This is a genomic window from Nocardia sp. CY41 (genome assembly GCF_009829325.1).
GTDB lineage: Bacteria > Actinomycetota > Actinomycetes > Mycobacteriales > Mycobacteriaceae > Nocardia.
This window is the reverse complement of the sequence record NZ_VUOS01000009.1, coordinates 225754-282467: the sequence shown is the minus strand read 5'-3', so window position 1 is coordinate 282467 and position 56714 is coordinate 225754. Positions and strand designations below refer to the sequence as shown.

Sequence of the window (56714 nt, the reverse complement as noted above, 5' to 3'; positions counted from 1 at the left end):
GCGCCGCGGATGCTGGCGACGGTGACCGGATCGTCGGGTTGCGCGCCGAGTTCGGCGGCGGTGTCGGCCGACAGGCGCACCACCGGAGGCCGGGCGATGCCTGCGAGATTCGGTTCGCCGTCCTGCATGCGTCCCTCGTCCAGCAGCATCCGCCAACTGGCGAGCACCGCGGTGCCGGGTTGGGGCTGCGGCAACGGATGCGGCGGGTGGGTGGGCGCGGAGACGGGCGCGCCGTCCCAGGCGCCGAGTTCGGCGAGTTCGGCACGGGCGGACTCGACGTCGGGCAAGCCGAGGCGCACCGACATCTCCTCGGCGATGGCGTGTAGCACCCGCTGATCCGACAGCGGCGCACTCTGGCGGCGCACCATGTCGTCGCCGAGCGCGGCGGCGAACGGACGCGGCCTGCCCTCCCAGGTGCGGAAGGTTCCGGCCTTCTCCATGGCCGCGGCGACCGGGAACACCACGTCGGCGCGTTCGGTGACCGGGCTGCGGCGCAGTTCCAGGCTCACCACGAACCTGGCCGCGTCGATGGCGGCCAGCGCGGCGGCCGGGTCGGGCAGGTCGGCGACGTCGACGCCGCCGATGACCAAGGCGCCGAGACCGGACGCGGCCTCCAGGATGGCCGTCGTGTCCCGGCCCGCGCCGACGGGCAGCTCGGGCACGTTCCAGACCGCCCGGACCTGTTGACGGGCACGCGGATCGGCGACCGGCCGCCCGCCGGGCAGCAGGCCGGGCAGGGCGCCCGCTTCGACCGCGCCGCGTTCGCCGGCCCGGCGCGGCACCCACGCGAGGGCTGCGCCGGTTTCCTCGGCCAAGCGCACGGCGGCCGACAGCGCACCCGCGACGCCGGCCATCCGCTCACCGATCATGATCACCGCACCGGGTTCGCGCAGCAGCCGGGCCAGATCGGCGAGTTGGGCGGGATCCGCGCCGGGGGTGGTGATCTCGCCGGTGCGGATGGCGTCGAGCAGATGCGGTTCGGCGCCCGGCACGGTGCGCATCAGCCGTCCGGACATGCGGTCGAGTCCCCGCGAGGAGTACGGCGCGAGCGAGTAGATCGGCAGCCGGTGCTTGCGGGCGGCCTTGCGCAGCCGCAGGTAGACGATCGGCGACTCTTCTTCGGGTTCGAACCCGACCAGCAGGACGACCGGCGCGGACTCCACGCTGTCATAGGTCACCGTGCCGTCCCGGCCGGAGACGCGAGCGGCGAGGAAATCGGCCTCCTCCGCCGAATGCGCGCGGGCGCGGAAGTCGATGTCGTTGGTGCCGAGGGCAACTCGGGCGAACTTGGCGTAGGCGTAGGCGTCCTCCTCGGTGACCCGGCCGCCGACCAGCACGCCCGCGTTGCCGAACGACGCGGCCAGTCCCTCCGCGGCCGCGGCCAGCGCCTCCGACCAGGAGGCGGGGGCGAGCTCGCCATCCCAACCGCGCACCAAGGGAGTGGTGAGCCGGTCGGGTTCGGTGGCGTAGGTGAACGCCCATCGGCCCTTGTCACAGTTCCACTCTTCGTTGACCTGCGGATCGTCCCCGGCCAGCCGGCGCAAGACCTTGCCGCGCCGGTGATCGGTGCGCTGTGCGCAGCCGGAGGCGCAGTGCTCGCAGACGTTCGGGCTGGACACCAGGTCGAACGGACGCGCGCGGAATCGGTAGGCGGTGCCGGTGAGCGCGCCGACCGGGCAGATCTGCACGGTGTTGCCGGAGAAGTAGGAATCCAGCGGCTCGGCCTGCGCGGTGCCCACCTGTTGCAGCGCACCCCGATCCATCAGTTCGATGAACGGATCGCCCGCGATCTGCTGGGAGAAGCGGGTGCAGCGGGCGCAGAGCACGCAGCGTTCCCGGTCCAGCAGCACGGCCGTGGACAACGGAATCGGTTTGGGATAGGTGCGTTTGCGTCCGTCGAACCGGGATTCGGCGCGGCCGGTGGACATCGCCTGGTTCTGCAGCGGGCACTCGCCGCCTTTGTCGCACACCGGGCAGTCGAGCGGATGGTTGATCAGCAGCAGTTCCATCACGCCCTCCTGCGCCTTGTCGGCGGCGGGCGAGGTGAGCTGGGTGCGGACCACCATGCCGTCGGTGACGGTCATGGTGCAGGAGGCGACGGGTTTGCGCTGTCCCTCTACCTCCACGAGGCATTGGCGGCAGGCGCCGACCGGATCGAGCAGCGGATGGTCGCAGAAGCGGGGGACCTGGATGCCGATCAGTTCGGCGGCACGGATCAGCAGCGTGCCGGGCGGCACGCTGACCTCCGTGTCATCGATGGTCAGAGTCACCAGGTCGGCGGGAGCGGGTCCGCCGTTGTGGTCTCGCACGGTGGCGGGCCCACCCGTCGTCCGGCCGCCACCTCGGATCGAATCGCTGCGCGATACCGGTTTCATCGGACCTCTCCTCCTGACTCGGCCCATGCGGTGGAGCGTGCCGGGTCGAATGGGCATCCGCCGAGCCGCAGGTGCTCGGCGTATTCCTCGCGGAAGTACTTCAGCGAGGAGATGATCGGACTGGCAGCGCCGTCGCCGAGGGCGCAGAACGACTTGCCGTTGATGGTGTCGCTGATGTCGAGCAGTTTGTCGAGGTCGGACGCAACGCCGGTGCCCGCTTCGATCCGTTCCAGCAGCTGCACCAGCCAGTAGGTCCCCTCCCGGCAGGGGGTGCACTTGCCGCAGGACTCGTGGGCGTAGAACTGCGTCCAGCGCAGCACGGCCCGCACCACGCAGGTGGTGTCGTCGAAGATCTGCAATGCCTTGGTGCCGAGCATGGATCCCGCGCTCGAGACGCCTTCGTAGTCGAGCGGCACGTCGAGGTGTTCCTCGGTGAACAGTGGCGTGGACGAGCCGCCCGGTGTCCAGAACTTCACCCGGTGCCCGGCGCGCACGCCACCCGCGTAGCCGAGCAGCTCGCGCAGCGTGACGCCCAGCGGCGCCTCGTACTGTCCCGGCCGGGCCACGTGGCCGGACAGCGAGTAAAGGGTGAATCCGGGTGACCTCTCGCTGCCCATCGAGCGGAACCAGGCGATGCCGTTGCGGATGATCGGCGGGACGCTGGCGATGGATTCCACGTTGTTCACCACGGTCGGGCAGGCATACAGGCCGGCGACGGCGGGGAACGGCGGGCGCAGGCGGGGCTGGCCGCGGCGGCCTTCCAGCGAGTCCAGCAGCGCGGTCTCCTCACCGCAGATGTAGGCGCCCGCGCCCGCGTGCACGATCAGCTCGAGGTCGTAGCCCGAGCCGAGGATGTCGTGACCGAGGAAGCCCGCCGCGTAGGCCTGGGCCACCGCGGCTTGCAGCCGCCGCAGCACCGGAACCACCTCGCCGCGCACGTAGATGAACGCGTGCGCCGCGCGAATGGCGTAGGCGGCGATGACGACGCCTTCGATCAGCGCGTGCGGCGCGGCGAGCATCAGCGGAATGTCCTTGCAGGTACCGGGTTCCGACTCGTCGGCGTTCACCACCAGGTAGTGCGGTTTGGTGACGCCGTCGGGTCCGGGGCCCTGCGGGATGAAGCTCCATTTCATGCCGGTGGGGAAGCCTGCGCCACCGCGTCCGCGCAGGCCCGCGTCCTTGACGGTCTGGATGATCTGGTCCGGTTCCATCCGCAGAGCGGTGCGCAGCGCCTGGTAGCCGTCGTGGCGGAGGTAGGTGTCCATGGTCCAGGACTGCGGATCGTCCCAGTAGGTGCTCAGCACCGGAGTGAGCGTCATCGCGGGCCCTCCGGATCCTCGTGCGGCGCAGGGGCTCGCATGCCCTGTTCGCGGGCGACCCGCAGACCGGCGAGCGTCGCGTCACCGGCGGCGCCGTCGAGCACGCCGGGGCGCTCGTCGGGGAACCCGGCGAGGATGCGGGCGGTCTGCTTGAACGTGCACAGCGGCGCGCCCCGGGTCGGGGTGACTCGCCGGCCGGCTCGCAGCGCGTCCACCAGGGCCTGCGCCGATTCCGGTGTCTGGTTGTCGAAGAATTCCCAGTTGACCATGACCACCGGCGCGAAGTCGCAGGCCGCGTTGCACTCGACGTGCTCGAGGGTGATCGATCCGTCCGCTGTGGTCTCGCCGTGCCCGATGCCGAGGTGGCGCTCGAGCGCGGCGAGGATGGCATCGCCGCCCATGACCGCGCAGAGCGTGTTGGTACAGACCCCGACGTGGTAGTCGCCGGTGGGTGTGCGCCGGAACATCGAATAGAAGGTGGCCACCGCGGTCACTTCCGCGCCGGTCAAACCCAACTGCTCCGCGCAGAACTCGATGCCGGTGCCGGTGACGTAGCCTTCCTCGGACTGCACCAGGTGCAGCAGCGGCAGTAGCGCCGAGCGCGGGTGCGGATAGCGCGCGATGATCTCCTTGGCGTCGGTTTCCAGCCGTTCGCGCACGAAAGGCTGATAGGGCTCGGGCCGGGTGCTGAGCTTCAGCAGGACTTGGGTCCCGCCGGTTCCGTACCCACCGCCGTTCGGGCTGTCGCCGTGCGTCGTCTGGTTCATCGGTCCACTCCGCCCATGACCGGGTCGATGCTGGCGACCGAGGCGATGACGTCGGCGACCATGCCGCCCTCGCACATCGCCGCGACCGCTTGCAGATTGGTGAACGAGGGGTCGCGATAGTGCACCCGGTAGGGCCGGGTGCCGCCGTCGCTGACCATGTGCACGCCCAGTTCGCCGCGGGGTGACTCCACCGCCGTGTACACCTGGCCCGCGGGCACGCGGATGCCTTCGGTGACCAGCTTGAAGTGGTGGATCAGCCCTTCCATGGACGTGCCCATGATCTTGCCGATGTGCTTGGGGGAGTTGCCGAGTCCGTCCGCGCCGACCTGCAGGTCGGCCGGCCAGGCGATCTTCTTGTCGTCGATCATGACCGGCCCGGGCCGCAACCGGTCCAGGCACTGCTCGACGATCTTCAGCGACTCCTTCATCTCCTCCACCCGGATGACGTAACGGCCGTAGCAGTCGCATCCGGTGGTGGTGGGGATGTCGAATTCGTAGTTCTCGTAGCCGCAGTAGGGCTGCGCTTTGCGCAGGTCGTGCGGCAGGCCGGTGGCCCGGAGCACTGGGCCGGTGATGCCGAGGGCCATGCAACCCTGCAGGTCGAGGTAGCCGATGTTCTGGGTGCGGGCCTTCCAGATCGGGTTGGCGGTGAGCAGGTGTTCCATGTCGCGTAGCCGCTTGGGCAGCAGCGCGAGCAGTTCGCGCACCTTGGTCACCCCGTTGTCGGGCAGGTCCTGGGACAGGCCGCCGGGGCGGATGTAGGCGTGGTTCATCCGCAGGCCGGTGATCGTCTCGAACACGTCGAGAATCAGCTCGCGCTCGCGGAATCCGAACAGCATCGGCGTCAGCGCGCCGAGTTCCATGCCGCCGGTGGCCAGCGCGACGAGGTGCGAGGAGATGCGATTGAGCTCCATCAGCAGCACGCGCACGACCGTGGCGCGCTCCGGGATCTGTTCGGTGATGTCGAGCAGTTTCTCCACGCCAAGGCAGTACGCCGTCTCGTTGAAGAACGGCGACAGGTAGTCCATACGGGTGACGAAGGTGACGCCCTGGGTCCAGTTGCGGAATTCGAGGTTCTTCTCGATCCCGGTGTGCAGGTAGCCGATGCCGCAGCGAGCCTCGGTGACCGTTTCGCCCTCGATCTCCAGGATCAGCCGCAGCACGCCGTGCGTGGACGGGTGCTGGGGACCCATGTTGACGACGATGCGTTCCTCGCCCGCGCCGGACAGCGTCTCGGCAACCTGGTCCCAGTCCTGTCCCGCGACGGTGACCGTGGCGGGCTCGGCGACGTCGGTGTCGGTGTCGGTCATCAGCTGTATGCCCTCCGCTCGTCGGGCGGCGGGATGCGCGCGCCCTTGTATTCGACCGGGATCCCGCCGAGCGGGTAGTCCTTGCGCTGGGGGTGGCCGCGCCAGTCGTCCGGCATGGTGATCCGGGTCAGCGAGGGGTGCCCGTCGAACCGGATGCCGAAGAAGTCGTAGGTTTCGCGTTCGTGCCAGTCGGTGGTCGGATACACCTCGTAGAGCGACGGAATATGCGGGTCCGCGTCCGGCGCGGCGACCTCCACCCGCAGGCGGCGGTTGTGTGTGATCGACATGAGGTGGATAAACGGCGTGCAGTTCGCGGCCGGAATCCTCCGGATAGTGCACCCCGTCGACGCCGAGGCAGAGTTCGAAACGCAATGCGGGGTCGTCGCGCAACGCGCGAGCCACCGTGACCAGCTGCTCGCGGTGCGCGTGCAGGGTGAGCTCGCCGCGGAAGACGATCACTTTCTCCAGCGCCGCGTCCAGGCGGACACCCGTGGCGGTGAGCGCGGCGCGCAGCGCGTCGACCACCTCGTCGAAGTACCCGCCGTACGGGGCCGGCGTGCTGCCGGGCAGCGTCACGGGGCGGACCAGCCGACCGTAACCCGAGGTGTCGCCGGTGCCGGTGACACCGAACATGCCGCGGCGTACGCCGATCACCTCGGCGCCGGCCTGTGCGGGATCCTCTTCCGGCAAGGTGCCTTCGGGGCCCGCCGTGGCCGCCGCGTCGATCGCGTCGTGCGCGGGCGGGGCGTCGGTGTCGTCGGGGGTGTCGAAGGTCATCGCAGCAGACCCTCCATCCGGATGGTCGGCGTCGAGGCGAGCGCGGCCTGTTCGGCGGCGCGGATGGCTTCCTCGCGGTTGACGCCGAGCGGCATCTGTTGAATTTTGGCGTGCAGTGCCAGGATCGCGTTCAGCAGCATCTCCGGCCGGGGCGGGCAGCCCGGCAGGTAGATGTCGACCGGCACCACGTGATCGACGCCCTGCACGATGGCGTAGTTGTTGAACATCCCGCCCGACGACGCGCAGACGCCCATCGCCAGCACCCATTTCGGTTCGGTCATCTGGTCGTAGACCTGGCGCAGCACCGGGGCCATCTTCTGGCTCACCCGGCCTGCGACGATCATCAGATCGGCCTGCCGCGGCGAGGCGCGGAATGCTTCCATGCCGAAACGGGCGATGTCGAACCGGCCTCCGCCGGTGGCCATCATCTCGATGGCGCAGCACGCCAGCCCGAAGGTGGCGGGCCATAGGGAGCCTTTGCGCAGGAATCCGGCGAAATCTTCGACCGTGCTCAGCAGGAAGCCGCTGGGCAGTTTCTCCTCGAGACCCATGTTCTACTGACTCGCTTCCACTCGTCGCCTACGAATTCGATTGCGCGGCATTCAGTCCCAGCTGAGCCCGCCGCGCTTCCACTCGTAGGCGTAGGCCACCGAGACGTTGACGATGAACAACGCCATCGCGGCCAGACCGAAGAGACCGAGCGCATCGAAGTGGACTGCCCACGGGTAGAGGAACACGATCTCGATGTCGAAGATGATGAACAACATCGCGGTGAGGTAGTACTTCACCGGAAAGCGTTGTCCGGTAACGTTTCCCGGCCCGCCGGCCACGGCATGCGGGGTGGGTTCGATCCCGCATTCGTAGGGTTCCAGCTTCGCCCGGTTGCGCCGCTTCGGGCCGACCAGGGCCGAGAGGACGATGGAGAACAGCGCGAACGCCGCCGCGATCGCGCCGAGTACGAGCGTCGGCACCTCGATATTCACGACTGCACTTCCCCTCCTTGCGAGCTGCAGCTGACAACAGCGTCCGAGGCGGGCTGACGTCGTTGTCCGCCTCGGCCAGACTCGCCCTCGGCTCCACCCGGAACCGGTCATTCCCTGATCCGCTTCCTTGTGAGGTACGGCACAGCCTACAACTGAAAGGGGGCTCCGCAGCGGGTTTGGTGCCGCCGTTTGATCGAATTCAGTACAAGCATTTATGACCGAAACGGTGGTAATCCGGGAAGGGTGACCGTGACGTTGGGTGAACGGTCAGTTGGCAGCGTCGGAGTGTCGCGTAGTGCGACGTCAAATGTGGTCCCGAGCGGGTTCGGAGTCGGGGACGGCGACAGCCCGGCGGCGGCCGGGAGCGTCGGGGAAGGGGAGTTCGGGCGTTGTTGCAGCCGGGCCGAAGCGCGACAACGCGCGCGATGAAACTAATTCATGATCGCTATGAATGTCCGTTTCGGTCCAGGGCGGGCGCGGCTCCCGGTCAGGCCGCGGAGCGGCTGCGCAGCAGCGCGACGACGGCCTCGGTGAGCCGGAGCGGATCGATGGGGTGCGCCACCGCGGCCTCCGCACGCGACCAGCCGGCCAGCCATGCGTCGTCGGGGCGGCCGGTGAGCACCAGCAGCGGCGGGCACGGATCGACTTCGTCTTTCAATTGCTTGGCGATGCCCAGTCCGCCGGCCGGGCTCGCCTCGCCGTCGAGCACGGCCAGGTCGATGCCTCCGGCGTCCATCTGCGCGATCACCACGGGGGCGGTGGCGACCTCGAGGTACGCGAACTCCGGCAACTCCGGGCTCGGGCGCTTGCCCAAGGCCTGGATCACCTGGCGTCTGGTGTCGGCGTCATTGCTGTACACGAGAACCCGCAGCGGGGTGGAACGAGGAGAATCGGCCACGAACGGCATGGTACGTCCGCGAGGGTGGACCGCGTGGCAGGTTCGGCGCAGATCGTCCGCGCGCGTCGTGCACCGCGCGTCACCGGCGGCGTCGTCCGGCGAAAGCCGATGGCAAGCAGTTGACAAGAAACTGCCGGTAAAGTCCGGCCCATGCGGGGAGATATCACGCAGGCCCTCGTCGACACCGACGTGTGGACCGATGAAATGCTGGGCGGCGCAGGGATTCCGGTGGTCGACGTACCGTTCGTGACCATCGGCAGCGGAATCGGATCGTTCGTCACCTACGACACCCTCCGGATCTTCGGCGTGCCCGCGGAGGCGATGGCGGTGCTCGGTCCACAGGAGCACCCGTGGGCGTCCTACGAATATCTGACCAGGGTCTCGCAGATTCCCCGCGGCGAGCGCCTGCGCAGCGATTCGGCCTCGACACCGGACAACATCTGGGGCTTTCCGTCCTACGCGGTACGGGAGGCGATCGCGGACCGATCGCTCGGGCCGCTGTGGAACGTCTTCACCGAACCGATCTTCGCGAATTACTACACCCCCCGCGCGGGCCAGGCGTTCGCCGCGATGGAGCGGGAGTTCCACCGCATCGGTTACGCCCGCTCCCTGCACCGAGGTCACGTACGGATGGTCCGCAAGCGCCACGGCGGCGGATACTTCACCATCCTCACCCCGCCCGCGGGTTCCACGCCGACCAAGCGGGTGGCTTTCCGCAGCACGTATGTGCATGTCGCGGTGGGTTATCCGGGTCTGAAACTGCTGCCGGACCTGCAGGAGTACCGCGAGACCCATCGCGATCCGACGCGCGTGGTCAACGCCTACGAGCCGCACGAGCACGTCTACCAGGCGCTGCAGCGGTGCCCCGGCACCGTGCTCATCCGCGGCAGCGGGATCGTGGCCAGCCGCGTCCTGCAGCGGCTCATCGACGACCGGGACACCTACCGGCTCGACACCAGGATCCTGCATCTGTTCCGTACCTATATCGCCGGCCCGCACGGCAAGAACGTCTTCAGCCGGCTCAAGGGCGGCGACGGGTGGGCCTACCAGGGCTTCAACTATCCGAAGTCGGTCTGGGGCGGTCAGCTCAAGCAGAAGGTGCGGCGACTGCAAGGCGAGGAACGGGCCCGGGCGTACAAGGAGATCTCCGGCACCAACACCCCGATCCGGGACAACTGGCAGGAACAATTGCGCCGCGGCCGCCGAGAAGGCTGGTACCAGGTGATGGCGGGCACGATGCGGGCTCCACGCCCCGCCAGTGGCCGCCAAGGCGTGGTCGCGACGATCCTCCCGGATACCACTGCGCCGCTGCCGTTTCCGCCACCGACGCAACCGTTCGACACCACCGTCGACTACATCATCGACTGCACGGGGTTGGAAGCCGACATCCGCGAGCACCGTTTGCTGGCCGACCTGCTGGACCACGCGGGCGCCGGGCGCAATCCGCTCGGCAGGCTGGACGTGGAGACGACCTTCGAGCTGATCGGCACCCGGAGCGGCACGGGCCGGATGTACGCCTCCGGCAGCGCGACGCTCGGCGGGCCGTTCGTCGGCGTGGACACCTTCCTCGGCCTGCAGATCGCCGCGCAGGAGATCGCCGACGATCTGGCCGCGGTCGGGTTCTGCCGCAGGATGGGTCCGCTGCGCTCCACACGGCAATGGTGGCTGTGGGTTACGAACGAGAAGATCTGAGCGATGCTTCCTACCTTGAACGGGCGAATCCAGACCCGTCTTCTCGCGCTGAGCGTGATCGGCTTCGTCGTCGCGCTGGTCATCACCCCGTTCCTGCCGACCGGTTCGTCGAGCATCGGCCAGGCGTACCGGGTGACGTTGTCGGTTCTGCTCGGCACCGTCCTGGTCGGTGTGCTGTGGGAATTGCTCTACCATTTCCTGCAGCAGTTCCGCTGGGAAAAGGACTGGCCGACCCTGTTCGGTTTCATCACCATCGTCAACGAGGGGGCGCTGATGTGGGTCCTCGTGCGCTACACCACGGTGGTCCTGCCCGGACATCTGCGCCCGTCGCTCGTGGCGTTCGGAATCCAGTTCGTCCTCACGTGGATCGTGTTCTGGCTCATCGTGAACGGTCCCATGCGGGTGGTGTTCCACCGGTGGCGCTTCCAAGGCGGCCGGTTCCTGTGAGCGCGCAGATCGAGGTGTTGCCCGGCGCCCACCTGGTGGCGAGCGCGAGCGGTGCCGTCGTGGTCGTCGCGCACCGCGGCGACGGCAGCGTCACGGCCGACACGGTGGCGGCCCGGACGATGGCGGCGCTGCTGGACATCGTGCGCGAGGCCGTGGCGCGGGACCGGAGTCGCAGCGGGCGGGCGGTGGCGCGGTCGGCCACGACCTGGCTGATGGGGCTGGCCAACGGGGAGGAGGACGAGGTCGAGTTCGGCGTGGTCACGCCGGCGGACAACGGTCTCGCGGTTTTCCTGCACGGTGGCGTCACCGCTGTCCTCGCCGGCGCCGGCCGCACGGAGGTGCTGCGCGGCCGGGACGCCGGATTCACCGTCGACCGCATGGTGACGCCCGCACCCGGCACCGGCGCGGGGTTGTTCGTGGACGAGGCGGGATGGACCGCGGAGTCGCTCCCGGAGCGCGGCATCTTCGCGCTCGGCGAGGGGACCGCACCGGGGTCGGGCGCGGTGCGGTGGTCCGGGCCGGTGCCGGACGCGCACCTCGCCGAACCGGAGGCCCACGGTGTCGGCGAACCCGGACGGCGACCGGAGGCGGGATCCGCGCGGCAAGTCCCGCCCGTGCCGCGGCCGGTATCGGCACCTGAACCGCAGCGGATCGAGGAACCGCAGCACGTCGAGCCGCCGCCGGAGCCGACACCACATTCGGTCGCTGCTCCGCCGACACAAGACCCTGCGGCGGTCGCAGGACCCGCCGCACCTCAGGCGCCGCCGGCGCACCGTCCCGGAGCGGAGCAGGTGTCGGGAGCGCAGCCGCGGTCGGCACCGAGCCTGCGTAAGGGCGAGGAGCCCGGCGACGCCGCAACGGAAGTCGATCTTCAGGCAGCGGCGCGCCGGGCCACGCCGGGGCCGGGCGTGACACCTTCGGTGGCGCAGCCGATGCCACCGCGACCGGACCGGGGACCGGCACGGCCCGCACACCACACCGACCGGGACCAGGCGATCGCCAACGACGCGGATCTCGCCGAGACGGTGGTGCCCTCGGCCGAGGTCGTCGCGGCGGCGCTCGGGTCGACCGGCTCGAACACGCTGGGACATCGGGTGATCGTGCACGGCTTCCAGTGCGCACGCGGTCATCACAACGATCCGCGGGTGTCCTTCTGCGCGGTGTGCGGCATCCGGATGGATCAGCTCACCTGCGTGCTGAGCGAGGGGGTGCGTCCTCCGCTGGGCGTGCTGCTCCTGGACGACGGCACGTCGTTCGTGCTGGACAGCGACTGCGTGCTCGGACGCGAGCCGGAGTATTCCGAGGCCGTCGCGCGCGGCGCTCGCCCACTACGGCTGGAAGACAGCTCGGGCGGGATGTCCCGGGCGCACGCGGAGATCCGCCTCGTCGAGTGGGACGTCACCGTCGTGGACGGCGGCTCCACCAACGGCACCCACATCCGTCATCCCGGACGACAGGAATGGGTGCGTGCGGTCCCCGGCCGGCCGGTCACCCTCGCGCCCGGCGCCCAGATCCAACTGGGCGGACGCGTGCTGACCTTCGACTCCCCACACGGCCAGCTGTAGCCGCGGATCGGCACGTCGAGCGGTCGCGGGATCGTCCGGAGAGGATCTCAGGTGTGGCGGAAGCGGATGATGCCCGACCACGGGTTGCGCATGGGTTTGCGTGGGTCGGGCTGAGGCAGATAGGTGAACGGGCGCAGGTACCAGGGTGCGCGGTGGAATTTGCGGGCGTGCAGCAGCAGGCTTTCCAGCTCGATCGGCTGCCAGCCGAGGTCTTCGAAGAAGCGGACGCCGTTGGGGGGCTCGAATTTCATCGGCGCGTTGGCGAAGGTGTCCCCGGAACGCAGCTTCCGCATGCCCATGCTGAGGTCGAGCAGCCACCAGGCGATCTCCGGGCGGTCCAGGGCATTCGCCAGATCGGTGACCGTCGGCGGGTCGAGGTACATCAGCAAACCCTCGGTGAGCACCAAGGCTTTCGACGCTGGGGCGGTGGCGGGGGCGACCGCGCCGAGCGCCTCGTCGAGGAACTTCGCGCGGGCGTCTGGGTCGGCGAGATCGACCGCTCGGCGGACGAGCACGCAGTGCGGCGTCTCATCGGCGAGCGCGTCGTCCTTCTCCGCGACGATCTCCGGCAGGTCCGCTTCGATCCAGAGCAGCTCGGGCGGTAGATCCAGCCGATAGGGGCGGGTGTCCAGACCTGCGGCGAGGTTGAGGACGCGGTCGCACCCCTCGGCGATCGCTGTGCTGACCAGGTCGTCGATCAGCTTGGTCCGGGTGACGATCGGCCACCCGCCGCGCATCATCCGGGGCGCGCTGTCGGCGATGGCGTGGCCGCGTTCTCCGGCCAGCCGGTCGGCCAGCGGATCGTGGAACAGCGCGTCCGGGCGCGTCGTCTCGCGTGCCCGGTAGGCCGCGACCCAGCGCGCTGTGTCCGACACGTTGGACGGTACGTCCCCTCGAGTCATGCGGGCCAGTCTGTCATACCGGTCCGGCGGTTGCCCGGCACCGGCGCTCCGGTGCGGGGACGAGGATCAGTGGGGGTGAAAGACGTCGGGGCCGACCTCGGCGGAGTCGAGCAGATGGGTGAGGAACAGGCGGGTGGTCGGCGTCGGAGTGCGGGTGGTGATGGCATGCCACGGACGGTCCAGTGGGGTGCCATCGACCGGGAGGACGCGCAGCACGCCGTTCTCCAAGTCCTGGGAGATCGCGTCACTGTGGATCAGCGTGACGCCCAATCCTTCTCGCGCTGCGGCCAGGACAGCGCCGTGGGATCCGAGGGTGAGCGTGGGCGGCTCGATGTGGAGTTGCTCCAGCAGGCCGAGAGTGGCCTCCCTGGTACCGGAGCCGCGCCCGCGAAGCAGCCATGTGGTGTGCAGCGGGTCGAGTTCCGGCAGTCCGACCACGACCAGGCGGCTCGGCCGCCGAGCGCGCACCACCAACCCGGTGTCCCGCGGCGGGCGGCCCGCGATGACGAGATCCGTTTCGTGGTGTTGCAATTCGAGGAACAGTGCGTCGCGCGGGTGCACCGACAGGCTCAGCTCGATGTCGGGATAGCGGCGGCGGAACGAGGCGAGCGGCCGCAGCAGGACGTATTCGCCCGCGGTGGCGACCACGCCGATCCGCAGGCGTCCGGTCTCGGCGCGGCGCACGGCGGCCTGCGCCTCCTTCATCAATCCGAGGATGCCGCGGCAGTACTCGGCGTAGACGCGACCGGACTCGGTGAGCGTGATGCCGCGCCCGGCCTTGGCGACGAGCTCGGCGCCGAGCTGTTTCTCGATGTGCGCGACGGCCGCGGAGACGGCGGCCTCGGTGATGTGCAGTTGCGCCGCGGCACGGCGAATGCTGCCGTGGCGGGCGACGGCCAGGAAGGTTTCCATCCGAGCCGCGCTCACCATACCCATCGAACGACGGTAACAAACTCAACGAAAACGTTGGGTATCGCGAGGAACAATCAAATTGTTTGTCGGTATCCGGCCCGTCATCCTGGAAATCCCAAGGCACGCCCGTTCACCCGGGTGCGGGTGTCCCGCAGTGGCACAGCAGGAGGAACGATGGCCGAAGAAATCGAACGCGACCGCTGGGATCCGGGTGTCCAATCCTATGCGTCGATGGGATATTACGCGCCGGACTATCAGCCGTCGGAGACCGACGTGCTCGCCGTGTTCCGGGTGACCCCGCAGCGCGGCGTCGACCCGATCGAGGCGGCCGCCGCGGTGGCGGGCGAGTCCTCCACGGCGACGTGGACGGTGGTGTGGACCGACCGGCTCACCGCACACTCGCGCTACCAGGCGAAGTGCTACCGCATCGACGAGGTCCCCGGACGACCGGGGGAGTACTTCGCCTATGTCGCTTACGATCTCGACCTGTTCGAGGAAGGATCGATCACCAACCTGACCTCCTCGATCATCGGCAACGTGTTCGGGTTCAAGCCGTTGCTGGCGCTGCGGCTGGAGGACATGCGCATTCCGGTGGCCTACGTGAAGACGTTCCAAGGGCCACCACACGGCACGGTGATGGAACGCGAATATCTCAACAAATACGGCAGGCCGCTGCTGGGCGCGACGGTGAAACCGAAACTCGGGCTATCCGCCCGCAATTACGGGCGGGTGATCTACGAGGCGTGCAAAGGTGGCCTGGATTTCACCAAGGACGACGAGAACATCAACTCGCAGCCGTTCATGCGCTGGCGCGACCGCTACCTGTTCGCGATGGAGGGCGTCAACCGCGCGATGGCCGAGACCGGTGAGATCAAAGGCCACTACCTGAATGTGACCGCCGCGTCGATGGAGGAGATGTACGAGCGGGCGGAATTCGCCAGAGAACTCGGCAGCGTCGTGATCATGATGGATCTGACTGTCGGATTCACCGCGATGCAGTCGATGTCGCACTGGGCGCGCCGCAACGGCGTGCTGCTGCACCTGCATCGTGCGGGGCATTCCACCTACACGCGGCAGAAGACGCACGGTGTCAGCTTCCGGGTCCTGGCCAAGTGGTGCAGGCTGATCGGCGTCGACCATCTGCACGCGGGCACTGTGGTCGGCAAGCTGGAAGGCGATCCGGCGACGACAAAGGGCTTCTACGACACGTTGCGGGATAACCACATCCGGACCGAGCCGGCCAACGGGATCTTCTTCGACCAGTATTGGGCGAGCCTGCCCGGCGTGATGCCGGTGGCTTCCGGCGGCATCCATGCCGGGCAGATGCATCAGCTGCTGGACCTGTTCGGTGACGACGTGGTGCTGCAATTCGGCGGCGGCACGATCGGGCACCCGCTCGGTATCGCCGCGGGCGCGGAGGCGAACCGGGTCGCCCTGGAGGCGGTCGTGCAGGCCCGCAACGAAGGGCGCGACTTGCTGAAGGAGGGGCCGGAGGTGTTGCGCAAGGCGGCCGAGATCTGCCGTCCGCTCGATGTCGCCCTGGCGACTTGGGGTGATGTCACCTTCGACTACACCTCCACCGACGCGCCGGACGCCGTGCCGACGGCCAGCCGCTGACCATCCCGGAAGGACTCACCGATGTATCTCAGGCACGGAACGTTCTGCTACCTGCCGCCGCTGACCGACGACCAGATCGCCGCCCAGGTGCGCTACGCGCTGCTCAACAGCTGGCCGGTGTCCATCGAGTACACCGACGACCCGCATCCGCGCAACGCCTATTGGGAGATGTGGGGATTGCCGTTGTTCGATCTCGACGAGCCCGACGGCGTGCTGGCCGAGATCAACGCGTGCCGGGCCACCTTTCCGCGCCATTACGTGCGGGTGCTGGCCTATGACGCCCGCTACACCAGGCAGACGACGGCGCTGAGTTTCCTGGTGCAGCGGCCGCCCGACGAGCCCGGCTTCGTGCTGACCCGCACCGAAGGGCCGGACCGCAGGCAGAAGTACGGCCTGCACTCGTATGCGACGACCGTCCGCCCGGGAGACCGGTATGGCGGCTGAGCGCAACGGCTCCGGATTCCGTCTGCACCGCCCGGGGGCCGATGTCCCCGGCGCGGTGCGGACGGCGCCCGCCGAACCGGAGGAGCCGGAGATTCTGGGCGAGGACGCGGTGCTGGATCTGTCCGCCGACATCGCGGGTCACGATGTCGAGGAGACGCTGCGCAGACTGGACGCGGAACTGATCGGGCTGGCCCCGGTGAAGCGGCGGGTCCGCGAGATCGCGGCGCTGCTGCTGATCGACCGTGCGCGGCAGCGATTCGGCCTGACCTCGTCGCGGCCCACCATGCACATGAGCTTCACCGGTGGACCGGGGACGGGCAAGACGACGGTGGCGCTGCGAATGGCGCAGATGCTGCACGCCCTCGGCTACATCCGCAAACCGAAGGTGCACACGGTCACGCGAGACGATCTGGTGGGCCAATTCATCGGGCACACCGCACCGAAGACCAAGGAGGCGCTGGCCAAAGCGGCGGGCGGTGTGCTGTTCATCGACGAGGCCTACTACCTGTTCCGGCCGGAGAACGAACGCGACTACGGGCAGGAAGTGATCGAGATCCTGTTGCAGGAGATGGAGAACGAGCGCGCCAGCTTGGTGGTGATCTTCGCGGGATACCCCGACCGGATGGACCGCTTCTTCTCCGCCAATCCGGGCCTGTCCTCGCGGGTGGCCCATCACCTGGAGTTCGCCGACTACACCGAGGCGGAACTGCTGTCCATCGCCGAACTCATGGTGGCCGCGGAGAACTTCCATTTCGACGACGCGGCGCGGACGGCGTTCGGGGAGTACCTGGAACGCCGGATGGCTCGTCCGCGTTTCTCCAACGCGCGCAGCGTGCGCAATGCGCTGGACCGCTGCCGGTTGCGGCAGGCCAAGCGTCTCGTCGAACTGCGCAGGCCGTTGACCAAGACCGATCTGATCACGCTGACCGACCGAGATGTCTACGGCAGCAGCGTGTTCACCGACCCCGAGCCGACCGCACGAGCCTGCCGGTGACGAGATCGAGGCGCCATGCCAGAAGGACTGAAGACCCTCACCCGTTACACCATCGAGCAGGAGCATCGGCATCCCGGATCGTCCGGCGAGTTCTCCGGGCTGGTGAACGTCATCGCGACCGCGACGAAGATCGTCGCCAATCAGGTCACCCGCGGCGCGATCGTCGGATCGCTGGGCGCCTCGGAGCCGGACAACCTGCCGCCGACGGTGCATCGCAAACTGGACGCGATCGCCAACGACATCATGGTCGCCGAAACGCAATGGACGGGGCACCTGTCGGCGTTGCTCTCCGAACAGATCAGTGAGGTCCATCCGGTGCCCGCGACGCATCGGCGCGGGAAGTATCTGCTGGCGTTCGATCCATTGGACGGTTCGTCGAACATCGACGTGAACCTTCCGGTGGGCACCATCTTCAGCGTGCTGCGCACATCCGCGCCCGGCGGCGGCCCGGCGGCGGACGACTTCCTGCGACAAGGGGTCGAGCAGGTATGCGCCGGCTTCACCCTGTACGGCCCGGCGACCATGCTGGTGTTGACGACGGGCAGCGGGGTGGACGGGTTCACGCTGGACCGGGAGATCGGCGCCTTCGTGCTGACCCACCCCCGGATGCGCATCCCGGAGGACACGTCCGGTTTCGCGATCAACGCGGCCAACGAGCGATTCTGGGAGCGCCCGGTGCGCCGCTACGTACAGGAATGCCTGGACGGCGTGGACGGTCCGCGGGAGCGGGACTTCAACATGCGCTGGGTGGCCTCGCTGGTCGCCGACACCTTCCACATCCTCACCCGCGGTGGGGTGTACCTGTATCCGCGTGACACCCGCCCGCCCGCGCGTCCGGGACGGGTGGCGTTGCTCTACGGCGCCAACCCGATCGCGTTCATCGTCGAACAGGCCGGCGGCGCTGCGACCACCGGCAGTGAACGGGTGCTGGAAGTGCTGCCCGGCGACGTCCACCAACGGGTGCCGCTGATCTTCGGCTCCCGCAACGAAGTCGAACGCATCGAGCGGTATCACCGCGAGCCGGATGAGGGACCGAGCTTCGACAGTTCGCTGTTCGGCAGGCGGTCGCTGTTTCGTCCGGCCCAGCGCTGAAGGGGAGAACCATGTCCGTCAAGCACCCGGTCGTCGCCATCACCGGGTCCTCCGGGGCGGGGACCTCCAGCGTGACCCGGACATTTCAGGAGATCTTCCGCCGTGAAGGAATCAACGCGGCGATCGTCGAGGGCGACGCGTTCCACCGTTACGACCGCAACGAGATGAAACTGGCCATGGCCGAGGCCGAGCAGAACCGCAATGTGCGGTTCTCGCACTTCGGCGAGGAAGCGAACCTGTTGAAGGAATTGGAGACGCTCTTCCGCGACTATGGCGAGACCGGTGTCGGGACCGTGCGCCGGTACCTGCACGACGAGGCCGAGGCCAAGCCCTACGGACAACAGCCGGGCACCTTCACGCCGTGGGAGGAGTTGACGCCCGGCAGCGACCTGCTGTTCTACGAGGGCCTGCACGGCGCGGCGGTCACCGCCACCGTGGACGTGGCCCGCTACACCGATCTGCTGGTCGGCGTCGTGCCGATCATCAACCTGGAGTGGATCCAGAAGGTGATCCGGGACAAGACCGAGCGCGGCTATTCCAGCGAGGCCGTGATCGATACGATCCTGCGGCGCATGCCGGACTACGTCACCTACATCTGCCCGCAGTTCTCCCGCACCTACGTCAATTTTCAGCGGGTGCCGACGGTGGACACGTCCAATCCGTTCATCGCGCGCAGCATTCCGACGGCGGACGAGAGCTTCGTGGTGATCCGCTTCGCCGACCCCAAAGTGATCGACTTCCCCTATCTGCTGTCGATGCTGCACGACTCCTTCATGTCGCGGACGAACTGCATCGTGGTGCCCGGCGGCAAGATGGAGCTGGCGATGCAGCTGATCTTCACGCCGCTGATCCTGCGGTTGATGGACAAGCGGCCGAAACGGTCGTATTGAGCGGTCGCGGGTTCCGAACGGGCAGGAGCAGGAAGCGCTGTCGGCCACACCGGACTAGTCGGGCAGGAGCGGGACCGACATGCCTTCGCCGCGATGCAGCAGGGCGGCGCGGGTGACGGCGGTGGAGCCGAAGCGGCGGCGCAGGTCGTCGAGGGTCGCGTCGAGGGTGTTGGCGGCGCGGGCCTCGAAAGGCAGGGTGAGCTGCACGCTGTCGGCATCGTCGAGGTTGGTCAGCGCCAGGCCGATCAGGGTGAGGCCGCGTTCCTGGATGAGCGGCATCGCGCCGGTGAGCAGGCCGCGTGCCGCGAGCAGGATCGTCTCGGTGTGATCGGTGGCCTCGGCCAAGGTATGTGAGCGGGTGGCCCGGGCGAAATCGTCGAAACGCAGGCGCAGCACCACGGTTCGGCACACCCGCTCGGCAGCGCGCAGCCGTCTGCCCAGCCGATCGGTGAGCCCGTGCAGGTAGGCCTCGATCTCGTCCGGGGGACGATGTCTGCGGCCGAGGGCGCGCTGGGCGCCGATCGAGCGCCGCCGCCTGCCGGTCTCGACGCGGCGCGGGTCACGCGCCCAGGACAGGGCGTAGAGATGGCGGGCCGCGGCGGGCCCGAGGATCGCCCGCAGCGGGCGCTCACCCAGCTCCGCCACCTGACCGACCCGGGTGATGCCGTGCTCGTGCAACGTCCGCGCGGTGACATCGCCTACGCCCCAGAGCCTTTCGACCGGCAGCGGGTGCAGGAAGTCCAGTTCCCGGTCCGGCGGCACCAGCCGCAAGCCATCGGGTTTGGCGACGGCGCCGGCCACCTTGGCGAGGAATTTGGTGCGGGCGATCCCCACGGAGATGGGCAAGCCGACCCGGTCGCGGACTTCCGCGCGTAGCCGCGTCGCGACGGCCACCGGTTCGCCCGCGATCCGGCGCAGCCCGCCGACGTCGAGAAACGCCTCATCGATGGAAATGCCTTCCACGACCGGCGTGGTGTCGCGAAAGATCTCGAAGACGGCTTTGCTCGCCTCCGCGTAGGCGGACATGCGCGGCGGCACCACGATCGCGTGCGGGCACAACCGGCGCGCCTGCCCGCCGTTCATCGGAGTGCGCACGCCGAACGCCTTGGCCTCGTAACTGGCGGCCAGGACCACACCGCCGCCGACGATCACCGGCTTGCCGCGCAGCCTCGGGTCGTCGCGCTGCTCGACCGAGGCATAGAACGAGTCGAGATCGGCATGCAGGATCGATGCCTCCGGGCGCGCCAGTATCCGGGGTCGACCGGATCGGGAGAAGGGCGCATCGGACACGAACATATGTTCGCACGGCGGTCCGACAGTCCGGGTGGCCTGCGCGGATCTACTGGTTGCCTCCGTAGTAACTCGTCCCAGCCGGTAACCTGTTCCCACGACGGGGCACAGCGCGGATGAGGGAGTCGGTACGGTGCGTGGATTCGGGGATTTGGAGGCGGTGATCATGGACCGCATCTGGGATCAGGACGCAGAGGACACAACGGTGCGCGAGATCTTCGACGAACTGTCGGCTCAGCGCGACATCGCTTATACGACGGTGATGTCGACCATGGACAATCTGCATCGGAAAGGCTGGCTGGCGCGCGAACGCGCCGGTAAGGCCTATCGATATTGGCCGACCCTCACCAGGGAAGAGCACAGCGCCCGGCTCATGCTGGAAGCGCTCGGTTCCGGCGGACGCTCGGACCTGGTGCTCAGTCATTTCGTCGACCGGATCAGCGCCGAGGAATCGGCCGGGTTGCGTGCCGCGCTACGCAGACTGGCGGCGCGCAAGTCACCAGAAGTGCCGTGAGCCTGGCCATCGCGCTGACGCTGTACGGCGGCGTCGTGGCGACCTTCGGTCCGCCCGTGTTGCGCAGTCTGACCCATCGCGGCATCGCGCCGCGGCTGGGCGTGATCGCCTGGGTGGTCGCGATCATCGGTGCGCTCAGCGCCTGGGGAATCGCGGCGGCGGTACTGACGGTCGAGTTCGCGACCTACTGGGGACACCCGAAGGACGCGCTGAGCGCGTGCGCCTCGTTCCTGTGGTCTCCCATGCACGTGCACGGCGCCGCGGCCGGCCGGGCGGCGACGTTCGCGGTGGCGGCGCTGGTGGCCGCGGGCACGGTCGCGTTGGTGGCGCGCGCGGTGGGTGTCGTCGTGGACATGCGCAGGCGTACCAGCGTCCATGCGCGGGCGGTTCGCCTGGTCGGCAGGCCGGTGCCGGGTATCGGCGCGGTCGTGCTCGACTCGCCCGAACGGCAGGTGTACTGCGTGCCGGGAAAGCCCGACACCATCGTGGTCACGACGGCGGCGTTGGCGGCGCTGGACGGCGAGCAGCTCGCCGCGGTGCTCGCGCACGAACGCGCGCACCTGTCCGGCAGGCACGCGGCGTTGACGGCGGTGCTGCGCGCGGTGGCCACCACGCTGCCGGGCCTGCGGTTGTTCACCGTCGGCGCTGCCGAGATCGCGCGGCTGCTCGAGATGTGCGCCGACGACAAGGCCGCCGACGAGCACGGTTCGCTGTCGCTGCTGGGCGGACTGCTGGCGATCGTCGGCGTCGTCGAGCCGGCGCCCCCTGGAGCGCTGGCCGCGGCGGGCACCGCGGTACTGGCCCGCGCCGAGCGGCTGGCCGACCCGGTCGGCGCCATCCGGCGAGCCACAACCCGCACCGCCTTGCTCGGCGTGATCGCGATGACGGTGACCGGGTCGGCACTGGCCGCCGCGACGGTGGCCGCCGCCGGTGCGCTGCTGAGCTGAGTACGAGAAGGAGCGCGTGTGCGAGCCACCTGGGATCAGGTCTTCGCCTGGCGGCTGCAACGTCAGCACGTCGGATCCCGCACCGACGAGGGTGCCGAAGCGATCGCCGAGCGCCTGTGCGGCATACAGGCCCAGGTCACCTCCGCGGCGGAATTGGCTGTCGCCCTGCGCAGCACGAAACCCGAATCCGGCGCGCTGGTCCGCGCGCTCGACGACGGCAGCCTGATGAAGACCTGGGCGATGCGCGGCACGCTGCACGCGCTGACCCCCGACCTGGCCGCGGCCGCTCTCACGCTCATCGGCTCCGCGCGCACCTGGGAGAAGCCCTCGTGGCAGAAGACTTTCGGCGCCTCGCCCGCGGAGGTCGCGGCGTTGACCGAGGCGGTCGCCGAGGTGCTCGCCGCCGCGGTGCTCACCCGGGAGGAATTGGTCGAAGCCCTGGTGTCCGCGCCGGAGTTCCACCGGCTCGGTGAAGAGTTGCGCTCCGGGTGGGGTGCGCTGCTGAAACCGCTGGCCTGGCAGGGGGCGCTCTGCCACGGCCCGGCGCGGGGCAACAAGGTGACGTTCACCAGTCCGGCGCATCTGATCCGCGACTGGCCCGGGCTGCCCGAGCCGGAGGCGGCGGCGCGGGCGGCGATCCTCGCCTATCTCAGCGCCTACGGCCCGGCGACGCCGGAGACCTTCGACGCCTGGCTCAGCCGCAACAGCCTGCGCAAGACCACGGTGCGGCGCTGGTTCGCCGAACTGGGTGACTTGCTCACCGAGGTGGACGTGGAGGGCCGCCGCGCCTTCCTGCCGACCGCCCGGGTCGACGAATTGGTCGCCGCCGCGCCGAGCGCGACGGTGCACCTGCTCGGCGCCTTCGACCAGTACGTGCTAGCCCCGGGCACCGGTGACACCGCCTTGCTCCCTGCCGCCCACCGCGCGAAAGTGAGTCGCGCGGCGGGGTGGATCTCACCGATCGTCGTGGTAGGTGGACGTATCGCGGGCGTGTGGGAGCTCGCCGAGGACGCCGTCGAGATCACCATGTTCGACGGCGCGCCGTTGCCCAGGCGGGGGTTGGACGAGGCCCTCGCGCACGTGGCGCTGGCGGCCGGGCGCGAGAACCTCACCGTGCGAGCTGTGTAGCCCGCGCTGATTTCGAGCCGTCGAGGGTGCGCTGTGCACCGAACGGCTCGAAAACCGGGATCGGACGAGTGGTCGGTGAGCGGTCATGACCGGATGGCGATCGCCGGCCATGACCTTCCGATATCCGGCTCTGCGCCTGCCGGAATGCCGCGTCCCGCAATTCCTCGTCCGCGTACGGTTGCGTGTGGCCTCGCTCGTCGGCGCCGATCAGGCTACGGCCGACTCGGTATCCGAGTCCGCATGCTTTTGCGCGGGTTTCGGCATGCGGGCGGCCATGCCAACCAAACCCGCCAGGACGGCGACCGCGGCCGTCACGGACCATCCGCGCCGGAACGCGTCGAGGGTCGCCTCCGGGCCTGCCGGTGTGCCGAGTACCGCGATCAGGACCGCGACCCCGACCGCGAGGCCGATCTGGCGCGCCATGCTCAGCACGGCCGATCCGGTGGCGAACCGCTGCGGCGGCAGCCCGCTGGTGCCCGCCGCGAAGGCGGTCGGCAGGGTGAGACCGACGCCGATGCCGCTGACCACCATGCCGCCGAGCAGGCCGCCGACATAGTCGGGCGTCAGGGTGATCGCCCGCACCCACCACAGCATGCCCGCCCCGAACACGATTCCGCCCATGGCGATGACCGGCCCGGCGCCGATCCGGCCGATCAGTCGCCCCGCCAGGACGGCGATCACCGGCACCATCAGCGGGCCCGGCGCGATGGCCAGGCCGGTGCGCAGTGCCGACCAGCCCCAGACGTTCTGCGCCCACAGCACCACCGACAGCAGCATCGCGCCGAAGGCGACGTTGAACAAGACCGCGTTGCCGGTCATCCAAGCGAAGTTGGGCGCGCGCAGCAGGGCCGGATCCACCACCGGACTTGGGTGGCGGGCGGAGGAGACGGCGAACGCCACCGTCAGGACGGCCGCCACCGCGAACGCCGTCAGCACCCGCGCCGACGACCACCCCCAGTCCTCGCCCTTGACCAGCCCGAGCACCAGCCCGGCGATCGCGCCGACCAGCAGCGCCGCACCCGGCAGGTCGGGCAGTCGGCCGCCGTCGCCCGGCGGATCGGGCAATGTCCGCACTGCGATCACCACGGCGACCAGACCGATCGGCACATTCACCAGAAACACCCAGCGCCAGCCGAATTCGACGAGAATGCCGCCGAGCACCGGACCGAGGGCCGCGCCGAGCCCGCCGAAGGCGACCCACAGGCGTACCGCGGCGGCGCGGCGCTGCGGCGGGCTGGCCGCGAGTACCAAGCCGAGCGAAGCGGGCGTCAGCAGCGCGCCGCCGACGGCCTGCAGAACGCGGAACAGCACCAGTGACCCGACGTCCCAGGCGGTCGCGCACAGTGCCGACCCGGCGACGAACACCACCAGTCCCAGAAGGAAGGTGGTGCGGATGCTGCGGCGGTCACCGAGTCGTCCCGCCGGGACCAGCAGTGCGGCGAACACGATGGCGTAGGCGTTGAGCACCCAGGAAAGCCCCGAGATCCGGGCTCCGCCGAAATCGGCGGCCATGTCCGGCAGGGCGACGTTGACGATGAACAGATCCAGGCTCGACAGCAGGACACCGATCGAGACGACGGCGAGCACGGGCCGGAAGTCGGCGACGCCCCGGGTCGGGGCGGTGGCGGGGGGATTCACGATCGTCTCCGTTTCAGCCGAGCACACGGCGGGTCTGGCGAGCGGAGGCGAGCAGCCGGCCGTTCCGGTCCGAGATCGAGGTATCGTCCACCGACCATCCGCCGCCGGTGGAGGCGTTCGCCGTGCGCACCAGCACCGGGAAGTCGCCGGTCGGCGCCTCGTGCAGGTGCATCGACAGCGTGACGGTGGGGATCGCGACGGGCGCACGCAGCGTGGGGAAGACGGCGGGCGGCAAGGCATCGGCGAGGATCGCGAGGGCGGCGGCGTTCGCGGGCAGCTCGGGGACGAGACCGATCCACGCGCACATCATCGGTTCCTCCGCCGCGGTGAGCGGCAGCGGTCCCGCCGCGGGTCGAATGGTGAAATGAGCGCTTGCCGGGACGATTTCGGGCGGGAGGGCGAAGGGTGCGCAGGATTCGGGGTCGGGCACCCGCGGTGCGGGCGCGCCCGTGTAGTCCGCGACATCCGATGCCACGGTGCGACCGAGTGTGACGGACGCTCCGGCGACCGGGTTGCCGCCTTGGTCGGCGTAGACCTCCAGGACGACGGTGCTACGGCCGACGGCGTGCTCGGCCACCCGGAAGGTGAGCAGGTCCTCTGTGGGGCGGCCCAGGAACCGGAGATCCACAGCGCGCACCGGCAGTGGTTCGGCGGCCGCCGCCCGAGCCACCTCGATGAGCAGAGCCGCGATCACGCCGCCGTGCGGACCGGTCCAGCCGCGCCAGGACCGGTCGACACGCGCCTGCCACCCACCGGCGCCGGTCTCGGTGAGCGCGAACTCCTCGGCGAGGGTCCACCCAGTTAGTTGCTTCATGAAACTCACCATAAGTTGGTGAGTTCTTTGAAGCAACTGACTATGCTGACGACTATGCGCAGGACGAGCTTCGAGGAGATGAACTGCTCGCTGGCCCAGTGCCTCGAGGTGGTCGGGGAGTGGTGGACGCTGCTGATCGTGCGCGACGCTCTGTTCGGCGTGACGCGCTTCGACGACTTCCGCGCCCGCCTCGGAATCGCCCGCAATGTGCTCACGCAGCGCCTCGAGCATCTGGTCGAGCACGGGGTGCTGAGCCGTGAGCCCTATCAGGACAACCCGGTTCGCTACGACTACCGGCTCACCACGAAAGGCCGTTCGCTGTGGCTGGTCGTCACCGCGATGCGTCAGTGGGGCGACGAATGGTCCGCCCCGGACGGCCCGCCGGTGCAGATCGTGCACACCACGTGCGGAAACCTCGCGACCATCGAGCCGGTGTGCTCCGAGTGCGGTGAACGCGTCGCGCCGCGCGACCTGCGTCCCGTACTCGGTCCCGGTGCCAAGGATCCTGCCCTCCTGCCCTCGGGCTGAGGCGGCCGCGGGCGCGGCCGGTTCCGCGATCGCCGCCGCGCGGCGATAGGCTGCGGCGGTGGCGGACGGGCGAGTGCGGCAACTGATCGACACGGTGGCATGGGTGCGCATCGAGGACGGACGAATCCTCTGCGCCAGACCACGCGGCAAGGACGTCTTCTACATCCCGGGCGGCAAGCGCGAGGGCGGCGAGACCGATCTGCAGACTCTGCTGCGCGAGATCGAGGAAGAGCTCACCGTCGCGCTGTTGCCGGAAACCGCCGCGCACGTGGGCACCTACGAGGCGTCGCACGGCCCGGCGGACGGTGCAGTGGTGCGGATGAGTTGCTACACCGCGGATTACCGCGGAACACTGGCAGCGAGCAGCGAAATCGAGGAGGTCGCGTGGTTCTGCTACGCCGACCGCGCTCTCGTCCCACCGGTCGATCAGTTGCTGTTCGACGATCTGGTGGACGCGGGCTTGCTACGGTGAATCGCGGACCGGACAGCGCTACCGTCGGTGGTATGTCGTGGCTTCGGGCACTCCTGCGCTATGCCGCCTATGCCCTGCGGGCGCTGCCGCTGGCGGCGCGGCGGATTCCGACCCGGCTGCGCGCGCCGCGGCGAATGCTCGGCGAATCCGTTCTGCCGCATAAATTCTCGGCTCTGCGCTCGGTGTCGCACTCGGTGCTCAGCGGCGGGGTGGGCCTGCTGGCCTGGTTCCTGGCGTTCCTCGCGATCGTCGCCGCGTTCCGCGGTGTCTGTTTCCCGCTCGTCGCCGGCGACAACCTGGATGGATCCTGGGGTGGGCCCAGTTTGGCGGGCGCCTGGGCGGTGCACGCGGCGCTGGGCGTCGGTCTGCTGCCGGTGTGGCTGCTGATTCTGGCCGGGCTGGGCGTGTTCCAGTTGCGGCTCACCCGCGGGCTGCTCGGCCGGAAGGGGCCACGGTGGCCCGCTCCGGTCGCGGTCGCGCTCGTCGCGGGCGGCGTGCTTCTCTTCGTGGCCTGGCTGCGGCAGGCGTGAGGCCCGCCGAAGCCCAGCGGGCGGCGCCGCGAGCGGGGACGGCGCGCTCAGGTGGTGGCGTGTGCGCGCTGCGCCCGCTGGATCAGGTGCTCCACGAGGGTGAGCAGCACGTCTTTGCAGGAGCTGCGGTCGCGCGCATCGCAGGGCATGACGGGGGTGACCGAGTCGAGGTCGAGCGCGTCGCGCACTTCGTCGACGGTGTAGCGCGGTGCGCCGTCGAAGCAGTTGACACCCACCATGAACGGCAGACCGCGCCGCTCGAAGAAGTCCACGGCCGCGAAGGAATTGCCCAGCCTGCGGGTGTCGGCCAGCACGACGGCGCCGAGTGCGCCGCGCGCCAGTTCGTCCCAGAGGAACCAGAACCGGTCCTGCCCGGGTGTGCCGAACAGGTACAGCACCAAGTCGCGATCGATGGTGAGCCTGCCGAAGTCCAGAGCGACCGTGGTGGTGGACTTCTGCTCGACGCCCGACAGATCGTCGATGCCGGTGCTCACCTCGGTGATCAGCTCCTCGGTGCGCAAGGGCGCGACCTCGCTGATCGCCGAGACCATCGTGGTCTTGCCGACGCCGAACCCGCCGGCGACGAGGATCTTGACCGACGCGGCCAGCTGTGGTGTGCCGCTCGGGTCAAAGTTTTCGGATTCCATCCAGTACCGCTCGCAATATGTTGAGGTCATCGGGTCCGGCCTCCGTCGGAACGGGAGCACGGAAAATCAGTTGCCCGTCGCCGATCAGGTCACCGACGAGGATCTTCGTCACCGCCAGCGGCAAACGCAACTGTGCGGAGAGTTCGGCGACGGTCTGTGAAACCCGGCACAGCCGAAGGATATCGGAGTACTCGGGTTCGCTGCGTCGCAACGTGGGCGCGGAGGTGTCCGCGATCACGGTGGTGAGCATATCCAGTTCGGGTCCGGCACCCGCGGTGCGCCCGCGCGTGAGCGCGTAAGGACGCACCAGCGGTCCGGCCGCCTCGTCGAACCAGGGCTCACGCGGATGGGTCATGGCAGGACTTACTCGACCTGTCCGACGAGGTCTTGCCGGGCAGTCGTGGACAGGTAGTTGCCGACCCGCTGGACGGTCAGGTTCATCTCGTAGGCCACCATGCCGAGGTTGGCCGATTCGGCGGCTTGCAGTGCCAGGCAGGCGTTGTCGCCCGCGGAGGTCACGAACAGCACCGCGCGGTCGAGTTCGATGACCGCCTGCCGGACGCCGCCGCCGTCGAATCGGTTGCCCGCGCTGCGCGCCAGCCCGTAGAGCGCCGAGGACATCGCGCCGAAGTGTTCGGCGTCCTCGCGGCTCATACCGCTGGAACGACCCAGTAGTAGCCCGTCGGTGGACAGCACCACCGCGTGGCGCACGCCGGCCAGCCGGTCGACGAGATCGTCGAGCAGCCAATTCAGATCACCTGCTGGAGAAGCGGACACCCCTAGCCTTCCTGTTCGTCGGAGATGACGGCGCGACGGCCCTGTCTGGTCCCGTTCTCGATGGCGGACATCAGATCGCGGGCCTGCTCGGCGGAGCGTGGCGGCTGCACGGAGGCGGCCTGCTCCTGGACCGGCTGCGCCAATTGCGGTGCGAGGTTGGTCTGTCGATTGCGCCGAGGCAGCGCCGGGCGGCCGTCGGGGCCCGGTTGCATCGGCGCCTCGGTATACGGGCGTGGTCCGTAGCGCGCGGGCGTGGCGGCTTCGGCCGGCAGCGTCGCGACGGACGACGGCGCGGTCTGCACGGCGGTCTCCGTCTCCGCTGCGACCGCGGAGCCGCCGATGAGCCTGCCACGACGGCCGGGATCGGTGAGCTCCGCCGGTGTCTGCGGTGCATCGGAATCGGTCGCGATGAGCGCGGACGGAATCAGCACGATGGCCTTGATGCCGCCGTAGTCGGAGTCCGACAGCCGCACCGCGATGCCGTGGCGCGCGGCCAGCTGCGCGACCACGAACAACCCCAGCCGCGAATCCGCCGACAGCGCCGCCACTCCGAAATCCGGTGGATTGCGCAGCGTCTCGTTCATCGTGGCCTGGTCTACTTCGGACATGCCCATGCCCTGGTCGGCGATCTCGACCACGACGCCCTTGCCGACCACGTTGCCGGAGACCTCGACTCGCGACTGCGGCGGCGAGAAGGAGGTGGCGTTGTCCACCAGTTCGGCGAGCAGATGGATGAGGTCGGCGACCACGGTGCCGAGCACGCGGACCTCGGGCAGCCGGGCCACCCGGACCCGGACGTAGTCGAGGGTCTCGCCGACGGCGCTGCGCACGAGGTCGACCAGCGGGACCGGGTTGCGCCACTGCCTGCCCGGTTTGCCGCCGCCGAGGATGGTGAGGTTCTCGGCGTTGCGCCGTTCCCGCGTCGCGAGGTGATCGAGCCGGAACAGGGTGTCGAGCAGGACCGGATCCTCCTGTCGCTGCTCGGCTTCGTCCAGGATCTCCAGCTGCCGGTGCACCACGATCTGGCTGCGGTGCGCGATGTTCAGGAAGACCGCCTTCACGCCTTCCCGGGTGCGGGCCTCGGCCACCGCCGCGGCGACGGCCGCGGAATGCGCGTGCTGGAACGCCTTGGCCACCTGGCCGATCTCGTCGCTGCCGTAGTCCAGAACGGAGGATTCGGCCGCGGGGTCGACGGTTTCGCCGTCGCGCAGTCTGCGCATCATGTCCGGCAGCCGTTCGTCGGCCAGGGCCAGCGTCTGCCCACGCAGCCGCTTCAACCGGCGGATGACGCGGTTGGCGATGATCACCGCGATGAGGAACGCCAGCACGCTGACCACCAGCACGCCGCCGCCCGCGAACGCGGATCTGGTCGCGGCCGCGGCGGCCTTGTCCTCCGCGAGTTTCTGCGAGGCCCGGTTGTGCGTGGTCCAGGCGTCGATCAAGCCGCGGTTGACCTCGGCGGCGGCGCTGTGCCATTCCTGCGTGCTCAGCGGCAGCGGCAGCGGTGGCGGGCTCGACGCTCGCGCACCGTTGCCGGATGTGCTCGATCCGGTCGAGGGCGGCTGAGCGGATGCCACGGCGCGCTGGACGACGGCGTTCTCCATGGTGGTGAGCTGCTGCCAGGCCGGACTCGCGATGAGCGTCTGCAGGTGACGCTGCTCCGCGCCTTCCAACTCGGCGCCGAGCGCGGCGATCTCGCTGTGGTAGAAGCCGATCTGGCGGATGTACTCCTCGGCGGGGATGGCCGGGGGTGTGGGGCCGTCGATGTACAGGCCGCCCAGCGCGTTGCTGCGTGCCATCGCCTCGGTGGCGTTGAACAGCCGCATGCCGGTGGCGATCCGGACGCCGATCTCGGTGTACGGCGCGGTCTGCTCGGCGACCTTGGTGCCCACGGAGATGACGTCGAGCAGGCGGTTGTAGAACATGTACGCGTCCGCGGGCGGCAGCGCGGCGGCGTCGACGCCGCCGCGCACGGCGCTCATGTTCTGGGTGAGGGTGGTGAAGTTGGCGACGTTGTCGCCGAGCTTGGAGTCGTCGACGTCGCGGATGCCTTCGGAGGCCTGGATCAGGCCGCGCAGCGCCCCGTCCAGACGCATGCGCGCGGCGCCGAGCGCGGTCGCCGCGGTGCCGTCGCCGGACATTTGCGCGAGCGTCAGGTGGCGTTCCTGCTGGACCGCCTCCATCATCTCCCTGGTCGAGGGGATGGCCTTCTGGTTCTCGGCCGCCCAGTCCTTGGCTTTGGTCCCCTCCGCGACCAGATAGCTCGTAGCACCCACACCGACGACAAGCAGAGTCAGGCTCGGGATGAGCGCGATCGCCAGAATCCGGGTGCGGACCCCGAGCCTCGCTCTGAACATCGGCACAACGTAATCCACGAACCGGGCGATCCGGCCGCCCTGTCCCGGTGAGCGGGACTCGATTTGACTTCACGTCCGTTCGTGTGAGCCGGCGAAGCCGCGCCGAAATTGATTGCCGCAGTGCATAACTCTAACTCGACCGCGCCGCTGCGGCTGACCTGTGCGGGCGCGGAGGGCGCGCGGCGCGGGAAATCATCCCGTGGCCGGTTCAGAGCGCGCCGCATGCGGCGTAGATTGTGTGTATCCCTCGGTTACTCACAAGTAGGAGGCAACGATGCCCGCGCCGGAAGCCGATGTATTCGACCGTCTCAGCGCGCTGGCCGCGATCGAGGCGCCCGCCGACCGTCAGCGCAGGACGATCACCGAGACGTTCACCGGGAACCCGCTGGGCAGCGTGCCGGTCGGCACCGCGGCCGACGTCGCTGCCGCCTTCGCCAAGGCCAGAGCCGCGCAGGAGCGCTGGGCGGCCCGGCCGGTGGCCGAACGCGCCGCCGTGCTGAATCGGTACCGCGCGCTGGTGGTCGAGCATCGCGAATTCCTGATGGACGTGGTGCAAGCCGAGACCGGCAAGGCGCGCTGGGCGGCTCAGGAAGAGATCATGGGGCTGATGTTCGCGGCCCGGTATTTCGCCAGGATCGCACCGAGCCTGCTGGGCACTCACCGCGTACCGGGCGCGTTCCCCGTGCTCAACCGCGCGTCCGTCCGGTACCAGCCCAAAGGCGTGGTCGGTGTCATCGCGCCGTGGAACTATCCGCTGCTGCTGTCGATCGGCGATTCCATCCCGGCGCTCATCGCGGGCAACGCCGTGGTGGTCAAGCCCGACAGCCAGACCCCGTTCTCCACGCTGGCCGGCGCCGAGTTGCTCTACCGGGCAGGTCTGCCGCGCGAGCTGCTCGCGGTCGTCCCCGGCCCGGGCAATGTGGTCGGCACCGCGATCGTCGAGGACTGCGATTATCTGATGTTCACCGGTTCCTCGGCGACCGGCCGCACCCTGGCCGAGCAGTGTGGCCGCAGGCTGATCGGCTTCTCCGCCGAACTCGGCGGGAAGAACCCGATGATCGTCACCGCGGGCGCAGACTTGGACAAAGCGGCAAAGGCGGCCGTGCGCGCCTGCTTCTCCAACGCCGGGCAACTGTGCATCTCGATCGAGCGGCTGTATGTGGAGCGCGCGGTCGCCGCGGCGTTCACCGAGAAATTCGTGTCCGCGGTGAACGCGGCGAAACTCGGCGCCGCCTACGACTATTCGACCGACATCGGCAGCCTCATCTCCGAAGCGCAACTGGAGACGGTGTCCAAGCACGTCGCGGACGCCACCTCGAAGGGAGCGAAGGTGCTCACCGGTGGCACCGCCCGGCCGGATCTGGGTCCGCTGTTCTTCGAGCCGACCGTGCTCGCCGACGTGACCGATGAGATGGAATGCGGTCGCGACGAGACCTTCGGCCCGCTGGTGTCGATCTATCCGGTCGACAGCGTCGAGGAGGCCGTGCGCCTGGCCAACGACACCGACTACGGCCTCAACGCCTCGGTATGGGCGGCGAGCAAGTCCGAAGGCGAGCGGATCGCGGCGCGGCTGCGCGCGGGCACGGTCTGCGTGGACGAGGGCTACGCGCCGGCCTGGGGCACCACCGGAGCCCCGATGGGCGGCATGGGCATCTCGGGTGTGGGGCGCCGTCACGGTCCGGACGGTCTGCTCAAGTTCACCGAGCCGCAAACGGTCGTGGTCACACGCTTCATGAATCTGGACGCGCCGAAGCTGTACCCGAAGGACAGGTGGCAGCCGTTCCTGATGACCGTGGCCCGCAGTCTGCGTTTCCTGCCCGGACGCTGACGCACGACGTCCGCCCGGGTGGTCGTGCCCACCCGGGCGGACGATCCGCCGGTTCGGTCGTGCAGGGGTCACGCCAACCGGTCGGCTCCGGTGCGCGGCGGCCCGCCGGCCGCCAGCGCCGCTGCTTCCTCCTCGGTGAGCAGCCGTGATCTGAGGACGAATCGCAGACCCTCCAGCGCGTCCGAAGCGCAGCCGCCGGGCGCATCGGCCACGTCGACGGTCAGGTGGGTGTTCTTCCAGTGCTCGTATTGCTCACCGCTGATCCAGAACTCGGTGTGCCAGGGGAGACTTCCGAGCAGGACATCCGCGCCGTCGATCCGGGATTCCCGGATGGGCAGGCAGCGGGGCTCGCCGCTGTCGCGGTGTCCGCCGGACTGATGCAGCAGCACGGCCCCGTGCTGGTGGATGACGCGGCGCAAGGCGGTTCTGGCGCGATCGGTGATGTCCACCCGGTGCGCTCCGGCGTCGGCCGACCGGCGTGGATGACGTGGCCGGCGTGTGTCGGGTAGTCGGCGATGCCGGAGTCCCGGCCCCGGTCTGGCAAAGCTCATGATTCCTCGCAGATGTATCTCGGACCGACTCACTATGGTCGGCGGAGGTTGGCGCGAGGTTGGTGTGAGAACGTTAGTCGCGCAACGCGGTATGCAACCGAGCCGCGACTACCGCCCGCCGCACGTCGTCGGGCGGAAGCAACCGCAGCGCGTGCTCGTGGACCGCGATGTCACGGGGCGCGCGTTCGCCGAACGCGACCGCGTGCTCTGCCCGGTCGCCGGTGAGCACGGCGGTCCGCACGCCTACGTCGAGGTAGTCGCGCCACCGCAGCACGTCGGGCGCCTCGGATCCGGGCAGCAGCGGCCCCCGGTACAGCCACACCGCCGAGGTGGTGTCGCCCGCGGTGACGGCGGCGAGCAGGTCGACGGCATCGCAGGCGACCGGACCGGTCAGCGCGTACCGGCGATTGCTGATGTCGCCTCCGATCGCGCGGCGCAGATGTGAGACATCGGCTTTGAGCGTGCTGATGGACACCGACCGGTCGCCGTACAGGGCGGCGTGCAATTGCTCGGGGGTGAAGCCGTCCGGCTGGAGCGCCAGCAGCGCGAGGATCTCCAACTGCCGAGGCGGCAGCGGCAGTGGCACCCCGTCGCGCACCAGGCGTGCGGCGCCGAGGCATTCCAGCCGGATCCCCGGCGTGGGTACGGGCGCGGCGGTGCGCAGCATCGTCTCCACCGCCGTCACCAGCGCGCGCACCGAGGTGAGCACCGCGGGATGCGAGCGCTCCCAGGAACTCGACAGGTCCAACGCGCCGACCTGTCTGCCGTCCGGCCCGTGGATCGGCGCGGAATAGCAGACCCAGCCGTGCAGAGCGGCGACCAGATGTTCGGCGGAGAACACCGTCGCAGGGCGATCGGTGTGCAGCGCCAGCGCCAAACCGTTGGTGCCCATATGGTTTTCGCCCCAGCACCCGCCCGGGGCGAGATTGACCCGTTCGGCCTGCCTGCGCAACGTGCGGTCGCCGCAGGACCACAAGACGGTGCCCGCGCTGTCGGTGACCACGGCCAGGTAGCCGGAGTCCTCGGTGACGGCGCGCAGTTCACCCGCCAGCGCCGTCACCGGTTCCCGGAGCGGGGACGCCGCCCAGCGATCACCGATGTCGTCCACCGCGGGCGCGACCGTGGTGCCGGGATCGACGGTGTACATCGACCGCCGCCACGATTGCGCTACTTCGTTGCGGAGGACGGCGGCGCTGGGCCGGGATGTCACCCGTGGAGCCGTCGCCCAACGCTCCCATTCTTTTTCCAGTTCGACCCGCTGCTGTGTGAGGGTGCGGAACTGCGCCACGTGGAAGACCCATCGTCGTGTGAGCTCGTATTCGCACTCTCATTCTGGCGTACGCCGACGGGAGTGGCGAGCTGTTCGGGGCCCTACCGGCCGGTTGCGGCGGACCGGCCTGCCGCCCATCCGCCGCGCTGAGCGGTCACTTCCGGATGAAAATGCCTGCGACGTCGGCGTTCTTGATGGGGGTGTCGGCGTTGGCCTGGGCGCCGCACAACAGGTCGACCGACACCATGGTCGCGTCCACGGCGGTTCCGGCCGGTTCGCGGTCGTCCTTGCTCTGCTGCTTGACGAACTTGGTGATCGTCGTGCGCTTGGTGTCCTGATCCTGCTTGACGTACTCGCTGCACGGCGTGTCGCCGCCGCGGTTGAGGGCGCGTTCGATGTCGCTGCAGCCCGCGAGCGCCATGGCGACCATCGCGATCCCGAGGCCGGTGCGGCCGGTTCGTGACAGCGTGGCGTGCATGGGCTCCTCCTGAAGGTTCGGCGGCGCTGCCCGCCGCGATCGGACTTCAGCGTAGAGCGCCGGCGCCGAGTGTCCAGCGACGGCGGGTGCTCAGGCGCGGAACACGCACAGCGGGACGTTCATCTCCGCCGGGGTGAGCGATCCGTGGTGACCGACCAGCCGCGATTGCAGCGGCTCGGCGCCGGTTCGGATGACGCCACGTCGGCCCCGGGCCACCACGACCAGATCGCCGATGCGCCGGGCGATCGCCGGGGCGACGGTGGGGCCGAACCAGCCACGGCTTACGGCTTCGGCTCGGTCGAGGACCTCGAAGTCCGCGCCGAGGGTCGCCTGCCAGGCTGCCGCGACGTGGGATTCGGCGCCCGGCTCGGTGTAGACGTGGCGGGCGCGGGGCTCACCGCCGAGCGCCCGGACACCGTCTTGCAAGGCGGGCGTGGTGTCGAAATCGAGGCGATCGTCCAGGTGCACCATGCCGTGGTCGGCGGTCACCAGCAGTGCCGCTCCCGCGGGCAGCTCGTCGGCGAGCGCGGCGGCGAGCCGGTCGGCGTGCGTGAGCTCCAGTTGCCAGGAGCGTGAGGAGGGCCCGCGGACATGTCCGGTCAGGTCGAGATCACCGTGGTAGGTGTAGACCAGGGAGCGCGGGCCCGCGCGTAATGCCTCGCTCACACCGGCGACGAGATCGCCGAACGACAGCTGCGGGCGGAACTCGCAACCGCGCAGCACCGCCTCGGTCAGCCCCGACCCCGCCTGATCGCGGGGTGATACCTGCGCGACGGCGATGCCGTCCGCGACGGCGCGCTGGAAAACCGTTGTGCGGGGCTGGAATTCCGACGGGATCAGTTCCCGCCGCAGATCGGACTTGGGCGCGCCGTGCAGCCGCCAGGACAGCGGAGTGAAGAGCCGGTCGTAACCGGGAACGTGGAACAGGTAGCCGACGATGCCGTGTTCACCGGGCGGAACGCCCACGCCGAGCGAGGCGAGGCTGGTGGCCGTCGTCGTCGGGAAACCGGCGGTGAGCCGGATCGGCGCCAGGCCGGACAGGAACGGCGCCGCAGCGGGATTCGCGACGAGATCCTCGTACCCGAGTCCGTCCACCAGCAGGACGCAGACCTGGTCGGCGTCGAGGCGCAGCCCGAGGCGGTCCTCCTCGCCTGGTACACCGAGACCGGCGAGGACGGAGGGGAACAGGTCGGCCAGAGAACCCGAACCGTAGCGCGGCGCGACGAACACGAAGGTCAGAATGTCAATGTCGGCGGCTGCCTGGCAAGCGCATTCACGCCTGTCCGGTCTCGAAACGGCTCACCTTGCCGTCGCGCAGGACGAATCGCCAGGTGGTGCGCATCGACCCCCACCGGGAATTGGTGTAGTCGGCGACCAGTTCGGTGCCGTCGTCACCGACGGACTCCACCCGCATGCGGCCGTTGCTGTCGAAGATTTCCGCTCCGGTCCACTGGTGGAGGTTGCGCTCCACCCCGTCGTCGGACATGGTGGCGTCGTCGGTGAGCACCGCGTAGAACCGGTCCTGATCGTTGGCGTTGAGCGCGTCGACGAACTCCTGCACCGTCGGATCCAGCTGCGCGGTCATCCGGGTCGTCCTCTCGGATCGGTGTGGGAAGCATCGGACAGCAAATGTCTGGCGTCTACTCTAGGTCAGCGGCGGCGCGCTCGGCTCCAGGAAAGTCGCGAAGGTCCGCATGACATCGTCCACCAACGCCGGGGCGGTGGTCCCGAATTGTCCGGCGCGTTTCTCCAGCTGTCCGTCCAGCCACAGCGAGGCCAAGCCGTGGCCGAGACCCCAGAACATGACCGCCAGTGTGTCGGCTTTGTCGGCCGGCAGCGCTCCTGCTCGGACGCACTCCGTGATGGCGTCGGCCAGGACGCCGAAGGCCGCGTCGCCCGCGGCCATGGTGTCGGGATGTTTGTCGGGCTGGGAGAGTTCGGGCCGGAACATCAAGCGGAAGTAGGCCGGGCGTTCCCGAGAGAACCGCACGTAGGTGTTCGCGAGGGCGGTGAGCGCGGCCATGGGCGTTTCCGCCTCGGCGCGGGCGGCGGCCAACTGCGCGCCCAGTAGCTGGAAGCCCTGCGTGGACAGGGTCGCGAGCAGGGCGGCCCGGTCGGGGAAATGGTGGTAGGGCGCCGCAGTGGACACGCCTGCCTCGCGCGCCACCCGGCGCAGGCTCACCGCCGCGAGGCCCTCCGTCTCGATCAAACGCAGGCAGGCGGCCAGCAGCGCGTCGCGCAGGGCGCCGTGGTGGTAACTGGTCCGCGTCACCGTCCGAGCCTATGCGACGGGCCCTGGACAACCTAACTATGCGGTGCTTAGATTATCTGAGCGGCGCTCAGATGGGCGTCGTGAGAACCAACGACGAGACGGATGTAGACATGAGCACACAAGTAACGGTCACGGGCGCAACGGGTTTCGTCGCCGGGCACGTCATCGCCGAGTTGCTGGAACACGGCTACGCCGTGCGGGCGACGGTGCGCGACCTCGCCGCCACCGGCAAGCGAACACACCTGGCCGAGGCGGCCCGGCGCATCGGGGGCGAGCTCGAATTCGCCCGAGCCGACCTCGACGGCGACGACGGCTGGGCGGCCGCTGTCGCGGGCAGCGCCGCTGTCCTGCATGTAGCCTCTCCGTTTCCCAGCACCCCGCCCGACGACGAGCGCGAGCTCATCGACACCGCGGTCGAGGGAACGCTGCGCGTGCTGCGCGCCTGCGCTGCCGCGGGCACGGTACGCCGGGTGGTGCTCACGTCCTCGATCGCCGCGATCGCGTACGGTCACGCCGAGGACGCCCTGCGCACGGAGGCGGACTGGACGGTGGTCGAGCGCAGCCCCGCCTACCAGAAGAGCAAGACGCTCGCCGAGCGGGCCGCCTGGGATTTCGTCGCGAAGCTCCCAGCGGGCGAACGATTCGAGCTGGTCGTCGTCAACCCGGGCATGGTGCTCGGACCATTGCTGTCCGCCGCGACGAGCACGTCACACGAGCCCGTACGCAGGTTGCTCGCCGGTGACGTCCCCGGTGCGCCCCGGGTGGGCTGGGCGCCGGTGGACGTGCGCGACCTCGCGGTGGCGCATCGGCTCGCGCTGGAGACGCCGGAGGCCACGGGCAACCGCTACATCTGCGCGGGCGAGCATTTGTGGATGGAGGACATCGCGCGCATCCTCGCCGAGGAATACGGGCCGCGCGGGTTCCGGGTGCCGACCAGACGGCTGCCGGACTGGCTCGTGCGCTGTGTCGCGCTCTTCGACAAGGGCGTCCGGTTGACCGTGCCCACTCTGGGGCGCACCGAGTCGCTCAGTGCGGGCAAAGCGCGGCGCGAACTGGGCTGGACCATGCGGCCTGTCCGGGAAACCGTGCTGGACACCGCCGAAAGCCTGTTACAGCACGGAATCGTCGCGCCGCCGCGGCGCAAGCCTGCCCCGGCGGCCTCCGCGCCGCGCGCCGTGCGGGTCTAGGGATGCGAGCATGCTGATCGCGACATTGATCGTCACCACCGTCGCCATGGCACGGCGTCGGCTCGCCCGCCGATCCCCGGCCGGGAACTCCGCCGGACGGAGTGTTTGGCCCCCTCCGCCGGGCGTTGCGCCGTCCGGCGCCGGCAGCGGCCGCGTGCGTCGCGCTACTCGGTATCGCGGTCGCCGCGGGCGCGCTCGCGCAGTGCTGAAACCGGCCCCGACGTGCGGCGCTCCGGCGCGGTTCGCTAGACAGGACACGTGACTGCGCAGCGCCCCTTCCGATTCGGTGTCAACATGGTGGTCCCCGAGAGCCGCGAGAATTGGATCGAAAAATGCCGCCGGGCAGAGGAACTCGGTTTCGACGTGGTCGGCGTCGCCGACCATCTCGGCCTGCCTGCGCCGTTCCCCGCGATGATTCTGGCTGCCGAGGCGACCGAGCGGGTGCGGTTGAACACGTACGTGCTCAACACCGCGTTCTACAACCCGGTATTGCTGGCGCGCGACGTGGCAGGCGCCGATCAGTTCACCGACGGGCGCGTCGAACTCGGGCTCGGCGCGGGCTACGTGCAGGCGGAGTTCGAGGCCGCGGGCATCCCGTTCGAAAGCGGCAGAAAGCGCGTCGAGCATCTGGAGCAGACGGTGATCACGCTGCGCGGCCTGTTCGCCGACCCGGAATATCAGCCGCAACCCGCGCAGCCGACAGGTCCGCCCGTGCTGATCGGCGGATGGGGCGACCGGTTGCTCGGCGTCGCCGCGCGGCACGCCGACATCATCGCCTTCACCGGCGCGGCGGCCGCGCGCAACGGCGGGCCCCTGCAGATGGCCGGGCTGGCCGAGATCGAGGAACGCGTCGCCTACGTGAGGGAGCTGCTCGGTCCTCGAGCGGACAAGGTCGAGTTCAACATCCTCGTACAGCGGGTGGTCCCGCCGAACGAACGCGCGAGCGTCTTGGAGGTATTCGGCCCGGCGCTGCCGCCGGACGTCGCAGACTCCCCGGAAGAGCACCCGATCCTGCTCATGGGCACCCCCGAGGAGATGGCCGACCGCCTGCGCGAACGACGCGACCGTTACGGCATCAGCTACGTCACCGTCCTCGAGGACAGCATGGAGAAGTTCGCGCCGGTCCTCCAGTTGCTGCGCTGAGCGGCGGGTTCGCGGCAGCGGGTGCTCACGCGGGCTTTCGCCACAGCAGGGTGTAGCGCCACATGAGCCGTCGCCGCATGCGCGCACCGGGTAGCAGATCCGCCACGGCCGAGCGAATCTCGGCGTACCCGTCGACCGGGTCACGCAACTGGACGCCGGGCTCGCCGGACCGGTGCAGGAGGTCCGTCATCCGGATGACGGGCAGCAGGGGCAGATAGTGGTAGTCCCTGCGCAGGGTCATGTTCCAGAGCCCGACTACGGCGAGGACACCGCCGGGTGCGACCAGACGGCGCAATGCGGTGATGCCCTCGTGCAGCGGGACATGGTGCAGGGTCGCCACCGTGGTGACGACATCGAAAGAGCCCGTGTAGTCGAGGAAATCGGCCTGGTCGAGGGACACCCCTGGCGTCACCGGGGCTTGCGCGAAGGGCTCGGCATCGACATCGATTCCGGCGACGGTCAACCCGCGACGGGCCAGCTTGCGCGCCAGAAGGCCGTCTCCGCAGCCGATGTCGAGTGCGGTGCGGGCCGACGGCGGCACCTGCTTCAGTAACCACGGGTGGTAGTGGGTGTTGTGATTCCAGTAGGGGTCGTCGCGCACTTCGACACTGTAGGGGCAATCGATTCCGGGCGTGGGACGGCCGCCGACGCCTCGGAGTCAGCGGAAGCCGGGGAGTTGCTGCGGACCGCAAAAGGCCGTGAAGGCCCACAATCCGACACTTGAGGTAAATGTGATTTGCATCACACTTACCGGAGCGTTTCAGGGGTCCGTGATGGCAAGGTGTGCGGTATGCCTTTCGCCGAATCCACCGCATCGACCGACGCCATCCGAGTGCTCGGAGCCAGCGAGCACAACTTGCGGGACGTGTCGCTCGAGATCCCGAAGAACAAGATCACCGTCTTCACCGGCGTCTCCGGCTCGGGCAAATCGTCGATCGTCTTCGACACCATCGCGGTCGAATCCCAGCGCCAGCTCTACGCCACCTTCCCCGCGTTCATCCTCAACTTCCTGCCGCGCTACGAACGCCCGCACGCGGACGCCATCGAGAATCTCACCGCGCCGGTGATCATCGACCAGCAGCCGGTCGGCGGCGGGCCGCGCTCCACGGTCGGCACGATGACCGACATCTACTCCATGGTGCGGGCCATGTTCGCCCGATTCGGTTCGCCCTCGGCGGGATTCGTCTACAACTATTCGTTCAACGTGCCGCAGGGCATGTGCCCGGATTGCGACGGACTCGGCGTCACCGTCCGCGCCGATCCCGACCGGCTGCTCGACCGCACCAAGTCGTTGAACGAAGGCGCGATCCTCCTGCCGGGATACGGCGTGGGCAGCGGGGATTGGCAACTGTACGGCAAGTCCGGCCGCTTCGATCCGGACAAGAAGCTCGCCGACTACACCGACGCGGAGCTGCACGACCTGCTCTACGGCACCGGCGGCAAGGTCGAGCTGACCTTCAGCAAGGGCACCTGGAAGGCGAACTACGAAGGCATCGCCACGAAATTCACGCGGACCCGGCTGCAACGCGACACCTCGACGCTGAGCGAGAAGACCCGCGAGCAGATGCAGCAGTTCCTCACCGAAGGAGTCTGCGGGACCTGCGCGGGCGCCCGTCTGAACCAGGCGGCGCTGGCCACCCGGATCGGCGACCGCAACATCGCGGATTGGGCGCGCTTGCAGATCACCGATCTGATCGAGGTGCTCGACGAGATCACCGATCCGGCCGCCGCCGGCCTGGCCGGAGCCATCCGCACCGCCCTGCGGCGGGTGGCCGACATCGGACTGGGATATCTCAGCCTGGACCGGCCGACCTCGACTCTGTCCGGCGGCGAGGGGCAGCGGCTGAAGATGATCAAGCATCTGTCCAGCACGCTGATCGGACTGACCTACATCTTCGACGAACCCAGCGTCGGGCTGCACCCGCGGGATGTGGGCCGGTTGAACGATCTGCTGAAGGCGTTGCGGGACAAGGGGAACACGGTGATCGTGGTGGAGCACGATCCGGACGTCATCCAGATCGCCGACCACGTCGTCGATGTCGGGCCGCGAGCGGGCGCGCACGGCGGTCAGGTGGTCTTCCAGGGAAATTTCGCCGACCTCCGCAATGCCGACACCCCGACCGGAGCCGGTCTGCGCAGGCCGTTCCGCGTCAAGGACTCCTTCCGCGCGGGCACGGGCGAACTGCGAATCGAGCGTGCGACGCTGCACAACTTGAAGAACGTGACCGTCGGGATCCCCACCGGCATCCTGACCTGTGTCACCGGAGTCGCGGGTTCGGGTAAGAGCAGTCTCATCCGCGACGTGTTCGTCCGGGAGCATCCCGAGGCGATCTTCGTGGACCAATCGCCCATCGCAGCGTCGTCCCGGTCCACACCCGCGACCTACCTCGGATTGATGGACCCCATCCGCAAGCTGTTCGCCAAGGCGACGGGGGAGTCCGCGGGCCTGTTCAGTTTCAATTCGGCGGGTGCGTGCAAACAGTGCGAGGGCCGCGGGGTGATCATCACCGAGATCGCCTACATGGATCCCGTGACCACCCACTGCGATGCTTGCGACGGACGGCGCTTCTCCGAGGACGTGCTCGCCCTGACGTTGCGCGGCAAGTCCATCGCCGACGTGCTGGAGATGCCGGCCGAGGAGGCGCTCGGATTCTTCGCGGAGAAGGCGCTGCACACCAAGCTGCGCACGATGAACGAGGTGGGTTTGGCCTACCTGAGCCTCGGCCAGGCGATGAGCACGCTGTCCGGGGGCGAACGGCAGCGCATCAAGCTGGCCACGCAGTTGCAGAACACCGGCAGCGTCTACGTGCTCGACGAGCCCACCACCGGACTGCACATGTCCGACGTGGACACGCTGCTGGCGCTGATGGACGGTCTGGTCGACCGGGGTAACACCGTCGTGGTGATCGAGCACAACCTCGATGTGGTCGCCCACGCGGACTGGGTGATCGATCTCGGGCCGGACGGCGGCAAGGACGGCGGCGAGATCGTCTTCACCGGCACGCCCGCCGAACTCCTCGCGCACCCGTCCTCGCTGACCGGCGAGTACCTGCGCCGGTACAAGACGGGCAGCTAGCCGGAGGACTCCGGCACCGTGAACTGCTCGGTCCCGGTCACTCGCAGCAATTCCAGCGCCGAGGCCTCCCGGCTGCCCGGCGTCGCCGAGTAGACCACGACGGCCTGGTCGGTATCCGGGACCAGCAGGGTGTCGCAGTCCAGCCGCAGCGATCCGAGGTGCGGGTGGTCGATCGTCTTGGTCGCGCTGCGCCATTGCCCCGAGCGCCGCGCGTTCCACAACTGCTCGAATCGGGGGCTACGGGAACGCAATTCGGAGACCAGGCGCAGGAGGCCGGGATCGTCGGGGTAGCGCGCGCGGGTGCTGCGCAGGGTGGCCACCGAGAACGCCGCGGCGTTGTCGGCCTCGGCGGGTGTCATCCGGACCCGTCCAGGCTCGGTGCCGAGGAAACGCTGCCAGATGATGTTGCGCTGAGCGGGCGGCCAGGCGGAGAAGTCGCCCAGCAGCGCGGTCGCCATCGGATTCCACGCCAGCACATCGGCTTTCGCCGAGAGCACCAGCGCGGGCAGATCCGCCATCCGATCCAGCAGACGCAAGACGCTCGGGCGCACCACCATGTCGATGCGGCCCGCCTGCGGCGGCGCCGCGCCCGCGAGCTGGAACAGCAGGGTGCGATCCTCGTCGTTGAGCCGCAGCGCGCGGGCGAGCGCGGCCAGCACGGCGCTGGACGGACGGGGACCGCGCCCCTGCTCCAGGCGCACCACGTAGTCCACGCTGACCCCGGCGAGCTGCGCGACCTCCTCGCGGCGCAGCCCCGGCACCTGCCTGCGCGACCCCGCGGGCAGCCCGACATCGCCCGGACGCACTCGGTCGCGCGCCTGTCTCAGCAACGCGGCCAGCTCGGTTCGATCCACAGCTCGATCATGCCGTGTCCGATCGTGGCCGGGGTGGGATCGCTACTCCCAGGAGTTGGCAGCCCTGGCGGACGGGTGCCGGGCACGTGACGCTGGCCCCGTGAACGACACGACGACCGCCCTGGTGACCGGGGCGAACAAGGGCTTGGGACGCGAAACCGTCCGCAGATTGGCCGATTTGGGCTGGCGGGTGTTTCTCGCGGCGCGCGACGCGAAGCTGGGCCAGGCGGCTGCGGCGGAATTGGCCGAGGGTGGATCGGCAGTCGAGTTCGTCTCGCTCGACGTCACCTCCGCCGCGTCGATCGAGGCCGCGGTCGAGGCGGTCGCGCGACGGACCGCGCGGCTGGACGTACTGGTCAACAACGCGGGCATCGGCGGCACCCGCAAGACGCCGGAGCTGGTCGAGGCCGCGGATTTCCGCGCGGTATTCGAGACGAACGTGTTCGGCCCGGTGCAGGTGACGAACGCGTTCCTGCCGCTGCTGCGCGCTGCACCGCAGCCGCGGGTCGTGATGGTTTCGAGCGGAATAGGCTCGCTGGCGCGCACCTGCGACCCCACCCGGGTCGAATCCACCCTGCTCGGCCTGCCGTATCCGGCGTCGAAGACGGCGCTGAACATGATCACGTCGCAGTACTCCCGTGCGCTTCCCGGCTTCCAGATCAACGCGGCCGATCCCGGCTACACCGCGACGGACCTCAACGGGCACGCCGGTTTCCAAACCGTCACCGAGGGCACCGACGCGATCGTGCGGTTGGCGACGCTGCCACCGGACGGGCCGACCGGTGGCTTCTTCGATCGCACCGGACCGGTGCCGTGGTGAGACGACGAGACCGGCGGGGCATCGTGTAAGCCGGAGTGCACGGACGCTGTCTCGGCCGCGACGGGTAAGCGCAGCACCCCCCGCGACTGCACCGGTCGCCTGCGGACGACGCCGCTCGCCGTCGTCAGCGGGCGCCACCGTTGACGTACAGCGTCTGTCCGCTGACGTAACTCGCCTCGTCGCTGGCGAGGAAGGCGATCACCGCCGCGACCTCTTCGGGCTGACCCACGCGGCCCAGCGGCGTGCGTTCCGCGGCCGCTTTCTGGTGGTCCTCGGCGCTCATTCCGACCCGGTCGGCGGTGGCGGCGGTCATAGAAGTGGCAATATAGCCGGGCGCCACCGCGTTGACGGTGATGTTGTACGGGCCGAGTTCCAGGGCGAGCGTCGCGGTGAGCCCCTGGATGCCGGCCTTGGCGGCCGCGTAGTTGGCCTGGCCGCGGTTGCCCAGCGCCGACCGGCTCGACAGCGAGACGATCCTGCCGTACCGCTGGGCCGTCATGAACCTCTGCGCGACTTGCGCACAGTGGTAGGCGCCGGTCAGATTGACCGCGAGCACCGCGTGCCAGTCCTCCTCGGATAGGCGGAAGAACAGGTCGTCGCGGGTGATGCCCGCGTTGTTGACCAAGACCTGCGGGCTGCCCAGATCGGCCGCGACCCGGTCGAACACCGCCTCGACCGAGGCGCGCTCGGTGACGTCGCAGACGTAGCTGCGGGCCACCCCGCCGGCTTCGGTGATCCGTGCGGCGGTCTCGTCGGGCGCGTCGCGGTCGAGTACCGCCACGGCGGCGCCCTCGGCGGCGAGGCGCAGCGCGGTGGCCGCGCCGATGCCGCGGGCCGCACCGGTGACGACGGCGATCCGGTCGGTGAATCGGTGCATCGGATGTTCTCCTGTCAGAACGCGGCGACGCCGGTCAGTGCGCGGCCGATGAGCAATTTCTGGATCTGGCTCGTGCCCTCGTACAGGGTCATCACCTTGGCGTCGCGGAGGTATTTGCCGACCGGGAACTCATCGATGTAGCCGTACCCGCCGAACACCTGCACCGCGCGGTCGGCCGCACGGACCGCCGCCTCGGAAGCGAACAGCTTCGCCTCGGAGGACGCCACGGCGAATTCCTCGCCACGGTCGACGAGGTCGGCGACCCGCCACACCAGCAGCCGCGCCGCGTCCACGTCGAGGGCGATATCGGCGAGCAGCTCCTGGACGAGCTGGTGGGCCGCGATCGGCTTGCCGAACTGTTCTCGCTGGGTGGCATAGCCGACGGCGGCGTCCAAGCAGGCCTGCGCCAGCCCGACGCAGCCCGCCGCGACCGACATGCGGCCCTTGGCCAGCGCCGCCATCGCCACACCGAAGCCCTTGCCCTCGGAGTGCAGCCGGGCACTGTCGGGAACACGCACACCGTCCAGCACTAGTTCGGCCGTGGCCTGTCCGCGCAGCCCCAGCTTTCCGTGGACCTCCTGCGCGGTGAATCCGGGCGAGTCGGTCGGTACCAGGAACGCGGTGATGCCCCGGTGTCCGTCGCCGCCGCTGCGCGCGAACACCAACGCCACATCGGCCCAGGTGCCGTTGGTGATGAACATCTTCGTGCCCGACAGCACCCAGTCCGAGCCGTCGCGCACCGCGCGGGTGCGCAGCTGGGCCGCGTCGGAGCCGGTGCCCGGCTCGGTGAGTGCGAAACAGCCGAGCGCCTCGCCAGCCACCAGCGGCGTGAGCCAGGTCTGTTTCTGCTCCTCGGTGCCGAAGTGCTGGATCGACTTGGCCACCAGGCCGAGGGAGACGGAGACGATGCCGCGCACAGCCGAGTCGCCGCGCCCAAGTTCCTCGAGGACCAGGCAGTAGGTGAGATGGTCGCCCGCGCTGCCGCCGTACTGCTCGGGGATGGTGAGGCCGAGAAAGCCCAGTTCGCCGAGCCGCGCCACGATCGACCGGTCCACGCTTTCGTCGCGATCCCACCGCGCGGCGTGCGGAACGATTTCCCGGTCGACGAAATCGGCCGCGAGCTGCCGCGCCGCCGTCTGCTCGCCGGACAGTTCGAGGTTCATGGGCGGTAGGCTAGCGAGGTTTAAACTAGCGCCGCAAGTTTAGTGCGGGCGCAGCACGAAAATGCGACGTCAGCACGCGTGGCGCGCCATGGCTGTACCGGTGCTCACGGTCGGTGACGGAGCGGGATAGTCGAGTGGCGGGCCAATCGACCGCAATGGGGCTCCGTACGTCGCGTGGTGATGTGCCCCCGCGCTGCATGTCGAAGCAGGACGTGAAGCGCCTGGCGGATTGTCGCGGCAACGCATCCTGCATCAGGCGAACCGTGTCGGCGGCTCGTCGTTACCAGGAATGACAACCCGGCCGGTTCCGTGGACAACCCCTCACCGATCAGGCTGATGAGGTTCTCGGGCCGCTCATCGGGCGGTGACCGCGCCGCATTCCGTCGCGAGCCAGGCGGGGAACTCGGTGAGGTCTGTCAGCACCACGTCCGCGCCCGCCGCGCGCAGTTCGTCGGCCGTGCACGGCCCGGTGCTGACCCCGACTGCGAAGACGTCCGCGGCGCGCGCACCGTTCATGTCGCCGACGTGGTCGCCGACGAACAGACTCGCGCCCTGCTCGCGCAGCGTCGCCGCCTTGCCCGCCGACCAGAGGTCGCCGGCGAGATGGTCGACGCGCCAGCCGAGCTCGGCGATGTGCAATTGCGCGAGCGGCGCGTGCTTGCCGGTGACCACCAGCACTCGTCCGTTGCGGGCCTCGACAGCCGCCAGTGCGGCCTGCGCACCGGGCATCGGGGGAATGGCCGAGACGATCGTCGGGTAGAGCGCTCGGTAGCGGGTGACCAGGGCCGGAACGAGGTCTTCGGGCGCGCCCGCTTCGACAAGCAGGGTGGCCAGCGGCGGGCCGAGCCGATCGGCGAAGGTCGTCCCGGACAGCGGCAGGCCGAACTCGACGCCGAGTCGGTCGATGGCGCTGGCGACGCCGGGTCGCGAGTCGATCAGCGTCATGTCGAGGTCGAAGCCCACGGTCCAGGTCACCTGACCGACCCTAATCGCCCGCGCCGCGGCGTGCCGGTCCGGCTGTTGTGATTCACAACTCCCTCGGGCGAAAGCCGTGCCGCCGCAACGAGAGCCGTGATCCACGTGGAACCCCGGATGCACTCGATGTCGGGTAAGCGACTGTGCCGCCGCCGGTTTCGGCATCGAGCGCAAGTATGCGTCAGGTGAATCGGGGTGGCGCCGCGCGCTTGGCGTAGCCGCTGATCGGGCTGATCTCCATTCGATGGATCCCGCTCAGCGCCGCGATCCGCTCCGTGGTGTAGCGGAACAGGTCGTCCGCGTCTCGGCAGACGACGCAGACCAGCAGATTGTGCGGTCCGGTGGTGGCGCCGACGAACGCCGCCTCCGGATCGGCGGCCAGCGCGGTGGCGACGGCGACCAGCTGGGCCGGGGCGACCGTGAGCCACAGCAGGCTCTGCACGGCGTAGCCGAACAGGGCCGGGTCGATCTCGACGTCGAAGCCGAGCACCCGGGCGTGACGCAGTTCCTCGAGCCGCCGCCGTACCGCGGATTCCGACCAGCCGACGGCTCGTGCCAGGCGCGGGTATGCCGCGCGCCCGTCGGCGGCGAGCGCGCGGAGCAGACGCCGATCCAGGTCGCTGGGCGTCACGGTCGCGGACGGATCCGTGTCGGGCGCACGCAGGGCCGCGGTCTGCTCGGTGGACAGCGCCGACATCCGTCCCTGCCAGCGGCGCTGCATGACGTGCCGCAGCACGCGGTGGGCGTCCACCGCGTGGACGGCCGGATGGCGCGCCAACTCGGGCAGGGGAGCGTCGCCGGGAACGCGGAACAGGCAGACCAACTCGGACCCACCGCCGACGACGGTCACCCAGGCGGTGTCGGCACGGCGCGCCAGCGTGTCGGCCAGCGCGGCGGTGGCATCGGGACGGACTCGCAGACGGACCAGCCACTCGGCGTGGCCTACCCGCGCGGTGTCGGCGACCCCGGTGACGCGCAGCCCGCCGGTGTCGAACAGCCGCCGGTAGCGGCGAGCCAGGGTGCGTTCGGAGACCTCCAGCACCGGCGCGAGTCTGCTGAACGGCGCGCGGCCGTCGAGCTGCAGGGCGTGCAGCAAACTTCGGTCGACGTCGTCCAGGATGACCGAATCCACCATGTCAGCGTAGGGCAGTGCCGGAATCCGGCGAATCGGCCGTGCGCACGGGCGGTACGGCGGCGCCGGGACAAACATCGACGGCGTGCAGAAACCCATCGACGCCCTTCACCACACCGGAATCCTGACCCGCGATCTGGACGGCCTGGAACGCCGCTATCTCGACCTCGGGTTCACGCTGAGCCCCCGCTCGCGGCACCTGCTCAGCGCGCAGCCGGGTGAGCCGCCCACGCCCGGATGCACGGCCAACCGGTGCGTGTTGTTCGGCGGGTCCTATCTGGAATTGCTCGGCATCGTGGACGAGAACGCACCGGATCCCTGGCACACCAAAGCGATGGCCGACGAGTACGAAGGTTTCCGCCTGCTCAACCTGGAGACCGGCGACGCCGAGTCCGCGCGGCGGCAGCTGCTGGCGGCGGGGCTGCGAGCCACCGGCGTGCTCGACCTCGAGCGCGACGTCGAGACCGAGGACGGCATTCGCACGGTGCGCGCGCGGGCCGTGCACGTGGATCCGAGCTCGACGCCCGAGGCCCTCCTCGGCGTCGCCCAGCACCTGACTCGCGAATACGTGCACCAGCCTCGCTACCTCGCGCACCCGAACGGCGCGCGTGCCATCGCCGCCGTGCTGATCGTCGCGGCCGATGGCGAGTTCGACGGGATCGTCGAACGCTACGGCCGCATCCTGGAGGCGCCCGCCGTGGGCAAAGGGCCGCGGACCGTGCTGGAGCTGGGTACGGGGAGGTTGGAACTGGTGCGCGCGTCCCAGGCCGACGCCGTGTTGCCGGGCGAGCCGGCGCCCGCACCGTCGTACCTGGCCGCCATGACGATCGCCGTGCGCGACCTTCGCGTCGCACGCGATGTCATCGAGAAGGCGGGTGTGCCGGTGCGCGAGACAGACGAGGGATTCTTCGTCTCCGCGCGCGAGGCCTACGGCGCCGGCCTGTTCTTCGTGGCGGGCTGAGTCAGCGGCGGGCGGGGCCCTCGCCGAGGCGCGGTTCGGCGAGGGTGGAGCGCTTGCGGCCGTATCCGAGGTAGACCGCGATGCCGACCAGCACCCACACGCCGAAGCGCACCCAGGTCAGCGCCTCCAGAGTGGTCGCGAGCAGGACGCAGCCGATCAGCGCGAGCAGCGGAACGACGGGCACCAGCGGGGTGCGGAACGGGCGTTCCCGTTCGGGCTCCGCCCGGCGCAGCACCAGCACGCCAACGCACACCACCGCGAACGCCGACAGCGCGCCGATGTTCACCAGTTCGACCACGATGTCGATCGGCAGCAGTCCCGCGATGATCGCGCCGAGCGCGCCGAGCAGCACGGTCAGCCGGACCGGGGTGGACCGCTTCCCGGTCGCCGCGAGACCGAAGGGCAACAGCCGGTCGCGGCACATGGCGAACATCAACCGCACCTGCGCGTAGACGATCAGCAGCAGGCCTTTGGTGAGCGCGATGATCGAGGCGATCACGATGACGTCGCCGATCCAGCCGATGCGCACCGCGCCGAACGCGGTCGCGATCGGCGCGCTGTTGTTCAGCGTGGCGAACGGCACCATGCCGGTGAGCACGGCGCTGACCAGCGCGTAGAGCACGGTGGCGATGAGTACCGTGCCGATGATCGCGAAGGGCACGTCGCGCCGTGGATTACGGGCCTCCTCCGCCGACGCGGCGACCACGTCGAAGCCGAGGAATGCGAAGAACGCGATCGCGGCGCCGCCGACGATCCCGCCGATGCCGAACGGCGCGAACGGGGTCCAATTGTCGACGCTCACGTGCGGGCCGCCGACGGCGATCACCAGCACGAGCACGCCGATGGTCACCGCGACCAGCGCCTTGGTGATCCGCGCGGTGAACGTCACCTCGCCGACGAGCACCGCGACGACGGCGGCGACGATCAGCGCGGCGGGCAGGTTCACCACGCCGCCTTCTGCGGGCCCCGCCACGAGTGCGTGCGGGACGGTGATGCCGAACAGCGAATCCAGCGCGGACACCGTGGTCCCGGACCAGCCGATCGCCACCGCGGCTCCCGCGATGACGAACTCGAGCAGCAGGTTCCAGCCGACCAGGAACGCGGGTGCTTCGCCGAGGGTCGCGTAGGTGTAGGTGTAGGCGCTGCCGGAGACCGGAACCATCGCCGCGAGTTCGCTGTAGCACAGGGCCACCAGCACGCACACCGTTCCGGCCAACGCGAACGACAGCACGATGGCGGGCCCGGCCTTCTCCGCGGCGGCCACACCGGTGATGACGAAGATTCCCGCGCCGACGATGGTGCCGACACCCATGGCGGTGAGATCGAGCCGGCCGAGCCTGCGCGCCAGCGTGGGCGCGCCCGCCTCGGTCGCGGTGTCGGGCAGGCGGCGGCGCCAACGCCGTGCTGATTCGGTGGTCATGACTCCCTTACGCGAACGATCCGTCGGTCGCGGCCGGTGCCGAACCGATAGACCATTCTCGCCGCGCCGCAGCGCATGGGAATAACTGGGGTGTTGCGCTCAGCTGCTCGACGACGCGGCGAACGGCGTGGCGGCGGCGACGCGGGCGGTGCGGTTGGGATGCCGCCACAAGCCCCTGCGTTCCAGGATCGGCAGCACGCCTTCGCCGAACCAGTAGGCCTCTTCCAGATGGGGGTAGCCGGAGAGGATGAAGTGCTTGATGCCCAGACGCGCGTATTCGGCCAGCCGATCGGCGACTTCGGCGTGCGAGCCGACCAGCGCGGTGCCCGCGCCGCCGCGGACCAGGCCGACACCGGCCCACAGATTGGGCGCGATCTCCAACCGGTCGGTGCTGCCGCCGTGCAGTTCGCTCATCCGTCGCTGGCCTTCGGACTCGCTGCGGGCCAGATTGCTCTGCACCCGCTCGATGTCGGCGGGGTCGATGCCGGCCAGCAGGCGGTCGGCCTCGGCCCAGGCCTGCTCGGAGGTGTCCCGGCTGATCACGTGCACGCGCAGGCCGTAGTCGAGGACACGGCCGTGGTCCACCGCCAGGCGGCGGATCCATTCCAGCTTCCTACTCACCGCGAGCAGCGGCTCGCCCCAGGTCAGGTAGGCGTCGCTGTAGCGGGCCGCGATCGGGCCCGCCGGTTCGGAGGAGCCGCCGAAGAACACCGGCGGCACCGGGTCCGGTCGGTTGCCCAGCAGCGCCTGGTGGACTCGGATGTGCTCGCCCTCGAAGCTCACCGGCTCGGTGGAGGTCCACAGCTCTCGCACGACGTGCAGGAACTCGCCGGTGCGGGCATAGCGCTGGGTTTTGTCCAGGAAGTCGCCGTAGGCCTGCTGTTCGTGCGGCTCTCCGCCGGTCACCACGTTGAGCAGCAGCCTGCCCTGGGAGTGCCGCTGGAAGGTGGCCGCCATCTGGGCCGCGAGGGTCGGGCTCACCAGGCCGGGACGGAAGGCGACCAGGAACTTGAGTGTCTCGGTGGTCTCGACCATCATCGCGGTGGTCAGCCACGCGTCCTCGCACCACGCGCCGGTCGGGGTGAGCACGGCCTCGAAACCGTTGTCCTCGGCGGCGGCGCCGATCTGGTTCAAGTACCGCAGGCTCGCCGGGCGGTCTCCGGACATGAAGGTGCCGTGCCCGCCCGCGATCAGGGCGCGGGAATCGCCGTAGGTGGGGAGGAACCAGTGGAACGACAGACTCATGCTGAGCCAACTCCCTTCCGGAGACCGCGGCCGCGCCGATAACGGACTGATCGAGGCGGTGCGCCCGGTGGGCTCGCCGCAGTGGTCCATGCTGGCCGCTCGACGGGGCCGGGTCACGGTTTGCAACCAGCCCGGTTTTTATTCGGGTATCCGGCCGTGTCACTATTCGTGACTAGACGTAACCACGAATCACACGTAATCTGGGCTCAGCACGCACCCTCCGGTGTGCGAGGCGGATCGGACGAAACGAGTACCTCAATGACGCGGCATGTCGACGTATTGATCATCGGCGCTGGGCTGTCCGGAATCGGCATGGCCTGCCATCTCACCAAGGAACAGACGGGACGCAGCTACGCGATCCTGGAGCGCCGGACGGCCATCGGCGGCACCTGGGACCTGTTCCGTTATCCGGGCATCCGCTCCGATTCCGACATGTACACCTTCGGTTACGGCTTCCGCCCGTGGAACGGCACCAAGGTCCTCGCCGACGGGCCGCACATCCGCCGGTACATCGAGGAGACCGCCGCGGAGTACGGCGTCACCGAGCACATCCGGTTCGGCCGGAAGGTGACCACGGCGCGCTGGTCCAGTGCGACGGCCACCTGGACCGTGGAGGCGCTCGACGAGCAGACCGGCGAGTCCGAGGTCTACACCAGTGACTTCCTGGTCGGCTGCACCGGCTACTACGACTACGACAACGGCTACCGGCCGCGGTTCCCGGGCGAGGAGAACTTCGGCGGGCAGATCGTGCACCCGCAGCATTGGCCCGAAGACCTCGACTACACCGGCAAGCGGATCGTCGTGATCGGCTCCGGCGCCACCGCGATCACGCTGATCCCGGCGATGAGCGACGCGGCGGAGCACGTCACCATGCTGCAGCGCTCGCCGACGTATATCACCGCGCTGCCCGCCGACGACCCGGTCGCGGTGGGGATGAAAGCCGCCAAGGTGCCCGAAAAGCTTGCCTACCGGATCGGGCGGGCGCGCAACATCGCTTTGCAGCGCGCGAGTTTCCAGCTGTCCCGCACCAATCCGGAAGCGGCCAAGAAGCTGCTGCTGGCCGCCGTGCGGATGCAAGTCGGCCCGGGGATCGACATGCGGCACTTCACCCCGAGCTACAACCCGTGGGACCAGCGGCTGTGCGTGGTGCCCAACGGGGACCTGTTCAAGGTGCTGCGCAGCGGCAAGGCCTCCATCGTCACCGACCGCATCGAGACTTTCACCGAGACGGGCATCCGCCTCGTCTCCGGCGAGGAACTGCCCGCCGACCTGGTGATCAGCGCCACCGGCCTGAACGTGCAGATGCTGGGCGGCGTGACACTCGAGATCGATGGCGAGCCGGTGGTCACCCGCGACCGGGTGGTCTACAAGGGGACCATGCTCGACGGCGTGCCGAACGCGGTGATGGTGCTCGGCTACACCAACGCCTCCTGGACGCTGAAGGCGGACTTGGCGGCAGAGTACTTCTGCCGCGTGCTCAACCACATGAAGAAGCACGGCTTCACCCGGGTGGAGGCCGTCGCCGCCGAGCGCGACCGAGGCGCCGATTCGGTGATGGGCGGGGCGCTGACCTCCGGCTACATCCAGCGCGGCGACGCGGTGATGCCCCGGCAGGGCACCAACGGTCCCTGGCAGGTGATCAACAACTACTTCCGCGACCGCAAGCTGCTGCGCAAAGGCGCACTCGAGGACGGAGTGCTGGCTTTCGGCCGCGCCGAGAAGTCGCCGGCCTCCGCACGGCCGCTGGAAGGCATCCGCAGCGCCTGAGCGCCGCCGATCACTTCACTGCGGCGGGCACGACGAGGTGTCCGCCGCGAGCGCGGACAACGCGCACAGCGCGGTTCGCGGCCGCTGGTGTCGAGGCGCGCGAATCCCGTGCTGTCCGCGGTCGCAGCGGCAGGCCTGCCGCTGCGACCGCGCGCATGGCCGCGTCCAGTGCAGGCGTCCGCGCGGGCTGCGGGCAGGCGGGCAGTATGCGGGTCGTGCTGTCGTCCGGCACGGTGACTTCCGGCAATTCCGCCGCGCTGGGGCCGCCGGATGGCAGATAGGTCCGCATTCGTCCGAGCCAGGCACCGCACCCTACGACGGGATGCCCGTCCGGGCGCGGAGCCGGAACCGTCTCGCGCGTTACAGACCGAGCAGAGTCTCCGCGACCGTCCCGATGGCGTCGCGAAACTCGGCGCGAGCGAGTTCGTCGTCGGTGCGGCGCGCGAGCACGCCCGCGGTCAGGGTGTAGCCGATGGTTTCCGCGATCACCCGCGGCGTCGTCACCGGGGTGACGCGGCCTGCGTCGAGTTGGCGCTGGAGATATCGGGTGAAGCGGCGGATCGGGCGTTCGGTGATCTCCTCGGCCAGCGCGGCGACCTTGGAGTCCACCGCCCCGCGCTCATCGATCAGGCGCAGCATGGGACCCGCCGCGGCGACCGCCGTGGCGAAGGAATCGATGGTGGCGCGCAACATCGTTCGCGGATCGTCGTCCTCGATGCCCGGCTCCTGGGCGGCGAGGAAATCGTCGCGGACCCGCTCGGCCAGCGCGAGGAAGATCTCCTCTTTCGAGGCGAAGTAGATGTACATCGTCGCCCGGGAGACGCCCGCCGCCGCGGTGATCGCGGCGACGGTGGTGTTGTCGTAGCCGCGCTCGGCGAACACCCGGGCGGCGGCGTCGAGCAGGTCGCGGTGCCGGGAGGTGTGCGAACGCTCCCGCGCGGCACGCACCGACCAGGTGGACTGGGTCACGGAGTTCATCGTGACGGATATTGACGTTGACGTCAACGTCAATAACACTGGGCGGCATGCAGCTGGTCGTGGCGAACAGGGGAGAAGTAGCGGTGCGTGTGGTGCGTACCGCCCGGGAACAGGGCTGGCGCACCCTGGCGATGCATACGGCCGAGGAACGGGACGCGTTGCACGTCCGCCTGGCCGACGACGCGGTGGCATTGCCCGGCGTCGGCGCCGCGGCCTACCTCGACGTGCCTGCGGTCGTCGCGGCGGCGCGAAAGGCGGGGCCGGGCGCCTTGGTGCATCCGGGCTACGGATTCCTCAGCGAGAGTGCGGAATTCGCGGCCGCGTGCGCGGCGGGCGAGCTCGTGTTCGTCGGTCCTTCGGCGGAGGCGCTGGAAGTCTTCGGGGACAAGACCGCGGCGCGCGCGGCGGCCGAACGCGCGGGCGTCCCGGTACTCCCGGCGACCCGCCGCGGCGCGGACATCGCCGCGGTCCAGACACTGCTCGCCGCACATCCCGACGGAGTGATGGTGAAAGCCGCCGGGGGCGGCGGCGGACGCGGCATGCGGGCGGTGCGCGACGCCGCGCGCGTGCCGGAGGCCTTCGAACGCTGCCGCGCGGAGGCGCTGGCCGGATTCGGCGACGACGGGGTCTACGCGGAGGCGCTGGTCACCGGAGCGCGTCACATCGAAGTCCAGATCGTCGCGGATGGCGCAGCGGCGGCGGCCGTCGGCGATCGCGATTGCAGTGTGCAACGCAGGCAGCAGAAACTGCTCGAGGTGGCGCCCGCCCCCGAGCTCTCCGCGGTGTCGCGGGAGCGGTTGCACGGCTGGGCCGTCCGGCTCGCCGAATCCGTCGGCTGCCGCGGCGTCCTCACCGTCGAGTTCCTCGTCCGCGGCGAGGAGGCCTGGTTTCTCGAGGTCAACCCGCGGCTGCAGGTGGAGCACACCGTCACCGAAGTGGTCACCGGGATCGATCTGGTCGCGGTGCAATGCGATCTCGCCCGCGGGGCCACGCTGGCCGATCTCGCGTTGCCGGACCCCGGGTCCGCTCGCGGCTACGCGGTGCAGGCGCGCCTGAACGCCGAAACCGTCACCGCGGGCGGGGACGTGCTGCCCGGCGCCGGCACGCTGACCCGGTTCGCGCCCCCGACCGGCGCCGGTGTGCGGGTCGACACCGCCGCGTATACCGGGATGCGGCAGGACGCGCGCTTCGACTCCTTGCTGGCGAAGATCGTCGCCGCCGGTCCGTCCTATCCGGCCGCGCTGCGCCGGTGCGCCGACGCGCTGGCCGAGACCGTCGTCACCGGCGTGGACACGAATGTCGCCGTGCTGCGCGCGGTCTTGGCGGACCTCTCGCAGGGCCGCGTCGTGCCGACCACGTGGTTCGAGCAGAATGTCGATGATTTGGTCCGGCGCGCAAGCGATTTCCTCGATGCTCTACCCGTCGCGCCGGTCGCGGAGGAGGTCACGGCGGCCGAGGTGACGCTGGCAGGCGACGAGGAAGCGGTGCGATCGCCGATGGGCGGCACGGTGGTCGCTCTCGCCGAGCCCGGCGCCGTCGTCGCGGCGGGTGGCGAGGTGGCGGTGCTGGAAGCGATGAAGATGCAGCACGTGGTGCGCGCCGAGCAGGACCTGCGGGTGTGCCGCCACGTCGTAGCGGTCGGCGCGGTCGTCGATCCGCATGCGCCGCTGCTGACCTTCGCCGCCGCCGAGCACGACGGCGCGATCGCGGAACACGCCGCGATCGACCTGGACGCGGTGCGCGCCGATCTCGCCGAGGTCGATGCCCGACACCGCGTCGGCCTCGACGAAGCCCGGCCGGAGGCGGTCGCGAAACGTCATCGGCTCGGGCGGCGCACCGCCAGGGAGAACATCACCGACCTGGTCGACGCGGACAGCTTCGTGGAGTACGGCGCGCTGGCCGTCGCTGCGCAGCGCCTGCGCCGCAGCCAGGAGGATCTGATCGCGAACACGCCCGCCGACGGACTGATCGCGGGGGTCGCCACCATCGACGCCGAGCGATTCGGTCCCGATCGCTCGCGTGCGGTCGTGCTGTCCTACGACTACACGGTGCTGGCGGGCACCCAGGGAATGCGCAACCACGTCAAGACCG

General features: G+C 69.5%; 54 protein-coding genes and 1 pseudogene (2 of these 55 only partly in view). 22 read left to right on the top strand and 33 right to left on the bottom strand.

The genetic code is table 11. The annotated features are described in order from the left end of the window. The 8 genes and pseudogenes from GVY64_RS12245 to GVY64_RS12210 all read right to left on the bottom strand — a co-directional run. On the bottom strand, positions 1-2375 hold the 5' portion of the coding sequence (locus GVY64_RS12245) for an NADH-quinone oxidoreductase subunit G (RefSeq protein ID WP_159840696.1). 163 nt of this gene lie to the left of the window's left edge; the window shows 2375 of its 2538 coding nt (coding positions 1-2375); it begins with the start codon at positions 2373-2375; its stop codon lies beyond the left edge, outside the window. Then, entirely contained in the window at positions 2372-3694 is a 1323-nt protein-coding gene (gene nuoF, locus GVY64_RS12240; protein WP_159840694.1) for an NADH-quinone oxidoreductase subunit NuoF, read from the bottom strand. Before nuoF ends, GVY64_RS12245 begins: the two co-directional genes overlap by 4 nt. Further along, a complete protein-coding gene (gene nuoE / locus GVY64_RS12235) occupies positions 3691-4461 on the bottom strand; it encodes an NADH-quinone oxidoreductase subunit NuoE (RefSeq protein ID WP_159840692.1) in 771 nt (256 codons plus the stop codon). Before nuoE ends, nuoF begins: the two co-directional genes overlap by 4 nt. After that, positions 4458-5771 carry an NADH dehydrogenase (quinone) subunit D gene (nuoD, locus tag GVY64_RS12230; RefSeq protein ID WP_159840690.1) on the bottom strand — a complete coding sequence of 438 codons (1314 nt, stop codon included), beginning with the start codon at positions 5769-5771 and terminating at the stop codon, positions 4458-4460. The genes nuoE and nuoD overlap by 4 nt, the downstream gene beginning before the upstream one ends. Further along, positions 5771-6404 (bottom strand): annotated as a pseudogene (locus tag GVY64_RS12225) (NADH-quinone oxidoreductase subunit C). Before GVY64_RS12225 ends, nuoD begins: the two are co-directional and overlap by 1 nt. A 140-nt stretch (positions 6405-6544) precedes the next feature. Next, the gene (locus tag GVY64_RS12220; protein ID WP_043691073.1) at positions 6545-7099 is read right to left on the bottom strand and encodes a NuoB/complex I 20 kDa subunit family protein; all 555 of its coding nucleotides are present in this window, start codon (positions 7097-7099) and stop codon (positions 6545-6547) included. Between the two features lie 51 nt (positions 7100-7150). Continuing rightward, positions 7151-7531, bottom strand: coding sequence for an NADH-quinone oxidoreductase subunit A (locus tag GVY64_RS12215; protein ID WP_063020669.1), 381 nt, complete (start codon positions 7529-7531; stop codon positions 7151-7153). A gap of 487 nt (positions 7532-8018) precedes the next feature. Then, a complete protein-coding gene (locus GVY64_RS12210) occupies positions 8019-8438 on the bottom strand; it encodes an Rv3143 family two-component system response regulator (RefSeq protein WP_159840688.1) in 420 nt (139 codons plus the stop codon). Positions 8439-8579: 141 nt separating this feature from the next. On the opposite strand from GVY64_RS12210, the gene GVY64_RS12205 reads away from it, so the two are divergent. Genes GVY64_RS12205 through GVY64_RS12195 form a run of 3 tightly spaced genes read left to right on the top strand, consistent with a single transcriptional unit; the run spans position 8580 to position 12133 of the window. Continuing rightward, complete coding sequence (locus GVY64_RS12205; protein WP_159840686.1) at positions 8580-10121, top strand: hypothetical protein; 1542 nt, start codon at positions 8580-8582, stop codon at positions 10119-10121. A 3-nt stretch (positions 10122-10124) separates the two neighbouring features. After that, positions 10125-10568: a hypothetical protein gene (locus GVY64_RS12200; RefSeq protein ID WP_159840684.1), complete on the top strand. Its 444-nt coding sequence runs from the start codon at positions 10125-10127 to the stop codon at positions 10566-10568. Continuing rightward, positions 10565-12133 (top strand): FHA domain-containing protein, encoded by a 1569-nt coding sequence (locus GVY64_RS12195; RefSeq protein WP_159840682.1) that lies wholly within the window; start codon positions 10565-10567, stop codon positions 12131-12133. Before GVY64_RS12200 ends, GVY64_RS12195 begins: the two co-directional genes overlap by 4 nt. 47 nt (positions 12134-12180) lie before the next feature. Here the strand turns inward: GVY64_RS12195 and GVY64_RS12190 are convergent, their stop codons facing one another. Together GVY64_RS12190 and GVY64_RS12185 are read right to left on the bottom strand one after the other, a co-directional pair. Next, positions 12181-13035: a class I SAM-dependent methyltransferase gene (locus tag GVY64_RS12190; RefSeq protein ID WP_159840680.1), complete on the bottom strand. Its 855-nt coding sequence runs from the start codon at positions 13033-13035 to the stop codon at positions 12181-12183. Positions 13036-13101: 66 nt separating this feature from the next. Beyond that, the gene (locus GVY64_RS12185; protein ID WP_236566773.1) at positions 13102-13971 is read right to left on the bottom strand and encodes a LysR family transcriptional regulator; all 870 of its coding nucleotides are present in this window, start codon (positions 13969-13971) and stop codon (positions 13102-13104) included. 150 nt (positions 13972-14121) lie between these two features. Between GVY64_RS12185 and GVY64_RS12180 the strand changes: the two genes are divergently transcribed. The 5 genes from GVY64_RS12180 to GVY64_RS12160 are packed head-to-tail and all read left to right on the top strand — an operon-like array spanning position 14122 to position 18984. Further along, the gene (locus GVY64_RS12180) at positions 14122-15564 is read left to right on the top strand and encodes a form I ribulose bisphosphate carboxylase large subunit (RefSeq protein WP_159840678.1); all 1443 of its coding nucleotides are present in this window, start codon (positions 14122-14124) and stop codon (positions 15562-15564) included. A gap of 21 nt (positions 15565-15585) precedes the next feature. Then, a complete protein-coding gene (locus tag GVY64_RS12175) occupies positions 15586-16008 on the top strand; it encodes a ribulose bisphosphate carboxylase small subunit (protein WP_159840676.1) in 423 nt (140 codons plus the stop codon). Then, positions 15998-17002, top strand: a complete 1005-nt coding sequence (locus tag GVY64_RS12170; RefSeq protein WP_159840674.1) for an AAA family ATPase — start codon at positions 15998-16000, stop codon at positions 17000-17002. Before GVY64_RS12175 ends, GVY64_RS12170 begins: the two co-directional genes overlap by 11 nt. A 15-nt stretch (positions 17003-17017) precedes the next feature. Next, positions 17018-18094, top strand: a complete 1077-nt coding sequence (locus tag GVY64_RS12165) for a class 1 fructose-bisphosphatase (protein WP_159840672.1) — start codon at positions 17018-17020, stop codon at positions 18092-18094. An 11-nt stretch (positions 18095-18105) separates the two neighbouring features. After that, complete coding sequence (locus tag GVY64_RS12160; protein WP_159840670.1) at positions 18106-18984, top strand: phosphoribulokinase; 879 nt, start codon at positions 18106-18108, stop codon at positions 18982-18984. Positions 18985-19038: 54 nt separating this feature from the next. Here GVY64_RS12160 and dinB read toward each other — a convergent pair whose 3' ends face one another. Beyond that, entirely contained in the window at positions 19039-20280 is a 1242-nt protein-coding gene (dinB, locus tag GVY64_RS12155) for a DNA polymerase IV (RefSeq protein ID WP_159840668.1), read from the bottom strand. 127 nt (positions 20281-20407) lie between these two features. On the opposite strand from dinB, the gene GVY64_RS12150 reads away from it, so the two are divergent. Genes GVY64_RS12150 through GVY64_RS12140 form a run of 3 tightly spaced genes read left to right on the top strand, consistent with a single transcriptional unit; the run spans position 20408 to position 22863 of the window. Then, positions 20408-20788 carry a BlaI/MecI/CopY family transcriptional regulator gene (locus GVY64_RS12150; protein WP_043691105.1) on the top strand — a complete coding sequence of 127 codons (381 nt, stop codon included), beginning with the start codon at positions 20408-20410 and terminating at the stop codon, positions 20786-20788. Then, complete coding sequence (locus GVY64_RS12145; RefSeq protein WP_159840666.1) at positions 20785-21735, top strand: M56 family metallopeptidase; 951 nt, start codon at positions 20785-20787, stop codon at positions 21733-21735. The genes GVY64_RS12150 and GVY64_RS12145 overlap by 4 nt, the downstream gene beginning before the upstream one ends. An 18-nt stretch (positions 21736-21753) precedes the next feature. Continuing rightward, positions 21754-22863 carry a DNA glycosylase AlkZ-like family protein gene (locus GVY64_RS12140; RefSeq protein WP_159840664.1) on the top strand — a complete coding sequence of 370 codons (1110 nt, stop codon included), beginning with the start codon at positions 21754-21756 and terminating at the stop codon, positions 22861-22863. 207 nt (positions 22864-23070) lie between these two features. Here the strand turns inward: GVY64_RS12140 and GVY64_RS12135 are convergent, their stop codons facing one another. Together GVY64_RS12135 and GVY64_RS12130 are read right to left on the bottom strand one after the other, a co-directional pair. Continuing rightward, positions 23071-24501 carry an MFS transporter gene (locus GVY64_RS12135; RefSeq protein WP_236566772.1) on the bottom strand — a complete coding sequence of 477 codons (1431 nt, stop codon included), beginning with the start codon at positions 24499-24501 and terminating at the stop codon, positions 23071-23073. A 13-nt stretch (positions 24502-24514) separates the two neighbouring features. Next, the gene (locus tag GVY64_RS12130) at positions 24515-25315 is read right to left on the bottom strand and encodes an acyl-CoA thioesterase (protein WP_159840662.1); all 801 of its coding nucleotides are present in this window, start codon (positions 25313-25315) and stop codon (positions 24515-24517) included. A gap of 54 nt (positions 25316-25369) precedes the next feature. Between GVY64_RS12130 and GVY64_RS12125 the strand changes: the two genes are divergently transcribed. Genes GVY64_RS12125 through GVY64_RS12115 form a run of 3 tightly spaced genes read left to right on the top strand, consistent with a single transcriptional unit; the run spans position 25370 to position 26845 of the window. After that, on the top strand, positions 25370-25843 hold the full coding sequence (locus GVY64_RS12125) for a winged helix-turn-helix transcriptional regulator (RefSeq protein ID WP_159840660.1): 474 nt from the start codon (positions 25370-25372) through the stop codon (positions 25841-25843). Between the two features lie 58 nt (positions 25844-25901). Continuing rightward, positions 25902-26315 carry an NUDIX hydrolase gene (locus GVY64_RS12120; protein WP_201297990.1) on the top strand — a complete coding sequence of 138 codons (414 nt, stop codon included), beginning with the start codon at positions 25902-25904 and terminating at the stop codon, positions 26313-26315. Between the two features lie 32 nt (positions 26316-26347). Beyond that, complete coding sequence (locus GVY64_RS12115) at positions 26348-26845, top strand: hypothetical protein (RefSeq protein ID WP_159840658.1); 498 nt, start codon at positions 26348-26350, stop codon at positions 26843-26845. 47 nt (positions 26846-26892) lie between these two features. On the opposite strand, the gene GVY64_RS12110 is transcribed toward GVY64_RS12115, so the two are convergent. From GVY64_RS12110 to GVY64_RS12095, 4 genes are read right to left on the bottom strand one after another with little or no spacing between them, the layout of a single operon-like run. After that, positions 26893-27492, bottom strand: coding sequence for a GTP-binding protein (locus GVY64_RS12110; RefSeq protein WP_159840835.1), 600 nt, complete (start codon positions 27490-27492; stop codon positions 26893-26895). After that, positions 27473-27847 carry a DUF742 domain-containing protein gene (locus tag GVY64_RS12105; RefSeq protein WP_159840656.1) on the bottom strand — a complete coding sequence of 125 codons (375 nt, stop codon included), beginning with the start codon at positions 27845-27847 and terminating at the stop codon, positions 27473-27475. Before GVY64_RS12105 ends, GVY64_RS12110 begins: the two co-directional genes overlap by 20 nt. 8 nt (positions 27848-27855) lie before the next feature. Beyond that, entirely contained in the window at positions 27856-28269 is a 414-nt protein-coding gene (locus GVY64_RS12100; RefSeq protein WP_159840654.1) for a roadblock/LC7 domain-containing protein, read from the bottom strand. Positions 28270-28271: 2 nt separating this feature from the next. Beyond that, positions 28272-30626, bottom strand: coding sequence for a sensor histidine kinase (locus GVY64_RS12095; RefSeq protein ID WP_159840652.1), 2355 nt, complete (start codon positions 30624-30626; stop codon positions 28272-28274). Between the two features lie 274 nt (positions 30627-30900). Between GVY64_RS12095 and GVY64_RS12090 the strand changes: the two genes are divergently transcribed. Continuing rightward, the gene (locus GVY64_RS12090) at positions 30901-32454 is read left to right on the top strand and encodes a succinic semialdehyde dehydrogenase (protein WP_159840650.1); all 1554 of its coding nucleotides are present in this window, start codon (positions 30901-30903) and stop codon (positions 32452-32454) included. Between the two features lie 68 nt (positions 32455-32522). Here GVY64_RS12090 and GVY64_RS12085 read toward each other — a convergent pair whose 3' ends face one another. From GVY64_RS12085 to GVY64_RS12060, 6 genes are all read right to left on the bottom strand, one after another. Beyond that, positions 32523-32903: a DUF779 domain-containing protein gene (locus GVY64_RS12085; RefSeq protein ID WP_236566771.1), complete on the bottom strand. Its 381-nt coding sequence runs from the start codon at positions 32901-32903 to the stop codon at positions 32523-32525. 175 nt (positions 32904-33078) lie between these two features. Beyond that, positions 33079-34293, bottom strand: a complete 1215-nt coding sequence (locus tag GVY64_RS12080; RefSeq protein WP_159840646.1) for a transcriptional regulator — start codon at positions 34291-34293, stop codon at positions 33079-33081. A gap of 136 nt (positions 34294-34429) precedes the next feature. Then, positions 34430-34753 carry a hypothetical protein gene (locus GVY64_RS12075; RefSeq protein ID WP_159840644.1) on the bottom strand — a complete coding sequence of 108 codons (324 nt, stop codon included), beginning with the start codon at positions 34751-34753 and terminating at the stop codon, positions 34430-34432. A gap of 90 nt (positions 34754-34843) precedes the next feature. Beyond that, positions 34844-35983, bottom strand: a complete 1140-nt coding sequence (locus tag GVY64_RS12070) for an alkaline phosphatase family protein (RefSeq protein ID WP_159840642.1) — start codon at positions 35981-35983, stop codon at positions 34844-34846. Between the two features lie 43 nt (positions 35984-36026). After that, on the bottom strand, positions 36027-36338 hold the full coding sequence (locus tag GVY64_RS12065) for a nuclear transport factor 2 family protein (RefSeq protein ID WP_159840640.1): 312 nt from the start codon (positions 36336-36338) through the stop codon (positions 36027-36029). A gap of 60 nt (positions 36339-36398) precedes the next feature. Beyond that, a complete protein-coding gene (locus GVY64_RS12060) occupies positions 36399-37025 on the bottom strand; it encodes a TetR/AcrR family transcriptional regulator (RefSeq protein ID WP_159840638.1) in 627 nt (208 codons plus the stop codon). Between the two features lie 110 nt (positions 37026-37135). Here GVY64_RS12060 and GVY64_RS12055 point away from each other — a divergent pair, with 110 nt between their 5' ends. Together GVY64_RS12055 and GVY64_RS12050 are read left to right on the top strand one after the other, a co-directional pair. Next, a complete protein-coding gene (locus tag GVY64_RS12055; RefSeq protein WP_159840636.1) occupies positions 37136-38212 on the top strand; it encodes an SDR family oxidoreductase in 1077 nt (358 codons plus the stop codon). 258 nt (positions 38213-38470) lie between these two features. Next, the gene (locus tag GVY64_RS12050) at positions 38471-39355 is read left to right on the top strand and encodes an LLM class F420-dependent oxidoreductase (protein WP_159840634.1); all 885 of its coding nucleotides are present in this window, start codon (positions 38471-38473) and stop codon (positions 39353-39355) included. A gap of 25 nt (positions 39356-39380) precedes the next feature. On the opposite strand, the gene GVY64_RS12045 is transcribed toward GVY64_RS12050, so the two are convergent. Then, positions 39381-39956, bottom strand: a complete 576-nt coding sequence (locus tag GVY64_RS12045) for a class I SAM-dependent methyltransferase (RefSeq protein WP_159840632.1) — start codon at positions 39954-39956, stop codon at positions 39381-39383. 189 nt (positions 39957-40145) lie between these two features. On the opposite strand from GVY64_RS12045, the gene GVY64_RS12040 reads away from it, so the two are divergent. Continuing rightward, a complete protein-coding gene (locus tag GVY64_RS12040; RefSeq protein WP_159840630.1) occupies positions 40146-42431 on the top strand; it encodes an ATP-binding cassette domain-containing protein in 2286 nt (761 codons plus the stop codon). Here the strand turns inward: GVY64_RS12040 and GVY64_RS12035 are convergent. Beyond that, entirely contained in the window at positions 42428-43285 is an 858-nt protein-coding gene (locus tag GVY64_RS12035) for a helix-turn-helix transcriptional regulator (protein ID WP_159840628.1), read from the bottom strand. The genes GVY64_RS12040 and GVY64_RS12035 overlap by 4 nt on opposite strands. A 100-nt stretch (positions 43286-43385) precedes the next feature. On the opposite strand from GVY64_RS12035, the gene GVY64_RS12030 reads away from it, so the two are divergent. Continuing rightward, positions 43386-44105, top strand: coding sequence for an SDR family NAD(P)-dependent oxidoreductase (locus tag GVY64_RS12030; protein ID WP_236566770.1), 720 nt, complete (start codon positions 43386-43388; stop codon positions 44103-44105). A 124-nt stretch (positions 44106-44229) separates the two neighbouring features. Here the strand turns inward: GVY64_RS12030 and fabG are convergent, their stop codons facing one another. From fabG to GVY64_RS12010, 4 genes are all read right to left on the bottom strand, one after another. Then, a complete protein-coding gene (gene fabG, locus GVY64_RS12025; RefSeq protein ID WP_159840626.1) occupies positions 44230-44982 on the bottom strand; it encodes a 3-oxoacyl-ACP reductase FabG in 753 nt (250 codons plus the stop codon). A gap of 14 nt (positions 44983-44996) precedes the next feature. After that, the gene (locus tag GVY64_RS12020; RefSeq protein WP_159840624.1) at positions 44997-46145 is read right to left on the bottom strand and encodes an acyl-CoA dehydrogenase family protein; all 1149 of its coding nucleotides are present in this window, start codon (positions 46143-46145) and stop codon (positions 44997-44999) included. Between the two features lie 354 nt (positions 46146-46499). After that, on the bottom strand, positions 46500-47120 hold the full coding sequence (locus GVY64_RS12015; protein WP_201297989.1) for an HAD family hydrolase: 621 nt from the start codon (positions 47118-47120) through the stop codon (positions 46500-46502). Between the two features lie 181 nt (positions 47121-47301). Then, positions 47302-48255 carry an Lrp/AsnC family transcriptional regulator gene (locus GVY64_RS12010; protein ID WP_236566769.1) on the bottom strand — a complete coding sequence of 318 codons (954 nt, stop codon included), beginning with the start codon at positions 48253-48255 and terminating at the stop codon, positions 47302-47304. Between the two features lie 82 nt (positions 48256-48337). On the opposite strand from GVY64_RS12010, the gene GVY64_RS12005 reads away from it, so the two are divergent. Continuing rightward, positions 48338-49213, top strand: coding sequence for a VOC family protein (locus tag GVY64_RS12005; protein ID WP_236566768.1), 876 nt, complete (start codon positions 48338-48340; stop codon positions 49211-49213). A 1-nt stretch (position 49214) separates the two neighbouring features. Here the strand turns inward: GVY64_RS12005 and GVY64_RS12000 are convergent, their stop codons facing one another. After that, positions 49215-50633, bottom strand: a complete 1419-nt coding sequence (locus tag GVY64_RS12000; protein ID WP_159840622.1) for an amino acid permease — start codon at positions 50631-50633, stop codon at positions 49215-49217. A 99-nt stretch (positions 50634-50732) separates the two neighbouring features. Next, the gene (locus tag GVY64_RS11995; RefSeq protein WP_159840620.1) at positions 50733-51878 is read right to left on the bottom strand and encodes an LLM class flavin-dependent oxidoreductase; all 1146 of its coding nucleotides are present in this window, start codon (positions 51876-51878) and stop codon (positions 50733-50735) included. A gap of 258 nt (positions 51879-52136) precedes the next feature. Between GVY64_RS11995 and GVY64_RS11990 the strand changes: the two genes are divergently transcribed. Beyond that, on the top strand, positions 52137-53645 hold the full coding sequence (locus tag GVY64_RS11990; RefSeq protein ID WP_159840618.1) for a flavin-containing monooxygenase: 1509 nt from the start codon (positions 52137-52139) through the stop codon (positions 53643-53645). A 10-nt stretch (positions 53646-53655) separates the two neighbouring features. Here GVY64_RS11990 and GVY64_RS11985 read toward each other — a convergent pair whose 3' ends face one another. After that, a complete protein-coding gene (locus GVY64_RS11985; RefSeq protein ID WP_159840617.1) occupies positions 53656-53934 on the bottom strand; it encodes a hypothetical protein in 279 nt (92 codons plus the stop codon). Between the two features lie 71 nt (positions 53935-54005). Beyond that, positions 54006-54614, bottom strand: coding sequence for a TetR/AcrR family transcriptional regulator (locus tag GVY64_RS11980; protein ID WP_159840615.1), 609 nt, complete (start codon positions 54612-54614; stop codon positions 54006-54008). Between the two features lie 56 nt (positions 54615-54670). Between GVY64_RS11980 and GVY64_RS11975 the strand changes: the two genes are divergently transcribed. Beyond that, positions 54671-56714, top strand: partial view of an acetyl-CoA carboxylase family protein gene (locus GVY64_RS11975; RefSeq protein ID WP_159840613.1) — the 5' portion only. It continues 1142 nt past the right edge of the window; the window shows 2044 of its 3186 coding nt (coding positions 1-2044); the start codon lies at positions 54671-54673; the stop codon falls past the right edge of the window.

Coding starts and splice junctions, on each gene's coding strand:
- GVY64_RS11995 (WP_159840620.1), bottom strand. CDS start 51,878: ATGAGTCTGTCGTTCCACTGGTTCCTCCCCACCTACGGCGATTCCCGC.
- GVY64_RS11990 (WP_159840618.1), top strand. CDS start 52,137: ATGACGCGGCATGTCGACGTATTGATCATCGGCGCTGGGCTGTCCGGA.
- GVY64_RS12185 (WP_236566773.1), bottom strand. CDS start 13,971: ATGGGTATGGTGAGCGCGGCTCGGATGGAAACCTTCCTGGCCGTCGCC.
- GVY64_RS12125 (WP_159840660.1), top strand. CDS start 25,370: ATGCGCAGGACGAGCTTCGAGGAGATGAACTGCTCGCTGGCCCAGTGC.
- fabG (WP_159840626.1), bottom strand. CDS start 44,982: ATGCACCGATTCACCGACCGGATCGCCGTCGTCACCGGTGCGGCCCGC.
- GVY64_RS12055 (WP_159840636.1), top strand. CDS start 37,136: ATGAGCACACAAGTAACGGTCACGGGCGCAACGGGTTTCGTCGCCGGG.
- nuoE (WP_159840692.1), bottom strand. CDS start 4,461: ATGAACCAGACGACGCACGGCGACAGCCCGAACGGCGGTGGGTACGGA.
- GVY64_RS12205 (WP_159840686.1), top strand. CDS start 8,580: ATGCGGGGAGATATCACGCAGGCCCTCGTCGACACCGACGTGTGGACC.
- GVY64_RS12170 (WP_159840674.1), top strand. CDS start 15,998: ATGGCGGCTGAGCGCAACGGCTCCGGATTCCGTCTGCACCGCCCGGGG.
- GVY64_RS12165 (WP_159840672.1), top strand. CDS start 17,018: ATGCCAGAAGGACTGAAGACCCTCACCCGTTACACCATCGAGCAGGAG.
- GVY64_RS12090 (WP_159840650.1), top strand. CDS start 30,901: ATGCCCGCGCCGGAAGCCGATGTATTCGACCGTCTCAGCGCGCTGGCC.
- GVY64_RS12020 (WP_159840624.1), bottom strand. CDS start 46,145: ATGAACCTCGAACTGTCCGGCGAGCAGACGGCGGCGCGGCAGCTCGCG.
- GVY64_RS11985 (WP_159840617.1), bottom strand. CDS start 53,934: ATGCGGACCTATCTGCCATCCGGCGGCCCCAGCGCGGCGGAATTGCCG.
- GVY64_RS12010 (WP_236566769.1), bottom strand. CDS start 48,255: ATGGTGGATTCGGTCATCCTGGACGACGTCGACCGAAGTTTGCTGCAC.
- GVY64_RS12110 (WP_159840835.1), bottom strand. CDS start 27,492: ATGGAATCCGAAAACTTTGACCCGAGCGGCACACCACAGCTGGCCGCG.
- GVY64_RS12065 (WP_159840640.1), bottom strand. CDS start 36,338: ATGACCGCGCAGCTGGATCCGACGGTGCAGGAGTTCGTCGACGCGCTC.
- GVY64_RS12200 (WP_159840684.1), top strand. CDS start 10,125: ATGCTTCCTACCTTGAACGGGCGAATCCAGACCCGTCTTCTCGCGCTG.
- GVY64_RS12210 (WP_159840688.1), bottom strand. CDS start 8,438: ATGCCGTTCGTGGCCGATTCTCCTCGTTCCACCCCGCTGCGGGTTCTC.
- GVY64_RS12105 (WP_159840656.1), bottom strand. CDS start 27,847: ATGACCCATCCGCGTGAGCCCTGGTTCGACGAGGCGGCCGGACCGCTG.
- GVY64_RS12160 (WP_159840670.1), top strand. CDS start 18,106: ATGTCCGTCAAGCACCCGGTCGTCGCCATCACCGGGTCCTCCGGGGCG.
- nuoF (WP_159840694.1), bottom strand. CDS start 3,694: ATGACGCTCACTCCGGTGCTGAGCACCTACTGGGACGATCCGCAGTCC.
- GVY64_RS12000 (WP_159840622.1), bottom strand. CDS start 50,633: ATGACCACCGAATCAGCACGGCGTTGGCGCCGCCGCCTGCCCGACACC.
- GVY64_RS12180 (WP_159840678.1), top strand. CDS start 14,122: ATGGCCGAAGAAATCGAACGCGACCGCTGGGATCCGGGTGTCCAATCC.
- GVY64_RS12115 (WP_159840658.1), top strand. CDS start 26,348: ATGTCGTGGCTTCGGGCACTCCTGCGCTATGCCGCCTATGCCCTGCGG.
- GVY64_RS12220 (WP_043691073.1), bottom strand. CDS start 7,099: ATGGGTCTCGAGGAGAAACTGCCCAGCGGCTTCCTGCTGAGCACGGTC.
- GVY64_RS12075 (WP_159840644.1), bottom strand. CDS start 34,753: ATGCACGCCACGCTGTCACGAACCGGCCGCACCGGCCTCGGGATCGCG.
- GVY64_RS12190 (WP_159840680.1), bottom strand. CDS start 13,035: ATGACTCGAGGGGACGTACCGTCCAACGTGTCGGACACAGCGCGCTGG.
- GVY64_RS12040 (WP_159840630.1), top strand. CDS start 40,146: ATGCCTTTCGCCGAATCCACCGCATCGACCGACGCCATCCGAGTGCTC.
- GVY64_RS12175 (WP_159840676.1), top strand. CDS start 15,586: ATGTATCTCAGGCACGGAACGTTCTGCTACCTGCCGCCGCTGACCGAC.
- dinB (WP_159840668.1), bottom strand. CDS start 20,280: ATGTTCGTGTCCGATGCGCCCTTCTCCCGATCCGGTCGACCCCGGATA.
- nuoD (WP_159840690.1), bottom strand. CDS start 5,771: ATGACCGACACCGACACCGACGTCGCCGAGCCCGCCACGGTCACCGTC.
- GVY64_RS12095 (WP_159840652.1), bottom strand. CDS start 30,626: ATGTTCAGAGCGAGGCTCGGGGTCCGCACCCGGATTCTGGCGATCGCG.
- GVY64_RS12130 (WP_159840662.1), bottom strand. CDS start 25,315: ATGAAGCAACTAACTGGGTGGACCCTCGCCGAGGAGTTCGCGCTCACC.